Consider the following 56,318-nt stretch of genomic DNA (forward strand, 5'->3'; position numbering starts at 1 on the left):
CAGGAAACACCGCCCCGATGACCGAAACCCCTTGATCACCGGCGCGGTCGAAAGCGGGGTGGGCCGGGGCGGGCGGGCGGGGCGGGCGGGCCGCGCGGCGTGGTGGGCACGGGAAGTAGAAGGTCAGGCCGGGTGGCGCACCTCGTGGGCGGACTTTTGTCAGTTGAAGCGAAACTTCCGGCGAACGCGACAAAGCTTTGCCTTCGTCCGGGGGCAAGGGTAAGGTCTCGATCTAGATAGAGGGTTGCCCATTCGTCGATCAACTTGCCGCCACCTCTGCCGGGTCGCCGCGTTCCGCTCCCGATGGGTCCGGGCCGCACCCGCGCCGTCCCTCACCGTCCAGCCGGAGCCCGCCTCCGGCCGGTTCGGCGCGCCCGGCGGACGGCAGTCAGGTCGACCGCCGCCGACGGCGTACCAGCCGTCAGGAAGGGACCACCACCATGGATCAACAACTCAACCGACCGGAGCCGACGCCGGCGTCCGAGCCGGTCAGCCGGCGTGGAGTGCTGCGCGCCGCGACCGTCTCCGCGGCCGCTGTCGGCGCCGCCGGTCTGCTCGGCGGCACCGCCGTCGCCGCGCCCGCCGCATCCACCGGGCAGGCCCAGGGCCGCCGCCGGGTGCCAGTGGACCGGATCAGCATTCAGCTCTACACGCTGCGCGATCAGCTCGCCGCCGACCTGCCCGGCACCTTGGACGCGCTGCGTCGGATCGGCTACCGGCGAGTGGAGCACGCCGGTTTCGTCGGACGCACCGCCGCGCAGTTCCGGGCCGCGCTCGACGAGGCCGGGCTGCGTTCCACCTCCGGGCACGTCGGCATCCCGCAGCCGTTCGACGCCGCCATCTGGGAGCAGGCTCTCGCCGACGCCAACGTGGTGGGCTGCAAGAAGATCGTCCACCCGTACTTCGGTCGGGACGCGAGCGGCCAGCCGATCCGGGACCCCGCGGTCTACCGGGCCCTGGCTCGGGACCTGAACCGTGCCGGCAGGCTCGCCGAACGCGCGGGGCTCGACTTCGGCTACCACAACCACCAGCTCGAGTTCGTGCCGCTGACCGGCGGCTCGACCGGGTTCGACATCCTCAGCTCGCAGACCGATTCCCGGCTGGTCCACTTCGAGCTCGACCTCTACTGGACCTGGCGGGGCGCCCACGACCCGGTCGACGTGATCCGGGCCAACCGCGGTCGGATCCGCCAGGTGCACGTCAAGGACCTCGACGTCGAGGGTGGTTTCGCCGACCTCGGCGACGGCGTCATCGACTTCGGCCGCATCTTCGCCCACGAGCGGGAGGCCGGCATCGAGGAGTACATCGTGGAGCGTGACGATGCGGGCACCGCGCCGCGCTCCCCCGCCGACGCCCTGGACACCGCTCGCGTCGGCTTCGACTATCTCGCTTCACTTCGGTACTGAAACCACCCCGGGGGACTCACCTGATGAACAGGACCGCATTCGCGTCCGCCCTGCTGCTGGTGACGGCCGGTCTGGTCGTACCACCGTCGGCAGTGTCCGCAGCGCCGGCCGCGCCGCCGGACAGCAGCTTCCAGAAAGTGACACTGAACGACTTCCCGGGCGAGCCGATGAGCCTCGCCGTCCTGCCCGACCTGCGGGTGCTGCACACCTCCCGCACCGGTGAGGTCCGCATCCACGACCCGCGCACCGGGCTGAACACCCTCGCCGCCGACATCCCGGTGTACGAGCACGACGAGGAGGGGTTGCAGGGGGTCGCCATCGACCCGAACTTCGCCCAGAACAAGTGGGTGTACCTCTACTACTCGCCGCCGATGGACACTCCGGTGGACGACCCGGCGACCCCCGGTGTCAACGAGGGGGACGCGCCGGAGACCGGCACCGAGGCGGACTGGCAGCGGTTCAAGGGCGCGCTGCGGCTGTCCCGGTTCAAGCTGGACGGGATGAAGCTCAACCTCGCCAGCGAGCAGCAGATCATCGACGTGCCCACCGACCGGGGCATCTGCTGCCACGTCGGCGGCCAGATCGACTTCGACAGCAAGGGCAACCTGTACCTGTCGACCGGTGACGACACCAACCCGTTCGCCTCCGACGGCTACATCCCGATCGACGAGCGGGCCGACCGCCACCCGGCGTACGACGCCCAGCGCACCTCGGCCAACACCAACGACCTGCGCGGCAAGCTGCTGCGCATCAAGGTGAAGGCCGGTGGTGGTTACACGGTGCCGGCCGGCAACCTGTTCAAGCAGGGCACGGCGCAGACCCGCCCGGAGATCTACGCGATGGGGCTGCGCAACGCGTTCCGGTTCGCCGTCGACAGGCGTACCGACAACGTGTACGTCGGCGACTACTCGCCGGACGCCTCCAGCCCGGACCCGGAGCGCGGCCCGGCCGGTCACGGCCGGTGGATGCTCGTCGACAAGCCGGCGAACTACGGCTGGCCGTACTGCGTGACGCCGACGATCGCCTACCGCGACTACGACTTCGCCACCGGCGAGTCCGGCGCCAAGTTCAACTGCAAGCGCCCGGTCAACGACTCACCGCACAACACCGGCAAGCGCGTGCTGCCGCCGGTCGAGCAGCCGGAGGTCTGGTACGCGGCCGCCCCCTCGGCCGAGTTCCCGCAGCTGGGCACCGGCGGCATCTCTCCGATGGGTGGCCCGGCGTACGACTACGACGGAACCAGCACGTCGCGCACCCGCTGGCCGGCCTACTACGACGGGGTGCCGCTGTTCTACGAGTGGTCCCGCGACTACATCAAGGAGTTCCGCCTCGACGAGGACGGCGACGTGACGGACATCCGTCCGGTGGCGCCGTCGCTGGTGGTGGACAACCCGATGGACATGGAGTTCGGCCCGGACGGCGCGCTCTACGTGCTGGAGTACGGCGACGGTTACTTCGCCGAGAACCCGGACGCGCAGCTGTCCCGGATCGACTTCGTCCGGGGCAACCGGACGCCGATTCCGAAGATCAGTGGCACCCCGACCGTCGGGCAGGCCCCGCTGACCGTCGCGTTCTCCAGCGCCGGCACGACCGACCCGGACGGTGACAAGCTCAGCTACGCGTGGGACTTCAACGCGGACGGCTCGGTGGACAGCACCGCTCCGAACGCGAGCTGGACGTTCCCGGAGAACGGCTCGTACACGCCGACGCTGAAGGTCACCGACCGCACCGGACGGTCCGCCTCGGCGTCCCTGCCGCTGGTGGTCGGGCCGACCGCGCCGGTCGTCGAGTTCGTCGCCCCGGAGGCCGGGCAGCCGTTCCAGTTCGGGCAAACGGTCGCGTACGAGGTGAAGGTCACCGACGATCTGCCGGTGGACTGCTCCCGGGTGAAGGTCACCTACGTGCTCGGGCACGATGAGCATGGGCATCCGCTCTCCACCTCGACGGGTTGCTCCGGGACCATTCCCACCTTCCTGGACGGTGGGCACAGCGGCGCGGACAACCTGACCGCGGTGTTCGTCGCGGAGTACACCGACGCCCCGACGGACCCGGGCGTACCCCCGCAGTCCGCTTCGGCGACGGTGGTGCTGGACCCGACCCCGGTGGCCGGTCTGGCCGGCTGATCAGTTCAACCACGACAGTGGCGGCGGCCGGATCACTCCGGCCGCCGCCACACGTCGTTGAGCTCCGAGATCTCGCCGGCACCATCGCCCGGGCGTCCAGACGGCGGCCGGCGGCGGGTCAGCTCCAGTCGCTGTCCACGTGATTGTCCCGCCATCGTCCGCCCACCGGCGGGGTGTCCAGTCGCATCCCCTCGTCGGCGTTGCCGGCCAGGTCGTTGTCCTCGACCCGGCAGTCCACGCAACTGCCCCGCTCGGTGATCCACAGTCCGTGCGTCTGGGTCGGGTTGTCGTGGTTGTCCCAGACCCGATTTCCCCGGATGGTGGCCGAGTCGAACGGCGCGTCGATGGTGATGCCGGCCCGCAGCTTCGGCGCGGCGGCCAGTTCGTACCCGCATCCCGGCGGTGGCACGTCCCCGCTCCACGCGCTGAACGCGTCCGGGCGGACCGGGGCGAGGGTGAGTTCGTCGCCGGTGTTGGAGGCCACCGTGGCCACGGCCTTCCCGACCCGTAGGACCTTTCCCCGGTGCCCGTCGTGCGGCCAGTTGGCCGACCGGTCCACCAGGCACCGCTCGCTGTAGTGGACGGCGTCGCCGGTACCGCCGGTGCCCTCGCCGTACTGTCGTCCGTTGTTGCGGATCCGGTTGTTGAGCAGCACCGCGTCGGTCATCTGGTGGTCGATGCGGATCGCGTCGAGGCCGTTGCCCCAGAACTCGTTGCTCTCGATCACCACGTCCCGGATCGAGCCCCGGTAGCCGCGCCCGAGGTCGTGCGAGTGGTAGCCGTGCCGGCCGTTGCCGCTGATCCGGTTGCCCCGGACGGTGTACGGGCCGGGGCTGTTGCCGATGCTGACCCCGTCGCGCAAGTTGCCGTCGATGACGCAGTCGGTGAGCAGCCCACCCCGGCCGGCCACTGACGAGGTGCCCTGCGACGACACGTCGAAGCCGGCCTCCAGGTTGCCGGTCATCGTGCAGGCCGAGACGATCAGACCGTCGGCGCCCCAGTCGGAGATGCCGAACCGGTTGCCCTGACTGTGGCAGCCGACGATGCGGTAACCACGGGGCGGTTCCCAGTAGTCCTTCTGCAGCTCCAGGAAGATCCCGTTGGTGCCGTTGGCCAGGGCGGTGCAGTTGGCGATGGTCAGCCGCTCCACCGCTCCCCAGCCACCGATGCCGATCCCGATGCCGGCGCCGCCCATCTGCTCACCGTTGTCCAGTCGGCCACAGCCGACCACCACCACGCCGTCGATCAGGGAGTCCTGGAGGAAGTCGCAGCCCAGCCCGGTGGCGGCGGTGTGGTGGATGTAGAGGTTGCGGAAGACTCCCCGCACCACGTACTGGAGGCCGAGGCCCTTGGCCAGGTAGTTGTACTCGGCCATGGCGACGCCGGAGCCGTCGATCTGGAAGTCGGAGAAGGTGCAGTCGGCGATGTGCCGGTCCCGGTCGGCACCGTGCTGCACTGTGGTCCAGAACGCCAACGGGGTGGGGTCGGCCCGGTTGCCCTCGTTGCTGAGCATGAACCGGGTCGCCGCCGGGCCGGCCCCGATCAGCGAGACGCCGCTGCGCCACACCGTGCCCGCGTCCCGGATCGAGTAGATGCCCGGCGGGCAGTAGATGACCCGGGCCCGTCCGTCGGAGGCGTACCCGGCGCCGAGGCGGTCCACCAGGGCGGCCAGCGCCGGCTGGTCGTTGGTCGCGCCGTCACCGGTCAGCCCGTACTCCAGCGCGTCGCAGTACAGCGGCGCGCCGGCCGAGGCGGGCCGTCGTACCCGGACCGAGTTCAGTAGCAGCTCGTTCGCCACGGCCACGGGCGGGCTCCCTTCGACGCGTTCGGTGCGCTCCGGCGGGGCCGACTTCCCGGTGAGGCCGCCGGGAAACCCCGGCCCGATGACACCGCCGGGGAGTCCTTAGACGTGCGCCGGCCCCGGCGCCGCACGGGCGGCGCCGGGGCCGAGGGGGTACGCGTCAGACGGCGGCGATCAGCAGCGCCGGTCGCTCCACGCAGTCGGCGACGTGCCGCAGGAAGCCGCCGGCCACCCCGCCGTCGCAGACCCGGTGGTCGAAGGTGAGGCTGAGCTGGGTCACCTTGCGGACGGCGAGCTGCCCGTCGACCACCCACGGCTTGTCCACGATCCGCCCGACCCCGAGCAGGGCCGCCTCGGGGTGGTTGATGATCGGCGTGGAGCCGTCGACACCGAACACCCCGTAGTTGTTCAGCGTGAAGGTGCCACCGGTCAGCCGGGCCGGGGGCAGGCTGCCGGCCCGCGCGGCGGCGGTGGTCGCCGCCAGTTCGGCCGCCAGCTCGGCGGTGGTGAGCCGCTGGGCGTCGCGCAGCACCGGCACCAGGAGCCCCCGGTCGGTCTGCGCGGCGATGCCGAGGTGCACCCCGGCCGACTGGACGATGCGCTGCGCCTCGGTGTCGACCCGGGCGTTGAGCTGCGGGAACCGGCGCAGCCCGCTGAGGCAGATCCGGGCCAGCAGGGCCAGGATGCTCACCGGCGCGTCGGGCGTCGCGGCGTTGATCGCGGCGCGGGTCTCCAGCAGCCCGGTGGCGTCCACGTCGACCCAGATGGTCACCTCCGGGATCTCCCGCCGGCTGCGGGAGAGCTTGTCGGCGATCACCTTGCGGACGCCGGTCAGCGGGACGATGACGTCACCGTCACCGTCACCGAGCGGGGACGACCCGACCTGCGGGTCCGGCACGGCGGCGAGCCGGGCGGCGGGCGCGGTCAGCGCTGCCTCCACGTCGGCACGTCGGATCACACCCCCCGGTCCGGTGCCCCGCACCGTGTCGAGGTCGACGCCGTGCTCGCGGGCCAGCCGCCGCACGATCGGCGAGATGACCAGGGCGGCGGTAGGCGGTGCCGGGTCGCCGGAGGCGACACCGGCAGCCGCGCCGGTCGGGCCGTTCGGGCCGGTGTCGGACGGATCGGGGGCCACCGCCAGGCGGGGCCGACGCCGACGGCGGGTGGCGGTGCCGTGGCCGGTGCCGTACCCGATCAGCACGTTGCCGGAGCCGGCGCGTTCCTCCTCGCGGTAGGTGGCGTGCCCGGCGGGCTCGTCGCCCCCGTCCAGCGGCGCGATGGTGATCAGCGGCTGGCCGACCGGGCGTACCTCACCGGCCGCGCCGTGCAGGGTGACCACCCGCCCGGCGTACGGGCAGGGCACGTCGACGACGGCCTTGGCGGTTTCCACCTCGACCACGCTCTGGTCGACGGTGACCACGTCACCCACGGCGACCCGCCACTCGACGATCTCGGCCTCGCTCAGCCCCTCGCCCAGGTCGGGCAGGAGGAAGACCTGCGTCCGTTCGACGGTGGTCATGCCGCCGCCCAACGCGCGTCCGGCTGGTCGTCCCACTGGAGGCGGGCCACCGCGTCGAGCACCCGGTCCACGCCGGGCAGGTGGGTGTGCTCCAGCATCGGCGCCGGGTACGGGATGTCCAGTCCGGCGACCCGCAGCACCGGGGCGTGCAGCGCGTGGAAGCAACGCTCCTGCACCCGGGCGGCGATCTCCGCGCCGACGCCCGCGAAGCCGGGCGCCTCCTGGATCACCACGCACCGGCCGGTACGCCGGACCGAGGCGGTGATGGTCTCGTCGTCGAACGGCACGATGGTGCGCACGTCGACGACCTCGAGGTCCCACCCCTCCTCCCGGGCTGCCTCGGCGGCCTCCAACGCGACCGGCACCGCCGGCCCGTACGCCACAAGGGTGGCGTCGCGTCCGGGCCGGCGCACGACGGCCCGGCCGAACGGCTCGTTGCGGGTCGGCAGAGACGCCTCGGCGCTGGCGAAGTAGAGCTTCTTGGGCTCCATGAAGACCACCGGGTCGGGGTCCTCGATCGCCTCGCGCAGCAGCGAGTACGCGTCGTCGACGGTCGCCGGGGTGACCACCTTCAGCCCGGGGGTGTGCGCGTAGTACGCCTCGGACGAGTCGCAGTGGTGCTCGACCCCGCCGATCCCACCCGCGTACGGCACGCGGATGACGATCGGCACGCTCAGCGCGCCCCGGGTGCGGTTGCGCAGCTTCGCCACGTGCGAGGCGATCTGCTCGAACGCCGGGTACGCGAACGCGTCGAACTGCATCTCGACCACCGGGCGCAGGCCGGACATGGCCATGCCGACGGCGAAGCCGACGATGCCGGCTTCGGCGAGGGGGGTGTCGAAGCAGCGGTTCTCGCCGAAGCGGGCCTGGAGGCCGTCGGTGATCCGGAAGACGCCGCCGAGCGCGCCGACGTCCTCACCGAAGACGACGACCCGGTCGTCGGCGGCGAGCGCGTCGGCGAGCGCGGTGTTGAGCGCCTTCGCCATGGTGGTGGCCATCAGGCGTCACCCTCCTCGGCGTGGGCGGCGGCCAGCTCGGCGCGGACCTGCTCACGCTGTTCGATCAGTTGCGGGGTGGGCTCGGCGTAGACGTGGTCGAAGAGGCTCAGCGGGTCGACAGTGGGCTGCTCATTCATCCGGGTCCGCAGCTCCGCCGCGTACGCCTCGGCCTGCTCGGCGATCTCGGCGATCGCCGCGTCGTCGAGCACGCCGCGGGCGCGCAGGTAGGTCTCCAGCCGGGCGACCGGGTCCCGGTCGCGCCAGGCGTCGACCTCGGCGCCGTCGCGGTAGCGAGTGGCGTCGTCGGCGTTGGTGTGCGGCTCCATCCGGTAGGTGTGCGCCTCGACCAGGAAGGGCCCCTTGCCGGCCCGGGCGTGGGCGACCGCGCGGGTGAGCACGGCGAGCACCGCGACCGGGTCGTTGCCGTCGACCTGCTCGCTGGGTACGCCGTAGCCGACGCCCTTGTAGGCCAGCGACGGCGCGGCGGTCTGCCGCGACAGCGGGACGCTGATGGCGTACTTGTTGTTCTGCACGAAGTAGACCACCGGCGCCTTGAACACGGCGGCGAAGTTGATCCCCTCGTGGAAGTCGCCCTCGCTGGTGGCGCCGTCGCCGATGAAGGCCAGCGCCACGGTGTCGCGACCCTGGTACGCCTCGCCGTGCGCCAGCCCGGCGGCGTGCACGCACTGGGTGGCGAGGGGCGTGCACTGCGGGGCGGTGTGTACCTCGGTCGGGTCGTAGCCGCAGTGCCAGTCGCCGCGCAGCAGGGTGAGCACCTCGACCGGGTCGATGCCTCGGGCAACCAGCGCCATCGATTCGCGGTACGTGGGGAAGACCCAGTCGGTGTCGCGGACCGCGAGGACCGCGCCGACCTGGCACGCCTCCTGGCCCCGCGAGGACGGGTAGACGGCGAGCCGGCCCTGCTTTGTCAGGGCGGTCGCCTGGGTGTCGAAGCGGCGGCCGAGCACCATCCGGCGGTACAGCTCGCGCAGCACCTCGGCGGGTGGTTCGGGGTAGTCGGAGCGGGCGGGCAGCGGCGTGCCGTTCTCGGCGAGCAGGCGGACCGGCTCGGCGTCTGGCAGCAACGAGCGCGCCGGGTCGGGCGGGGTGACCGTTCGACGGGTGCGCGGGGATGCCCTGCGGACCGCCTGGGGAGTGGTCGTCACGGCGGAACCTCCTGGGACGTGTGGTGAGCCTATGCTTCCGCTTGTGGATGATTGACTCAAGATCGACACAGAAGGCGGGACGGTTGGCATGCGGAGGACCCATCAGTGAGCCAGGAGACCGCCGACGAAGCGAGCCGGGGCGCGGGAACGGGACGATCGGCCCGAGCCCTGGACGAGGTCGACCGGCGGATCCTCGACGAGCTGGTCCGCGACGGTCGGACGTCGGTGCGCACCCTCGCCGAACGGATCCACATCTCCCGCACCAACGCGTACGCGCGGGTGGAGCGGCTGCTGCGCGACGGGGTCATCACCGGGTTCCGGGCCCAGGTGGCGCCCGAGGCGGCCGGGCTGGGCACGTCGGCGTACATCGCCCTGACCATCGAGCAGAACACCTGGCGGGAGGTGTCGGCCGAGCTGGCCCGGGTGCGCTACATCGAGCACGCCGCGCTGCTCGGCGGTGACCACGACGTGCTCGCGCTGGTGCGCGCCCCGGACAACGCCGCGCTGCGCGACGTGGTGCTGGGCCGGGTGCAGAGCATTCCCGGGGTGTTGTCCACCCGCACCTGGCTGGTCTTCGAGGAGTTCGACGGGCTTGGCAGCCCCTGGGCGTGACCGCCGGGCTCAGCGCTCCGGCGGGGCCTCCAGCCCGTCGCGGTCGGCCAGCTCCAGCAGTGGTTCCAGCGAGTGCCGGTCACCGTCCAGGCCGGCGTGCGGGTCGCCGCGCTCGGCGAACCGGGCCGGCATGCTGAGCACGTCGAAGTCCTCCGGACGGACCTGGTCCAGCTCCGACCAGTCCAGCGGCGCGGAGACCAGCGCGGCCGGCGTCGGCCGGATCGAGTACGCCGAGGTCACTGTGTGGTCGCGGGCCATCTGGTTGTAGTCGACGAAGACCGGCCGGTCCCGTTGCTCGCGCCACCAGGTGGTGGTGACCAGGTCCGGCAGCCGGCGCTGCATCTCCCGACCCAGCGCGAGCACCGCCCGACGGCAGTCACCGAAGCTCCACCGCGGCTCGATCGACAGGTAGACGTGCAGCCCCCGGCCGCCGGTGGTCTTCGGGTAGCCGGTCATGCCCAGCTCGGCGAGGAACGCCCGCACCTCGTGCGCCACCGGCACCACCTGCTCGAAGCCGACGCCGGGCATCGGGTCCAGGTCGATGCGCAGCTGGTCGGGGCGTTCCACGTCGGCGGCGGTGACCGGCCACGGGTGGAACCGCAGGGTACCCAGGTTGGCAGCCCAGATGACCACGGCCAACTCACTGGGCGCGACCTCGTCGGCGGTACGGCCACTGGGGAAGGTGATGTGCGCGGTCCGCACCCACTCGGGCGCGCCGGCCGGCAACCGCTTCTGGTAGAACGCGTCGCCCCGGTTGGTCTGCCGGGTGGCGATCGTCGCGCCCTCGAAGACACCGCGCGGCCAGCGTTCCAGCATGGTCGGCCGATCCCGCAGCGCGCGCAGGATGCCGTCACCCACAGCCAGGAAGTAGCGGACCACGTCCAGCTTGGTCAGCCCACGCTCGGGAAAGTACGGCTTGTCGGGGCTGGAGACGCGGACCAGCCGCTCCCCCACCTGGATCTCCTCCGCCGCCGTGGCCACGCCACCGAGGGTACGACGTGCGCCCACGTCGGACGCCAACCGAGCGGACATCGGCAGGGCGGATCACCGGACACGGTTACCGTCGGCGGTGCCCGGGTAGGGGGGCCGCATGGCGGAACTGGCAACCCTCTGGATCGTCCGACACGGCGAGAGCACCGCGAACGTCGCGGCGACGCACGCCGAGGCGTCGGGCGCAGAGCTGATCGACCTCACCCACCGCGACGCCGACGTGCCGCTCTCCGCGACGGGCGAGGAGCAGGCTCGGGCGACCGGCCGTTGGCTGGCCGAGCTGCCGGACGCGAAGCGCCCGGACGTGGCGGTGGTCTCGCCGTACCTGCGCGCGGTGCAGACCTCGCGGCTTGCGCTGGCCGGCACCGACATTCCCGTCCACCGCGACGAGCGGCTGCGCGACCGGGAGCTGGGCATCCTCGACGGGCTGACCGGGCACGGGGTGCGCCGGCGGTACCCGGACGAGGCCGACCGCCGGGAGCGGTTGGGCAAGTTCTACTACCGGCCGCCGGGCGGGGAGTCCTGGACGGACGTGGCGTTGCGGCTGCGGACCCTGCTGGGCGACCTGCGCCGCGACCACGAGGGGTGCCGGGTGCTGCTCTTCGGCCACGACGCGCTGGTCTTCCTGCTTCGCTATCTGGTGGAGGGATTGACCGAGGACGAGCTGATGGCGCTCACCCGGCAGGACGTGATCGCCAACTGTTCGATCACCGAGTGGTCGGCCGACGACGAGGACCGCCTGGCCCTCACCGCCTTCAACGATGTCGCGCACCTGCGTCAGCAGGGCGCCCAGCCGACCAGGGAGGACGAGATCCATGCCGAGCCGGTCTGAGGTGAGGGTGATCACCCCGGCGTTGCTGCGGGACTGGGCGCTGCCGGTGCCGGTCGGTGGAAAGGAGAGCCGGGGCACCGTGCTGGTGGTCGGCGGTTCCCGCTTCACGCCGGGCGCGGTGCTGCTCGCCGGGGTGGCCGCGTTGCGCGCCGGTGCCGGGGTGCTCCAACTGGCCGCCGCCGAGTCCACCGCCGCCGCGCTGAGCATCCAGGTGCCCGAGGCGCTGGTGATCGGGTTGCCGGAGACCCCCGACGGCGCAGTGGCCGCCGACCGGGACGGCCAGCTCGGCGACCTGGTCACGCAGGCCGACGTGGTGGCGGTCGGCCCCGGCCTGAAGGCGATCGACGAGACCAACCGCCTGCTGAGCCTGGTCCTGGAGGCCGCCCGTCCGGACACGTCACTGGTGCTCGACGCGTACGCCCTCGGTGCGCTCAGCCACGCACCGGACCTGCTGGTCGGCTCGGGTCGGCCCGTGGTGCTCACCCCCAACGTCACCGAGGCCGGGCACCTGCTCGGACGGGACCCGGGCGACGACCTGGACGCCGAGGCGGCCGAGTTGGCCGCGCGGTACGAGGCGGTCGTGTCGCTGTACGGGCACGTGGCCGCCCCGGACGGTCGGGGTTGGCGGGAGGAGAGCGGCGACGCCGGGCTGGGCACCTCCGGCAGCGGGGACGTGCTCGCCGGGTTGCTGGCGGGCCTGCTGTCGCGGGGTGCCGACCCTGCGCAGGCGGCCTGCTGGGGCTCGTTCGCGCACTCGGTGAGCGGCCAGCGGCTGATCCCCCGCTACGGCCGGATCGGCTTTCTGGCTCGGGAGTTGCTCGACGAGATCCCCCGCACCCTGGCGATGGTCTGAGGCGGTTTCACCTGTTTCCGCATTCGGCGTCGGGGTACCGGAACCCCACCAGCCGACACTTTTCAGGGAGGTCATAGCGGTGTCGACCGATGCCATCGTCCTGCTCAAAGAGGACCACAAGGAAATGCGTCGCCTGTTCAAGGCCTTCCAGGACGCCGAGGAGGGGCCGGCGAGCCAGCGGCAGAAGCTGGTGGACCAGATCCTGGAGGCACTGACCGTGCACACCTACCTGGAGAACGAGGTGATGTATCCGGAGGTCCGCCGGCTGCTGCCCGACCTGGAGGACGACATCCTCGAGTCGTACGAGGAGCACCACGTCGCCGATGTGCTCTGCGCCGAGCTGGCCAGCATGAACGCCGACGACGAGCGGTTCAACGCCAAGACGACGGTGCTGATCGAGAACGTCACCCACCACGTCGAGGAGGAAGAGCAGGAGTGGTTCCCCAAGGTCCGCGACGCGCTGGGCCGCAAGCAGCTCCAGGAGATCGGCGAGAAGATGATCGCGCTGCGCGCGGACGCGCCGCGTACCCCCACCGCGCCGAAGGCGATCAAGAAGGCGCTCGATGCGGTGACGGCCTGAGGCACCCGCTCACACCGAAGGGCCCGGCATCACGCCGGGCCCTTCGTCGTGCACCGCGGGTCAGCTGCCGGATCCCGGCTCGGCCATCCGGCGGTGCTGCTCGGACTTGAGCTTGTCCGGAATGATCTTGCCGGCGGCGGTCTGCACCTTGTTCATCAGCGAGCCGGCGGTGATCGTCTGATCACCCCTCATCATCGCCTCGAAGCCCTGCTCGGCGACCTTCGCCGGGTCGTCCTTCTTTCCCGAGCCCACCCGGGTGTCCTCCATGTCGGCCCGGTCGAAGAACTCCGTGTCGGTCGGCCCGGGCATCAGCGAGGTCACAGTGACGCCGGTGTCCTTCAGCTCGTTGCGCAGCGCCTCGGCGAAGGACTGCACGAACGACTTCGACGCGTTGTAGACCGCCTGGAACGGCCCCGGCATGGTGGAGGCGATCGACGAGGTGAAGAGGACCCGGCCCGTGCCCCGCTCGACCATCCCGGGCAGCAGCCGCTTCGCCAGGTGCACCGTCGAGCGCACGTTGAGGTCGACGATCTCCAACTCGTCAGCGAGGTCGGTGCCGCCGACGAAGGCGCCACCGGCGCCCCGACCGGCGTTGAGCGCCAGCGCGTCCAGCGGCCGTCCGGTCGCGGTGACGGCGGCCACCAGTTCCGTCACGCCCTGCTCGCGGGCCAGGTCGACGCGGACCGACCAGATCTGCGGGCCGCCGTCGCGGCGCAGTTTCTGCGCGGCCGTCTCGATGCCGTCGTCCTCGGCCGCGATGACCAGGTCGAAGCCGTGCTCGACGAACTGCGCCGCCAGCTCGTACCCGATCCCGCTGGAGGCTCCGGTCACCAGGGCGAGCGGCCGGTCGGAGGTGGGTGTGGTCATGTTCTCGACTCCTTCTGTGCGAACCCTGGCCGCACCCGTGACGGTGCGGTGGTCACCTACCGTGTGCCCCGCGACGCATCGCCCAATCACGTCGGCGGGGTCGCCTCCCGGAGGGCGGCCCGAACGGCCGGTTCCGGCCCGGTAGGATCCTCTCGGGCCGTTACTGGCGCGTGGGGATGGAGAACCATCGGGGAGCGGCCTCGTCACGTGGACGTTTGCCGAGCGCCTGGGCCTTCCCGCACGTCTGTTGGAGGTCGCATGTCCCGCAACGCCGAATCCACCGCATTCCGGAGTGCCCTTGAGGTGATCCGGGCTGTCGAGCCGCGGGTCGCCGACGCCATCGGCGCCGAACTGACCGACCAGCGGGAGTCGCTCAAGCTGATCGCCAGCGAGAACTACGCCTCCCCGGCGACCCTGCTGGCCATGGGCAACTGGTTCAGCGACAAGTACGCCGAGGGCACCGTCGGGCGCCGCTTCTACGCCGGCTGCCAGAACGTCGACACCGTCGAGGCGCTCGCCGCCGAGCACGCCCGGGAGCTGTTCGGCGCCGCGCACGCGTACGTGCAGCCGCACTCGGGCATCGACGCCAACCTGGTCGCCTTCTGGGCGGTGCTGGCCGACCGGGTGGAGTCCCCCGCCCTGAAGAAGGCCCAGGTCCGCCAGGTCAACGACCTCACCGAGGCCGACTGGTTCGCGCTGCGCCGCGAGCTGGGCAACCAGCGGATGCTCGGCATGTCGCTGGACGCCGGCGGCCACCTCACCCACGGTTTCCGGCCGAACATCTCCGGCAAGATGTTCGACCAGCGCAGCTACGGCACCGACCCGGCGACCGGCCTGATCGACTACGACCGGGTGGCAGAGGCCGCCCGCGAGTTCAAGCCGCTGATCCTGGTGGGCGGCTACTCGGCGTACCCCCGGAAGGTGAACTTCCGGATCCTGCGCGAGATCGCCGACTCGGTCGGCGCCACCTTCATGGTCGACATGGCGCACTTCGCGGGCCTGGTGGCCGGCAAGGTGTTCACCGGCGACTTCGACCCGGTGCCGCACGCGCACATCGTCACGACCACCACGCACAAGTCGTTGCGCGGCCCGCGCGGCGGCATGGTGCTCTGCCAGCCGGAGTTGGCCGACCAGGTGGACCGGGGCTGCCCGATGGTGCTCGGCGGTCCGCTGCCGCACGTGATGGCAGCCAAGGCGGTCGCGCTCGCCGAGGCCCGCCGGCCCGACTTCGCCGACTACGCCCAGCGGATCGTCGACAACGCGCAGGCGCTCGCCGAGGGGCTGCTGAGCCGGGGCGCGACGCTGGTCACCGGCGGCACCGACAACCACCTGGTGCTGATCGACGTGTCCGGCTACGGGCTCACCGGCCGGCAGGCCGAGCAGGCCCTCCTGGACTCGGGCATCGTCACCAACCGCAACTCGGTCCCGCAGGACCCGAACGGCGCCTGGTACACGTCCGGCATCCGGATCGGCACCCCGGCTCTGACCACCCGGGGCCTGGGCACCGCCGAGATGGACCAGACCGCCGAGCTGATCCACACCGTGCTGACCCAGACCACCGCCGGCGCCAACGCCGACGGCACCCCGTCGAAGGCGAAGTACAACCTGGACGCCGGCCTGGCCGACAAGATCGCCCGCCAGGCCACCGATCTGCTGGCCACGTACCCCCTCTACCCCGGCATCGACCTGAGCTGAGCGGCGGCGCCTGCGACGGCAACGTCGCCCGTGGCACTTGCTCCAACCAGCGATATACCTCTGAGTCATGGTTGTGACCCAGAGGTATATCGCTCGCTGAGGTGAGTGCCACCGGCGGCGGGACCGTCGCAGGCAGGTGGCCCTCAGGCCATCGGGCGCTTCAGGTGGTAGCGGTGGACCTCGGTGCTGCCCTGGACGTTGTTGACGTCCTCGGCGGCGGAGACCAACTCCCACCCCTCCCGGCCGGCGCGGTTGAGGTGCGCGATGGCGGTGTCGCCGTAGGCGGTGATGTCCTTGCGTGACCCGTCCGGCGCGTACCAGACGAACGAGACGTGAAAATTGCGGCCCTGTCCCTGATAGCGACGGACGAGCAGGGCGTACTCCCAGGCAACCATGCGGCTTATTATGACCGTCCAACCAGGACGGCGGCACGCGGGTCGTCGCGCATTGCCATCCCATGAACGCGGTGTGTCAACCCGCCCGGCGCGTCACCTCGTCGGTAATCAGCGCCGCGAGGCGATCCAGCCCGACGTCGATCTGCTCCGGTGTGACAGCGCTGACCGACAACCGCAACGCGTGGACCGGCGCGGTGTCGTCGTAGAAGTGCGCCATCGGCGTCCACAGCACCCCGTAGTCGCGCCCCGAGCGGTCCAGCAACGCGTCGTCGACCGGGAACGGCACTGTCACCACCACGAAGAACCCACCGGCCGGCACTGTCCAACGCACCGCGGGCCGGTCCGGCTGATCGGCCTGGTCCAGCTGGTCCGGCAGAGCCGGGAAGCGCCGGGCGAGGCCGGCCACCAGGTGGCGCAGATTCCGGGTGTACGCGGACCGCTCCCGGGTGTTCGCGGCCACCAGGCTGCATCCGTGCTCCAGCAGCCGGCCGCCGATCACCGCCTGCGCGATGGGCGACGTGTTCACAGTGACCATGCTCTTGATCATGGCGAGTTGGTCGGCGAGCGGGCCGACCCGGCCTCCGGGGCCGCCCACCCGCTGGTCGGCGACGACGTACCCGACCCGCGCGCCGGGGAGCACGGTCTTGGCGAACGAGCCGAGGTAGACGACCCGCCGGCCGGTGTCCAACGCCTTCAGGGTGGGCGGGCGGGGCCCGTCGTCGCTGTGGAACAGACCGTACGGGTTGTCCTCCAGCAGCAGCAGATCCTCCCGCGCCGCCAGGTCCAGCAACCGTTGCCGGTGGGCGGTGTCGATGCTGACCCCGGAGGGGTTGGCGAAGTCCGGCATCAGGTAGCAGGCGCGTGGCCGCAGCCCTGCGGCTCGGGCCCGGTGCACCTGGGCGGCCAGGTCGGCCAGGTCGACCCCGGCCGACCCACCGGCGACCGGCCACACCGGCAGGTCCACCAGCCGGGCTGCCCCGGTCAGCCCGACGTAGGTCGGGGCGACCGCGAGCAGCACATCCGCCGGCCCGGCCCGCAACGCCCGCAGCACCAGGAACATGGCCTCCTGGCAGCCGACGGTCACCACCACGTCCTCCGGGTCGACGGTGATCCCCTCGTCGACCCGGAGGTTGCGGGCGATCAGGTGGTGCACGATGCCCTTGGTCCGGCCGTACTGGAGCAGCAGCCGCCGGGCCTGCTCGGGTCGGTGCCCCAGGTCGTCGACGAGGTGCCGGTGGAAGGTGTCCAGGTGCCGGTGCACCGCCGCGAGGTCGAAGAACTCCTCGTACGGCCGGCCGGCCGCGAGGGACACCGCCGCCGGGTAACGCTCGGACACCTCGTTGAGAAAGTTCATCGAGGTCAGCGCAGGATCGCCCAGCGCGGGGTGCAGGTCGGCGACGAGCAGGTCGACCGGTTCGGCGACGCTCACCCCTCAGCCCACCCCGAGGGTGCGCAGCTCGCCGGCCGACAGCACGTCGGCGCAGCCGGCCAGGGTGAGCGCGTCGGTCAGCTCGGCGACGAGCAGCCCCAACGCGTCCCGGGCGGCTGGTTCGCCACCGGCTGCGAGGGCCCAGAGCAGCGGCCGGCCGACCAGCACCCCGGCCGCACCCAACGCCAGCGCCCGCAGCACGTCGGTGCCGCACCGGATGCCGCTGTCCAGCAGCACCTGGCAGTCGCCCCCGACCGCGTCGACGACCTCCGGCAGCACGGTGACGCTCGCCGGTGAGCCGTCCAGTTGCCGCCCGCCGTGGTTGGAGACGACCACCGCGTCCGCGCCGACCCGTACCGCCTCGGTCGCGTCGCGCGGATCCAGCAGCCCCTTGACCACCAGCGGCAGGTCGACCTGCTCGCGCAGCCACGCCAGGTCCGCCCAGCGCAGCGCCGGCGCGAACGACGCGGCGGTGTGCGCGGCGATCGCGGACACCCCGGGGGCACCGGAGTGCGCCAACGCGTCGCGACCGTGGGGGAGGTTCGCGGCGACCACCTCGGCCGGCAGCCGGAACGCGTTGCGCAGGTCCCGGGGACGTCGGCCGAGCACCGGGACGTCCACGGTGACCACCAGCGCCCGGCACCCGGCCGCGACGACCCGGTCCAGCAGGTCGCGGACGAGCGCCCGGTCACGCAGCCAGTAGAGCTGGAACCAGACGTCCGCACCCGCCCCGGTGACCTGTTCGATGGGGGTGCTGCCCAGCGTGCTGGCCAGGTACGGGATTCCGGCCGCGCCGGCTGCCGCCGCCAGACCCAGCTCTCCGTCCGGGTGCACCAGCCGCTGGTACGCCATCGGCGCCACCCCGACCGGCATGGCGTACCGACGGCCGAGCAGGTGGGTGCCGAGGTCGACGGTGTCCACCCCGCGCAGCACCCGGGGCAGCACCGCGACCCGGTCCAGCGCGCGACGGTTCGCGGCGAGGGTCACCTCCGACGCGCTGCCGCCGGCCAGGTAGTCCCACACGTCCGGCGGCAGCACGGCCCGGGCCCGCTCGGCGTAGTCGGCGAGCGACACGGCCGGCAGGTCGGCCAACACCCGCTCACCCATCGCCCGACCCCGAGCCCGTCGCGGCATCCGGCTCGGCCAGCTCGTCCGCTCCGCCCGGCCCGGCCGGCAGCCCGAAGCGCTCGCGGAGGAAGGCCGCCGCGCTCTCCTGCGCACGCCGACCGTCGGTGAAGGTGCCGGGCATGGCGAAGAACCCATGGATCATGCCCGGGTAGTGCTCGAACCGGGTGGAAACACCAGCGTCGCGCAGCCGCTCGGCGTACCGCTGCCCCTCGGCGCACAGCGGATCCAGTTCGGCGGTGATCACCAACGCCGGCGGCAACCCGGACAGGTCGTCGGCGAGCAGCGGCGAGGCCAGCGGATCCGTCGCCTGCGCCGGGTCGGCCAGGTAGTGCGTCCGGTACCAGGCGACCGAACGGCGGTTGAACAGCGCCGGGTCGTCGTCCCCGGCCGGTTCGCCGCTCTGGTCGGTGTTCGGGTAGACCAGCAGCTGCGCGGCGAGCGGCGGACCGTCCGTACGGCTGAGCACTGTGACCGCGGCGGCCAGGTTCCCGCCGGCGCTGTCCCCACCCACCGCCAGCCGGGTCGGGTCGACACCCAGCTCGTCGGCGTGCCGGGCGATCCACGAGGTGGCGGCGTGGCAGTCGTGCACCGCCGCCGGGAAGGGGTGCTCCGGGGCGAGGCGGTAGCCGACGGTGATCACCTGACAGGGCACGGCGTTGGCCAGGCGCCGGCAGATGCCGTCGGCGGTGTCGATGCTGCCGAGCGTCCAGCCGCCGCCGAAGAAGTACAGCAGTGTGGGCAGCGGACCCGATCCGGTCGGCCGGTACACCCGCAGCGGCAGCTCCCCGGCGGGACCGGGGATCCGCTCGTCGCGTACCTCGGTCACCGGCTCGACCGCGCCGCTGCCGGCACGGATCGCGGCCAGGTCCGCGGCGCGCGCCTCGGACAGGGTCTGTGCGTACAGCGGCGGGGTGCCGGCCGCGGCACGGGCCGCCCGGTAGGCCGCCACCTCCGGGTGCACTGCCATGTCGCTCCTATCCACCGGTGCTGACCAGCAACGTGTCGATGCCGCGCAGGAACAGGCTGCCGCTGTACGTCGGCGTCTCGGTGACCGTCAGCGCGGGGAACCGGGCGAACAGCCGGGGCAGTGCGAGGCGACCCTCCAACCGCGACACCGCCGCGCCGAGACAGAAGTGCGGGCCCACCCCGAAGGCCAGCGACGGGGGGCCGGAACGGGTCGGGTCGAAGGTGTCCGGGGCCGGGAAGCGGGCCGCGTCCCGGTTGGCCGCCCCGATCATGATCAGTACGTTGTCGTCGGTGGCGACCGGCACGCCGTGCAGCACGGTGTCGGCCGGCGCGGCGCGGGCCAGGAAGTGCACGGGGCTCGCCAACCGCAGCACCTCGTCGACGCAGCCCTGCGCCAGCGTGGCGTCGGTGGGCAGCGCCGCGACGGTCTGCGGGTGGGCCAGCAGCAACGGCAGCCCGTTGCTGAACATGTAGACCGTGGTGACGAAGCTGGCGTTGAACAGCACGATCAGGTTGCTGACCAACTCCTCCTCGGTCAGCTCCACCTCCCCGGAGTCGAGCGCCTCGACCAGCCCGCTGAGCAGGTCGTCCCCGGGCACACGGCGGCGGTGCCCGAGCAGCTCCCGGTAGAAGGCCCGCAACTCCAGTGCCGCGGTGTTGGCCGCCGCCAACCGTTGCGGGGTCTTCCCCGCCACGTCCAGGAACTCGTCGATCCACTCCACCCGCTCGCGGTACCACGGCAACTCGGCGGCCGGGATGCCGATGAACTCGGCCATCACCAGGGCCGGGATCGGGTACGCGAAGTCGGCCACGAAGTCGACAATGCCCTCCCCGGCGTCCGCCATCCGGTCCAGCAGCTCGTCGACCACCCGCAGGATCACCGGTTCCAGCGCGCCGAGCCGGCGTGGCGTGAAGGTACGGGAGAAGACGTGCCGCATCCGGGTGTGATCGGGCGGGTTCACGAACATCATCGAGGTCTGGAAGGTTCGCAGGATCTCCTGCTCCTCCCAGCCCGGCGGCGGCTGTTTCGTCCACTCCGGATCGCGCAGCAACCCGTCGACGAGGTCGTAGCCGACCGCGACGGCGGCCACCGTCCGGTGCTCGGCGCGCGCCGGCACCGCGCTGATCGGGCCGAGCCGGTGCAGGTCCGCGTACCACGGGTACGGGTCCTGTCTGCCCTCCTCGCTGTACAGGCCGGTGAGTATCTCGTCCACGTCCACGGCCAACTCCTCCCCAGGATGTCGGTGACCCGGGGGCAGCGGGGATCACCCGCCGCCCCCGGCCCATGTCACAGGTCGAGCAGCCGCAGCGGCACGGCGTTTGCCAGTGCCTGGTTGCCGGCGTCGTTCGGGTGGATGTGGTCCCCCGAGTCGTACGCGGGCAGCAGCTGGCTGGGCCGTGCCGGGTCGCGCAGCACCCGGTCGAAGTCGAGCAGCCCGTCGAACTCCCGACTGCCGCGCAGGTACGCGTTCACCGCCTGGCGGGTGGCCTCCTTCTGCGGCGTCCACACGCCCGGCGCGCCGTGCCCCTCGTACGGCGTCAGCGTGGCCACCAGGCTGGTCAGCCCGCGCTGCTGGAGCTGCTGGTTGATCTGCCGCAGCGTGCCGATGATCGCCTCGGGTGTGTCGTTCGACATCCAGATGTCGTTGATGCCCAGGTGGGTGACGACCGTACGCACCCCGGTCTGGCCGAACACGTCCTCGTTGAGCCGGGCCGCCGCGTTCGGGCCGAGCTGGTGGTAGCCCGGGTAGTTGCCGTCGCCCGGCTCGGTGCCCTCGTGGTTGAGCCGGTTTCCGGCCAGGCTCAGGTTGAGCACGCCCGGGGTGCGCTTGTCCGGCCGGTCGGCGAGCAGCCGGTCGGAGAGCAGGTCGGGCCAGCGCCGGTTGGCGTTGACGGTGCTGCCGTTGCCGTCACCGATGGAGTCGCTGAGCACGACCAGCGCGCCGGGGCTGCCCTTGCGCTGCACGTCGACTCCGGAGAGGAAGAACCAGCAGCAGGTCGGACGGATGGTGAACCCGGTGCCCTCGGCCGTCCCGGTCAGATCCCCGGCGCCGATGAAGTTGGCCTGCTGGGACTGCCCGTGGAACGTGGTCGGGCCGGTGGGCGTCGGGAAGTGCACTGTGACCACCAGGTCGCTGTCGTCCGCGACAGGGAAGGCCAACGGGTCGCTGAGCAGTTCGGCGCCCCGGTTCATGGTCACCGTGGTGGCACCGGTGAAGGTCAGCGGGCGTACCGACGCGGCGTCGATGTCGGAGAGGTCGTCGGGGGTCGCGGTGTTCGGCCGGGCGACGGTGGCGCGGCCGACACTGACCGCCTGCTCGCCGTAGAGGTTGCTCAGGCGGACCCGCAGCGCCGGGCCACCCACGGACACGTGCACGATCATCCGGACGCTCTGGTCGTTGAGGCCGGTGTTGGTCAACCCGACCGAGTTGCCCCGGGTGACAGCGGCGGCCCAGCTGCCCGCCCACTCGGCGCGGTCGGGTCGGCTGGCGGCGGTGCCGGACGGACCGGCGCTGGCGACGACGGCGGGTGCGCCGGCGATCAACAGCGCGGCCGCAGCGGCGATGACAGGCCATCTCTTCGGGGTTGCCGTTGCCATGGAACCTCCATCGTGTGGCAGCCCAGGGCCGTCCGCTGACGGCGCCCGCCTGGACGATGGTCCAGAAACCTAGCCGCCGCCGCTGACGGGCGTCAATCAACCTGATCGACGCGATCAAATGTCCGGCGGGCCGCTCGGACCGCCCGTCGGCACGGTTCCGACCAGCCGTTTCCCGCCTAGGCTTCCAGGCGGCGGCGGTGCGGTCGCCCAAGCGCGCCACCGTCGCGTCGTCACCGGGAGCTGCCCGGGGACCGCCGCTTTCTCGGATGGGGGCTGCCGGATGACTGACGGACCCGGGCACACCACTACCTACGTGCACAGGGTGTTGGACCTGTTCGCCGAATTCGGCGACCGGGAGGCGTTGGTCGGCGCCGATCGGCGACTCACCTACACCGAGGCCGCCACGCGGGTCCGGGCGATGGCCGCGACGTTGACCCGGCACGGCGTACGGCCCGGGTCGGCGGTGCTGGTGACCGTCGCGAACGCGGTGGAGGGTCCACTGCTGCAACTCGCCCTGCATCTGCTCGGCTGCCGGACGATGTGGGTCGCCCCGGTGACCGCGCGCCGGGAGGTCGACGAGTTCATCCGGTTGGCCCGTCCGGACGCCCTGGTCTACGACGCCCGGGACCGGGCCAGTCTGGGCCCGGAGCTGGTCGCCTCGCTGCCCGGCACACCGGTCTGCTGTCTGGGCGCGGGTGGCGCCGGCCCCGACCTCACCGCCGACACCGACGTGGCGGAGCTGCCGGCGTCCGTGCCGGCGCCCGAGTCGTTCCTGCAGACCAGCGGCACCACCGGCAGCCCCAAGCTGGTGCACCACCGGGAGAGTTTCTACGCCCAGATCCTCGCCCTGGCCGCCGACTTCCGCGCCGCCGGGTTCCCGTTGCTGCGGCACCTGTCGCACTCTCCGATGTGGCTGGCCAGCGGGCAGATCACCACACTGTTCAACCTGTTCACCGGCGGGGTGCTGTTCCTGCGCGACGACTGGGACCCGGTGGCCTTCGTGGACACCGTGCAACGGGAGCGGATCAACTCGACCTTCGTCACCCCGCCGATGCTCTACGAGGTGTTGGACCACCCGGCGCTGGTCGGCGCGGACTTCTCCGCCATGTTCATGTTCAACGTGGGCGCCGGGCCCGCCGCGCCCGCCCGGCTGCGCCAGGCCATCGCGCGGTTCGGTCCGGTGCTGCGCATCGTGTACGGCCTCAGCGAGGCGGTCGTGATCACCGCGCTGCCCGGGCTGACCGATGATCCGGAGCACCCGGAGCGGTTGCGCTCCTGCGGGCGGCCCTACGGCGACGTCCGCGTCGAGATCCGCGACGACGACGGCGCGGTCCTGCCGACGGGCCGCGACGGCGAGGTGTGGGTGCGGACCAGGCTGAGCTTCGCCGGCTACCACGGTCAGCCCGAGCTGACCGCGCAGACGCTCGTCGACGGGTGGGTGCGGACCCGCGACATCGGCCACCTCGACGACGACGGCTACCTCTACCTCGTCGACCGGGCACACGACATGATCGTCACGCATCGCCGGAACTGGGCGATCTTCTGCCGTCCCATCGAGGACGTGCTGGTCGGGTACCCCCAGGTACGGGCCGCCGCCGTGATCGGCGTGCCCGACGAGACGGTCGGCGAGGTGCCGTACGCGTACGTGGTGCTCGGGCCGGGCGCGACGGTCACCGGGGCGGAACTGATCGACCTGGTGACCGCCGAACTCAACGAGATGTGGGCACCGGCCGCCGTGGAGTTCCTCGACCGGCTGCCGGTGAACCGGTCGATGAAGGTGGACAAGCGGGCGCTGCGGGCACGGCACGCGGCCCGTCGGGCGGCGGCGGTCGGGGCGTGACCCCCCGCCGGCAACTGGTCGTCCTGGTCAGCGCGGACCTGATCTCCAACCTCGGCACCCGCATCTCGGTGGTGACCATCCCGTGGCTGGTGCTGGTCACCACCGGCAGCCCCACCAAGATGGGTCTTGTCGCGTTCGCCGAGACCCTGCCGTACCTGCTGTCCAGCGCGTTGGGCACGCCCTGGGCGGACCGGATCGGCCTGCGCCGTACCTCGATCCTCTGCGACGCGGGCAGCGCGGTGGTGATGGTCGTCGTGGCGCTGACTCCGTGGTTGGGCTTCGTCCCGCTGGTGGCGCTCGTCGCCGTGGCCGGCGCGCTGCGGGGCATCGGTGACCGGGTGAAGCACGTGATGTTCCGGCCGGCCGCGGAGGCCGCCGGAGTGCCGCTGATCCGGCTGACCTCCGCGTACGACGGGCTCAGCCGGGTGGTGACCTTGTTCGGCGCCGCAGTGGGCGGCCTGCTGATCGCCGTCTTCGGGGTGACCGAGGCGATCCTCATCGACGCGGCCAGCTTCGGGGTCTGCGCGCTGCTCATCGGCGTCCTGGTCCGTCCGCCGGCCGTCCCGACGCAAACCACCCAGCCGGAAAGTTACCTGCGCGCCCTGCGGGGTGGCTTCAGTTACCTGGGCCGGGACCGTCCGCTGCTCGGCATGCTCGCCGTGATCTCGGCGCTGAACATGGTGGCCAACGCCAGCGTGGCCGTCTACATCCCGGTCTGGGTCGCCCGGGAGCTGCCCGGCCCGAGCGGTCTCGGCCTGGTGCTGGCGGCGTTCTCGGCGGGCGCGCTGCTGGGCAACCTGGTGTTCACCGCGCTCGGGCCCCGGCTGCCCCGGGGGCTGACGTTCCTGGTCGGCGCGCTGGTCGCCGGCACGCCCCGGCTGGTGGCGCTGGCGATCAGCGACGAGCTGCCGGTGGTGCTCGTGGTGACGTTCCTGTCCGGAATCGGCATCGCGGCGGTCAACCCGCTGCTCGGGGTGGCTCTCTACGAGCGGGTGCCGCCGGAGTTGCAGACCCGGGTGATCGGCATCGCCGGTTCGTTGGCGTTCGTCGGGTTGCCGGTCGGCGCGCTGCTCGGCGGCTGGTCGGTGGACGCGCTGGGATTCACCCCGGCCCTGCTGACCATGGCCGCGGCGTGCCTGGTGATCACCGCGTACCCGCTGGTGGCCCGCTCGTCCGAGTCGAAGACGCAGACGCAGTCCGCCCCCGCCGTCACGCCCTGATGCGGCTCGCCGCCACCCTCAGCACCGAACGGGGACCGACCGACGGCTGGTCAGCGCCCGGCGGCAGCCGGGGTGGCGTGTTCGGTACGGCAGCGTGGGCAGCGCAGTCGCGCCCCTGCGGCCGTCCGGGGCACCCGGAGCCGCTGACCGCAACCGCAGGTCACCACCGGGGCCGACGCCCGTAGGTATTCGTCCCGCTCCCGGCGTGGCCACCGGCCGTGGCAGCGGGCGCACCACTTCGGCGGGTAGCTGTGGTAGTGCGCCAGGCCGAACGCGCCCGCGACCATCAGCGCAGCGGGGACCAACAGGCCGAGCGGCGCGAGCAGCGCGGCCGGCACTCCGCCGACGCCGTCGGAGACCAACACGGCGACCACAGTGAGCACGACCACCGGCACACCGAGCACTGTGAACCCGAAACCCCAGGCGAAGGCCAGCAGGGACGGCAGGAACATCCACATGCCGCCCGGCGCCCAGCGGCGGACCCCGTACCCGCCGCAGCGCGGGCAGTTCGGCGAGGCGCGGTGTGGCACCGACCGCAGCGCCTTCGGCGCCAGCCACTGAACAAGAAGCTTGAGGATCTCCTCGACCAGTTTCGTCGCGAGGGCCTGAAGGAACGAACCGAGCATGCAGTCACTCCCCTCGCCGACGGATTCTGCCGTCGGCCCACCACCCATCGTGGGCGCTGGGTGCCAACAGCCCATCCCAGCGCGCCGACGCCGCGTCGTCCACGACGCCAATCCGACAGCGCCTGTGCGTTGTTCGTCGGACGTTCGGTTGATGGTCGCCCGGGCGTCGGCAAGGGCTGGCTAGCGTCGACCGTCGTCAGCACACCTGGAGGCCGCCGCGTATGACGTCGTCACCCACCCGCCGCCGCACCGCCGAGGTCACCGCCGTGCGCCGGATCGGCGACAGCGCGCCGCACAGCGCGTTCACCGACCTCATCCGGTACGCCGGAAGCTGGTTCTGCGCCTTCCGGGAGGCCCGCACCCACCTCAGCGACGACGGCGTGCTCCGGGTGCTGACCTCGACCGACGGTCGGTCCTGGACCTCCGCGACCGTCATTGCCCAGGCCGGCACCGACCTGCGCGACCCGCGCTTCGTGGCGCGCCCCGACGGGCGGCTGCAACTGCTGGCGGCAGCCGCCACCGGCGCGGCCACCAAGACGTTCCAGACGGTGACCTGGCTCTCCACCGACGGGCACGCCTGGGGCGATCCGACCCCGGTGGGCGAGCCGGGCGTCTGGGTGTGGCGGGCGGCCTGGCACGACGACGCGATGTACGGCGTCGGCTACGCCACCCGGGAGCCGAGGTTCGCCCGGCTCTACCGCAGCACTGACGGTGTGGACCTGCGGCAGTGGGTGCCGACGCTGTTCGAGGACGGGTACCCCAACGAGTCCGGTCTGGTCTTCGCCCCGGACGGTACCGCCCTCTGCCTGCTGCGGCGGGACGCGGCCACCGCGAGCGCCCAGCTCGGCACTGCCGTGCCGCCGTACCGGGACTGGACCTGGACGGATCTGGGTGTCCAGGTGGGCGGGCCGACGCTGCTCCGACTGCCGGACGGGCTGCTGCTGGCCGGGGTGCGGCTGCACGACGGCGAGGTGCGCACCGCGATCTGCGTCGTCGACCCGGACCGGGGCGAGCTGACCGAGCTGGTCGCGCTGCCGTCCGGCGGCGACACCAGCTACCCCGGCCTGGTCTGGCACGACGACCTGCTGCGGGTGAGCTACTACTCGTCGCACGAGGGGCGGACCTGTGTCTACCTGGCCGAGGTCAGCCTGACCGGCTGAGTCTGGCCCGGCAGCCCGACGGTCGGCTAGCGTGCCGGCATGCCATCGACGCTCACCGAATCGACGGACCCGTACTGTCTGCGCCCTGGAGAGGCCACCGAACTGCTGCACGGGCACCAGTGGCGGCGGTTCGTGGCGCTCGGCGACAGCGTCGTGGAGGGCATGTGTGAACCGACACCGGGCTACCCGGACGTGCAGTGGGTCGACCGGGTCGCCGCCGAGCTGACCGCCGCGCGCCCCGAGCTGGCGTACCGGAATCTGGGTCGACGCGGGCTGCGCGCGCACCAGGTGCGGGCCACCCAGCTCGCCCCGGCGCTGGCCTTCGCACCGGACCTGGCGCTGGTCGTCTGCGGCGGCAACGACGCCTTCCACCCGGGGTACGACGCGGAGGCGGTGGACGCCGAGCTGACCGCGATGATCACCGCGCTGCGCGACGTGGGCGCCGACGTGATCACAGTGGGCATGTTCGACGTCTCGCACAGCCCGGCGGTGCCCGAGCACCTCCGGCCCGGCCTGGGCGAACGAATGCGCCGCCTGTCGGCACACACCGCAAGCCTGGCCGAGCGCCTGGACACGATCCACGTGCACCTGACCGACCATCCCCTGACGGCCGACCCCACCCTCTACAGCACCGACGGACGCCACGGCAGCGCCCGCAGCGACGCCATAGCAACGGCCCAAACCCTCCGCACCCTCTCCCGCCGACTCCCCCCACCCCGGTGATCAAGAGGTTTGCGTCAGGAAGCTGGCGTGTCCTGACCGAAACCTCTTGATCACCGCGCAGGGGGCGGTCAGCCGGTCAGGAGGATTCCGGTTAGGAGGACACCGTGGGCCAGGTTGAGGACTCCGTCGCAGCCGGGGTAGCCGACCCTCGCCAGACCGCCGGAGGCGTGCCGGCCGAACAGGTACGGGGCCAGGGAGTACGGGACGTCGGCGGTGACCGTCTCACCAGTCTCGATCTGGACGAAGTCCATCGACACCCGGTCGGTCGGCAGGTACTCCTGGAGGATGGCGCCGCCCTGGTCGACGGCGGCCCGCACACCGTCGGCCCAGTCCGCCGCGCTCAGTTCCGGGCCGAGCAGCACACCGTGCCCGGCCGAACCGTCGGCCGGCTTCGCCACCAGCGTGGCCTGCTCGGCGAGGGCCCGGTCGAGCACCTCGGCGGTCAACGGCACCGTGTACGGCACGTGCCGGCGGATCAGTGCCTGGTCGTCGGCGGGGAGCCCGTCCACGTCCTCCCACAGCCAACCGAACGTGGTCTTGTTGCCGAGCAGCCAGGCCGCCGCCGACACGAACATCGGTAGGGTGCCGGCGGCGAGGGCCACGGCCACCGCGTCCAGGCCGGCGGTCGGGGTGACCCGGTTGGGCACGAACAACCGGAACAGCGCGTCGACCGGTTCACCGTCGACGACCAGGCGGTTGTCGGCGTCCACTGTGGCGGTGGCGACCGGGGCGATGACCAGGTCGATGCCGAAGTCCCGGGCCCGTACGGCGAGGGGGTCGAGGATCCGAATGAACGTCTGCGGGTCGTCGAGGCCCGGGTAGTCGCCGTCGAAGTCCATCAGCAGCGCCACCCGGGCGCCCTCGGGCAGCCGCAGCTCCTCGCGGATCGCCACGAACCGCTGGTCCAGCAGCGACGGCGCGGCCCGCACCGGCAGGTCGTCGAGGATGCCGTGCTCCCGGTAGAGGCCCGCGTACCGCTGGACGACGGTGTCGGCGTCGAACCCGCCGCCGAGGCTGCTGTCGATGTTGTACTCGACGAACTTCGGCACCCCGGCGGAGAAGATCACGTCCGGGCGGTACGCGGCCAGCAGCGCCTCGGTCAGCGGCTCGGCCTCGTCCAGCAGCCGGGTCTCCCCCGCCGGTACGCCGAGCAGCCGACGCAGCTCACCGGCGGTGCCGGCCCGCCGACGGCAGGCGTCGAGGATGAGCTGGGCGAGCCGGTCGCAGACCTCGTTGAGTTCGCGCCAGGCGTCGGCGGTGAGCACCGGGGGGCGGGCCAACCGCCACTGCTTGTTGTAGGTGGCCCGGCCGTGGAACACCTGCTCCCAGGCAGCCGCCCCACTGGCCACCATGGCCCGTCGGCCAGACTCCGGCAGGTCGGTCCAGGCCCGGTCGGCCGCCGGCCACGGATAGTTCGGGTCGATCATGGTCCGTCCTTCACTGTCAGGTGGATGGCGGTGGCGAGCTGGTCCCGGCCGGGCTGGACGGCCCGGTCCAGTGCGGGGGCGAACGGCAGCACCGCCCCGTCCGGGCGGGTGACCCTGCGCGGCGGGGCGAGCAGCCGGACCCGCTCCACCACGCTCGCGATGATCTCGGCGGCCATCCCGCAGGAACGGTTGCCGTCGTCGAACACCACGAGGCGTCCGGTGCGGGCCACCGACTCGGTGAGACCGTCGATGTCGAACGGATACAGGGTGCGCGGGTCGAACACCTCCACCGAGACCTGGTCGGCCAACTCCTCGGCGACGGCGAGCGCGTCGTGCACCAGGTGCCCGATCGCGACCACTGTCACGTCCTCGCCGAAGCGGTGGATCCGGCCCCGGCCCAGCGGCACCGGCGCCAGGTCGTCGACGTCGTCCCGCACGTCCATCGCGCCGGCCGGCGCGAACACCACCACCGGGTCGTCGTGGCGGATCGCGGTGACCAGCAGCCCGTACGCGTCGGCCGGGGTGGCCGGCACGACGGTGACCACGCCGACGTGGGCGAAGAGGCTGTACGGGTGGTCGGAGTGCTGCCCGGCCCACCCGGTACGCGAACCGGAGCCGGGCACCAGGTAGGTGACGGGAACGCGGCACTGCCCGCCGGTCATCAGCGGGAACTTGTGCGCATGGTTGACGATCTGCTCGAAGACCAGGAACAGCAGCGACGGGATCTGGAACTCGATCACCGGCCGCAGCCCGGCCAGCGCCGCCCCGGTGGCGAAACTGGTGAACGCCTGCTCGGACAGGGGGGTGTCGCGGACCCGTTCGGTGCCGAACCGCTTGGCCAGGCCGGTGGTCACCAGCGACGCCCCGACCTGGACGTCCTCGCCGAGAAGAAACACCGCATCGTCGCGAGCCAACTCGTCGCCGAGGGCCCGGGTCAGTGCGCGGCGGTACGACAGTCGGGGCACCTCAGCCACCTCCGGTGCGGGCGGCCAGGCCGCTGGCGTACAGGTAGGTCAACGCGTCGGCCGGGTCGGGTTCCGGGCTGTTCAGGGCGAACCGCACCGCCTCGTCGAGGGTCGCCTCGACCTCGGCGTCCACGGCGGCGCGGTCGGTGTCGGTGAGGCGTTCGCCCTGGATGCGCACGGGGTCTCGGGCCCGACCACGGCTCACCTCGTCGGGTGGGCGGTAGTCGTCGAGGCGTACCGCGTGTTCGAAGGTGTGGTGGACGTCGAAGCGGTAGGTCCGGGCCTCGATCAGCTCAGGGCCGCCGCCGGCGCGCATCCGGTCGACGGCGGCGCGCGCGGCGACGCGTACCGTCTCGGGGTCCTGGCCGTCGACCTGGACGGCCGGGATGTCGAACGCGGCGGCCCGGCCGGCGATGCTGCCGGCCACCGCGCCGGCGACCGGCATGGTGGTGGCGTAACCGTTGTTCTCGCAGACGAACAGCACCGGCACCCGCCACAGGGCGGCCAGGTTGAACGCCTCCAGCAGCATCCCCTCGTTGACCGCGCCGTCGCCGAAGAAGCTCACCCCGACGGTGTCGCGGCCCCGGCGGCGGTGGGCCCAGACCGCGCCCGTGATGATCGCCCCGGAGGCGCCGACGATGGCGTTGGCGCCGAGCACACCGATGCTCAGGTCGGCGGCGTGCATCGAACCGCCCCGGCCGGCGTTGAGGCCGGTGACCCGGCCGCACAGCTCGGCGAGCATCCGGGCCGGGTCGGCCCCGCGGGCCAGGACGTGCCCGTGCCCGCGGTGGGTGCCGGCGAGCACGTCGTCGGCGTCCAGCGCGGCGCAGACGCCGGCGGCGATCCCCTCCTGACCGAGGTACGGGTGGATGCCGCCGACGATCTGCCCGCCGTGGACCAGCTCCACCGCCCGTTCCTCGAACCGGCGGATCAGCCGGACCGTGCGGTAGAGCCGGACCGGGTCGGCGTCGGTCACGCGGGCCCCTTGATGGCGGCCAGGATGTCGTCCCAGAGCCGGGCCCGGGCGGCGAGGGCGGTGTTGACCGTGTCGGCGCACTCCTGCCACTTGCTGTCGTCGTCGCCGCACAGGTCGGCGAGCATCTGCATGGCCATCGGGGTGTGCTGTTCGCCGTCGACCTCGATGTGCCGGTGCAGGTAGTCGACGAAGGTGTGCAGCCGGTTGCTGTGCTCGTTGACCGTGACGACCTGGGTGAACATGTCCGGGATCAGGTCCTCCCGGCCGAAGGCGAAGGCCGCCGCCTGGCAGTGCACCGGGGTGGACTCGATGATGTGCCAGGTGGTCGCGGCGAACCTCGCCGACGCGGCCGGCACCCCGGCCTCGGCGAGCGCCTCGGTGACCGGTCGGCCGGCGCGCAGCAGGTCGACCAGCGCGTTCACCGCCGTGGTGTCCGCGCCGGCCTCGGCCATGCCCTGCACGTACAGCTCGAAGTGGCTGATGTAGCCGCCGCCCAGCTCGTCGCTCTCCTCGACCATGACGATGTCGTTGATGAGGCGGCGGCTGCCGGTCGGGCCGGTCGGGATCCACGGCACTGTGACGCAGGTCAGTTGCCGTTGCAGCGACTTCAGCAGGGACATGAAGTCCCAGACCGCGAAGACGTGGTGCTGCATGAAGGTGACCAGCGCATCGTGGGTGTCGAGGTTGGCGTAGAGCGGGTGCTTGACCACGGCGTCGCGCCGGTCGGTCACCGCCTGCTCCAACCGTTCGATGCCCGGGTGCGTCCTACCCCAGTCGTACCGTGACATGTCAGCCTCCCTGCTGGGCGCGGTGGCGCCAGATGACCGGGCAGTACTCGGGGTCCGCGTAGTCCGGCCGCCCGTCGTGGGTGCGGCGGACCAGCACGTCGTGGTTGTACGCGGCGAGCGTGCCGTCGGAGAGCGGATACTCCCGCCAGGCGTTGTCGCCGTCCTGCAGGTGCAGTGAGATCGCCTGTCGGGGGCGACCGCTGACGTTGGGGCCGCTGCCGTGGTAGGTGCGGCAGTGGTGGAAGCTCACGTGTCCCTTGGGGATCACCATCGGGATCTTGCGGATCTCCGCGCCGTTGTACGCGGCGTTCTCGGCCAGCATCTCCTCCAGCTGGCTGCGGTCCCGGTCGGCGAAGTGCCGCACCACTGTGTCGTCGGCGCCGATCTCCTTCCACCGGTGCGAACCGTCGACCATCGTGATGGTGCCCATCTCCTCCCCGCAGTCGTGGAAGGGGATGAACGCGGTGAGCATCTTCTCCGACGACGAGGACGCCCAGTAGTGCTTGTCGAAGTGCCAGGGCACGATGTTGCTGGGCTCGCCGGAGATCGGCGGCTTGTAGATCAGCGTGGACTGGAAGACCCGGATCTCGTCGGCCTGGGCGAGCCGGGCGGCGACCGCGCCGAGCAGCGGCTTGCGCAGGATCGCGCCGAGCCCGTCGTGCTCGTGGTGGACGTAGTCGTTGTGTCGCTGCACCGGGCCCAAGGACTGCTCCCAGTAGGCCAGCTTCGGTGGGCGTACCGGCAGCCGCCGGTCCCGCTCCCCGTCGTAGTAGCGCTGCGTGGCGGCGGCGAGGGCGTCCACCTCGTCGTCGGTGAACACCTTTCCCGACAGGTACCAGCCGTGCTCGGCGTAGTGCCGCACGTCGTCGTCGGACGGCAGCAGCGCCTGCTCCTCGGCGGTCAACGTCGACTCGTAGTCGGTCGCGGTCACTGTGCCTCCTTGGTTCGCGACTGCGGGGCTCGCAAACCCGGCTCACTCCTCGCGCTCACGCCCCCACCCCCTGTGGTGTGGCCGCCACGGCGGCCAGTTCCCGTTCCTTGGCCTCGTAGAGCGCCTTGATGTTGCCGCTGCCGAAGCCCCGCGCGCCGCGTCGCTCGATCAGCTCCAGGAAGAGCGTGCGACGCACGTGCATCGACTCGGCGAAGATCTGCAAGAGCTGGCCGTCGTGGTCGGAGTCGACGAGCACACCCAGCTCGCGCAGCCGGTGCAGCGGGGCGTCGATCCGACCGACCCGCGCCTCCAGGGCGTCGTAGTAGCTGGCGGGGGTGCCGGCGAAACGCACGCCGCGCCGGCCCAGGGCCTCGACCGCGCCGACGATGTCGTCGGTGCGCAGCCCCAGGTGCTGCACTCCCCCGCCGGCGTGCTGGTCAAGGAACGCGTCGATCTGCCCGGGCCGCCGGGTGCGGTCCGGTTCGAGCAGCACCACTGTGACCCGCCCGGAGGGACTCTGCACCACCTTGGAGTTCATTCCCTGCCCGTCGACCTCGATGTACTCCTCGAAGATCTGCGCGAAGTCGAACAGCGCCTCAAAGTGCCGGACCGTCTCGTCGAGTTGGCCGGGCGGCACGCAGACCGCCAGGTGGTCGATCTCGGCGAGCACCGGCGGGTGGTCGTCCGTCGTGGACACCGCAGCGGTGATGGCGCCGGGCAGAAACGCGCCCCCCTCGCCGCGGCGCTGCACCAGCCGGTGCCGCACGTCGGCGAAGCCGTCCACCTCGGCGATCACCACCTCGGCGTCCGCGCCGGTGCGGGTGGTCGGCGGCGTCACCCCGGTCGCGCCCCGGCTCAGCAACTCGGCGTACGCGGCCGACACGTCGTCGACCTCGACAGCAACGACAGCGATGCCGTCACCGTGGCGTTGCACGTACCGCGACGCCGGATGCTCGGCGCTCAGCCCGGAGGTGAGCAGCAACCGGATGTCGCCGTGGCAGAGCAGCAGCGAGCGCTGCCCCGCCAGGCCGGTCTCCGGACCACCCTGGCCACAGATCTCGAAGCCGACGGCGGTGCTGAAGTAGAAGGCCGCCTGTCGGGCGTCCCCCACGTAGAGTTCGATGTGGTCGATACCACGGATGTCCATGTCCCCTGAAACCCTTCCCACCCGATTCCCCCTGTGTTGCCGTCCGGGCACACCCCGCCCGGGATGCCGCCTCGATCACCCCCTCGGCTCGGCGACGCGGGCCAGCAGCAGGCTCACGTTCTGGCCGCCGAACCCGAACGAGTTGGTGACCGCGTACTCCAGGTCGGCCTTTCGGGGCGTGCCACGGATGTGGTCCGCCGGGCAGGCCGGATCCGGATCGTCGAGGTGGTACGTCGGCGGCAGCAACCCCCGACCGAGCGCCAACGCGGTGGCCGCCGCCTCCAGCACCCCGGAGGCACCGAGCAGGTGACCGGTGAGCGCCTTGGTGGAGCTGACCGGCACACCGCCGACGCCGAAGACGTCGGCCAGGGCGGTGGTCTCCGCGATGTCACCGAGCTTCGTGCCGGTGCCGTGCGCGTTGACGTAACCGACCGCCGCCGCCGGCACACCGGCACTGCGCAGCGCCCGGCGGATGCACGCCGCCGCGCCGGCGCCGTCCGGGCGGGGGGCGGTCGGGTGGTACGCGTCCGTCGTCGCGCCGTGGCCGGCCACCTCGGCGTACCCGGCGACGCCGCGCGCCGCCGCGTGCTCGGCGCGTTCGAGCACCAGCAGCGCGGCACCCTCGGACAGGACGAACCCGCTGCGCGAGGTGTCGAACGGGCGACTCGCCCGGCCCGGGTCGGTGCCGGCGCGCGCCAACGCCCGCGCGTTGCCGAACGTGTCGGCGAAGGTCGGGAAGAGCGGTGCCTCGCTGGCCCCGCAGAGCACCACGTCGACCTCTCCGGTCGTGATGAGCCGCACCCCGTCGGCGACCGCCTGGGCGCCGGAGGCGCAGGCGGTGCCGACCGACGAGCTGTAGCCGCGGATTCCGTGCGCGATGGCGATCCGCGCCGCCGGCATGTTCGGCAGGATCCCGGTGAGCAGGTACGGGCTGACCGCCGCCCGACCCCGGGCCGCCCGGGCCAGCACCTGCGACTCGAGGGTGGCCATCCCCCCGACCCCACCGACGATCACACCGATCCGATCCGGGTCGATGTCGCGGCCCACCTCGATGCCAGCGTCGGCGAGAGCGTCGGCGGCGGCGAGCAGGGCGAGGACGACGATCCGGTCCAGCACCCGGGTCTCCGGCCCGGACGCGACCGTCCGCGGGTCGATGTCGGGCAGCAGGCCGGCAACGTCCAGCGACTCCCTGACCGGGTGGCCCTCGGGCGGGCGGGTCAGCCCGGACCGGCCGGTGGTCAGCGCGTCGAAGGTCTCCTCGACGCCCCGCCCGACCGGGGTGAACAGACCCATCCCCGTGATCAACGCGGTCACGAGCTGGCCTCGGTGAGGTAGCGCTCGCGCAGGACCACCTTGCGGACCTTGCCGGTCACGGTGACCGGGATGTCGGCGGAGCGCACCGGCACGACCCGGCGCAGCGTGGCGCCGACGTCCGGGCCGAGGGCGGCGCGGACCCGCTCGGTGCGGTCCTCGGCCTCGTCGGCGCCGGCGGCCAACTCCAGCAGCACGTCGGTGACGACCGCGCCGGCCTCGGCGACGATCACCACAGTGCAGTCGGTGACGTCCGGGCAGGCGGCGAGGATGCGTTCCTCGGACAGCGCTGTGTAGAAGCGCCGCCCGTCACCGGCGTCGACCGAGTCCACCGCCCGGTCCAGGTGGTAGTAGCGGCCGTCGGTGTCGGCCCGGACCAGGTCACCGGTGAGGTACCAGCCGCGCTGGCGGAAGCGGTAGGTGGTGACCGAGTCGTTCCAGTAACCCCGGAACAGCGACGGCGAGTCGATGCCCAGGAAACCCACCTCGCCGACCGGCACCGGCTCGCCGTCGGCGTCGAGCACCGCGACAGTGGCGAACTGGTACGGGCGGCCGATGCAGCGGCCGTACCGGTCGGTGTCGGCGCGGTGGGTGATGTGGAACATCGAGTGCCCCATCTCGCTGGAGCCCAGCCCGTCGATGAAGACCGAGCCGGGCACCTTTGCCACCCCGTCGCGGGTGATGGTGTCGCGCCAACCGACCGCGACGAGGCGACGGATGTGCGGCTCGTGCGAGGCGTCGCCGGTGTTGAACCACAGCCGCACCGAGTCCAGGTCGTACCCGGACAGGTCGAAGCGGGCCAACTCCGCCCAGGTGACCGAGAAACCGAACACCCCGTCGGGGCGCCAGCGTTGGATGGCGTCGAGCACCCGCTCGCCGCCCTGCTCGGAGAGCAGGAACATCTGCGCGCGGTTGCCCAGCGCCTGGTTGACCATCAGCACCGTGGCGGTGTGCGGTGCGGGCAGCGCGTTGAGGATCCGGGTGGTGCCCTGCGCCTGCGGCATGGTGAGCAGGTGCCGGGTGGCCGCGAAGAGGCTGGCGTGCGAGTGGAGCACCGCCTTGGGCACCCCTGTCGTCCCGGAGGTGTGGGTGATCACGATCGGGTCGTCCGGGTGGTGCCGGTAGTGCGCCGGGGCCGTGGCCGGGTCACCCGTGCCGGCCTGCGCAGGGGTACCGAGCACTGGTACGCCCAGGTCGTGCCCGGCCAGCGATGCGGTGTGCGCGTCGTCGGCCAGCACACCGACACCCCGTAGGCGACGGATGTACTCGGCGGCGATCTCCGGGCGGAGTTTGCCGTTCATCAGCGCCGGGATCGCCCCGAGCCGGGCCAGCGCCAGGAAGCTGAGCACCATGTCGGCGGCGGTGGAGGCCCAGACGGCGACCGGGTCGCGGGGGCGTACCCCCTGCTCGTGCAGCCAGGCGGCGCGGGCAGCGACCCGCTCGTCGAGCCGCCCCAGCGTCAGCGGCGTTTCGGCCGGGTGCCCGTCGACGGCGGTGTCGAAGGTCAGGCCAGGCCCGTCCGGGTCGGCGCCGTGCGCCAGCACCCGGGCCAGGACGTTGCCCGCACCCAGCTCGGTGTCGGCGGCCAGTGCGCCGCGCAGTCCCCGTGTCCTCATGGTCGTGCTCCTCCCCCCAGCAGCACCGCGACCGCCTCGGTCGGCTTCTCGGGTGCCTGTTCGATCAGGATCAGCAACACCTCGTCGGCGTCGCCGTCGTCGCGCAGCAGGTCGGCCTCGGCGACACCGTCGGTGTACGGGTCGCCGGTCGGGCTGAGGCAGACCACCGGGCCACGCAGGCCCCAGCGGGCCGCGAGGTGCCCGGCGACGCTGTTGGGCACGGACTGGAAAAAGAACAGTGGGCCGATCCGCCCGCCGGCCTCGACGGTGGCCCGTACGTGCTGGGCGCTGGCGAGATCACCGCTGGCGCTGACCAGCACGATCCCCGTCCGCACCCCGGCGGGCACTCCCGCCGACCCGTACCCCCGTCGCAGACACCGTTCCGCGACGGCCACCACCACCGGCGCGAAGTCCGAGTGCACGAACCCCGGCACCCCCGCCGCGCCGCCGCCGTCCCCACCCTCAGGCCACCAGGCCCGAGCCCTCTCCCCCGGCGATCTTGCGGTTTCGGTCGTCGTTTCGCGTGGTTGGTCGGATTCGTCGGGACAGGAGGTGCAAGATCGCGGGGAGTTGGGGGCGGTCATCCGACGCCGACCAGGAGAGCGGTGTTGGCGCCGCCGAATGCGGCGTTGAGGGTCAGGGCGTGGGTTGCCGTCGTCCTTCGCGGGCCATCCTTGACGACGTTCAGAGGGCAGGACTCGTCCTGGGCCAGCCAGCCGGCGTTGACCGGCAGTTCGCCGTGGCGCAGCGCGAGCGCGGTGACCACCAGTTCGAGCAACCCGGACGCCTCCAGCGCGTGCCCGTGCACCGACTTCGTGGAGCTGACCGGGACCCGGTCGGCATGCCCGCCGAGGGCCCGGCGCAGGGCTGCCGCCTCGGCGGTGTCGCTCTGCGCGGTACCGGTGGCGTTGGCGTTGACGTAGCCGACGGACTGCGGTGGCAGCCCGGCCCGGCGCAGCGCGCCGCCGACCGCGCGGGCCAACCCGGTGCCGCCGGGCTCCGGCTGGCAGGGATGGAACGCGTCACCGGCCCGCCCCCAACCGACCACTGTGGCCACCGGGTCGACGCCGCGTCGCCGGCCGGTGCTCGATTCCAGCACCACCGCGGCCACGCCGTCGCCCAGCAGCAACCCCCGGCGGCCGGCGCTGAACGGGCGGACCGCCCCGTCGACCGCGAGGGCGCGACCGGCGTCGAAGAGCGCGAACTGGTCCGGCTCCACCAGGTAGCCGGCCGCTACCACCACACGCTCGACATCACCCCGGGTGATCCGGGCGGCGGCGTCGGCCACCGCCGTGCTCGCGGACACGCAGGCGCTGGTGTAGACCCGGGTGTGACCCGAGAGTCCACAACGGGCGGCGAGTTGGCCGGCGAGCACGGCTGGCGCCGGACCGAGGGCCGGGCCTGCACCGGCGACCGGGCCCGCGCCGAGGGTCGGGCCGCCGTGCACGGCGAGCAGCAGCGCGCACCCGGCGCGCTGCGCGCGGTCCAGGCCGGCCGCCCGGCAGGCCCCGTCGATCGCGGCGGCCAACTCGTCGGGGAGGGTGGCGACCTCGGGCACTGTGGCCGCCACTGTGACCCGGCGGGCGGCGGTGTCGAATCGGTCCACCGGGCCGAACGCCGGCACCCCGGCCAGCGCACCGGCGAGCTGCGCGTCGGCGCCCCGTCCCAGGGCGCTGACCGCGTACACGCCGGTGAGCTGGGCGACGCGCGCCTCAACCATCTGCGGAGGCGGTCAGCGACGCCCGGAACACCACCAGGGCGTCGTCGACGGTGCGGATGCCGGCCAGTTCGTCGTCGGTGAGGTCCAGCCGGCGTTCGTAGCGCTGCTCGACGAGGTGCACCAGCCAGGCAAGCTCCATCGAGCCGATCCGGTCGGACACCTCGGCAGCCGGTTTCGCGGTGAGTTCGGCGAGCATGGTCATCAGGTCAGCTCGCCCCAGATCGGGCTGACCGCTCATCAGCCTTTGTCGCTCGTCGCCTCGGTGACGCGATTGGCGACCATGGTGGTGAACTCGCCGACCGTCATGAGGGCCAGCTGCTCCGACTCGTCGTCGGCGAACGTCACGCCGTACCGGTCCTCGACCCGCACGGACAGGTCGGCCAGAGCGAGCGACTCCAGGTCGACGCCGGAGGGGCCGAGCGTGGTGTCGTCGTCGAGCCCCTCGACGTCGTAGTTCATGTCGGCGAGCTGCTCGACGACGAAGGCGCGGACCTCGGCTCTCATGGATACCCTCTCTGCGTGGCTCAGCTGACGGTGCCCGGTCGGGACACCGCCTACGTGTGGGTCGGCCGCGACACCGGCGGTCAGCCGGATCCGGCCGCTGTGCTGGTGCGGCGGGCGGGTGCTCTGCTGCTCGGCCGCCCGGAGACCGAGTTGGTGCTGACGCACGACCGCGAGGGACGGCCGGTCGTCCGGGTCGACGAGGTGACCGGGTCGGTGGAGGTGGCGGTCAGCGTCAGCCGCACCGCCGGGCTGGTGGCGGTCGCCGCCCGTCGGGCCGGCGCGGTCGGGGTGGACGTGGAGCGCATCCGCCCGCTGCCGGCGCTCGCGCTGGCCCACCGCTGGTTCCCGCCCGCCGAGCTGGCCTGGTTGGGCGATCGGCCCGAGGCCGGCCGGACGGTGGACTTCCTGCGGCTGTGGACCGCCAAGGAGGCGGTCGGCAAGGCGCTCGGGCGGGGGTTGCGCGACGGCGGGCTGCACCGGTTGATGCCGCCGCCGGGGCTGCCGTTGCGGCCGGTGCCCGGCGACGAACTCCTGCGGGTCGGTCACCCACGGCTGGGCGGGGACCTCGTCCTGGCGGTCGCAGTGCGGGCGAGCGCGCAGGTCGACGTCGAGGTGGTGCAGCGGCCCGGTCACGGGGTGACCGCCGAGCGCAGCGCGTCGGTCGAGCGGACCAGCTTGCCGGTGGTGGTACGGGGCAACTGATCGAGCAGGTGCAGCGCCCGGGGCCGTTTGTAGCCGGCCAACCGCTCGGCGAGGAGCTTGTCCAGCGTCTCCTCCGACAGCGGGCCGTCGGGTTGGACGTACGCGGTGATGCCGTCGTCCCAGACCACCACCGCGGCGGCAACCCCGGTCAGCTCGGCGACGGTGGCCTCCACCTCGGTCAGGTCGACCTTCATCCCGCCGACGGAGACCTGCGAGTCGAGTCGACCGCGCACCGTGACCAGGCCGGTGTCCTCATCGACGGTGCCGGCGTCGCGGGTGTGCAGCCAGCCGTCGGACCAGCGGGTCGGGTCGCTCAGGCCGACGTACGGCGACGCCGGGCAGGACACCCACAGCTCACCGCCGGACTCGCGGACCTGGATCCCGGGCGCGGGGGCGATCGACGGTCGGTGCGACCCGTACAGGTCGGTGCCGATCACCCCGACCTCGGTCATCCCGTACATGTTGCCCAGCGGCACCCCGTACCGGTCGGTGAACGCCCGGGCGACGGCGGCCGGCACCAGCTCGCCGCCGGTGGTCATCCGCCGCAGCTGCGGCAGTGGCCCGGCCGGGCGGGTGGAGGCGAGCAGTCCGATGTGGAACGGGACACCGAGCACGGTGGCCGGTGTGGTGCCGGCGCTGATCGCGGCCAGCACGGCGTCGCCGCTGAGCCGTTCCGGCGGCACCAGCTCGACCCCGGCGTGCAGCCCGTAGAGCAGGCCGCCGACCAGGCCGAGCACGTGCACCATCGAGGGCAGCAGGATGATCCGCTCGCCGGGCAGCGCCACCCCGTCGATCCGGGTGTAGCGGTGCACCTCGGCGACCAGGTCGGCGGCGGTGCGGCCGATCACCTTGGACGGGCCGGTGGAGCCGGAGCTGAGCTGGATCACGGCATGGCCGCTGACCGCCGGGCGGTCGGCGTACCGGGTGACGCCCTCGGTGACGTCGACGAAGATCTTCAGCGCGCCGCCACCGGTCCGCACCGGAGCGACCACCACCTGCGGGGTCAACCGGGCCAGCGCCCGGTCCACCTCGTGGTCGGTGAGCCGGTGGTCGAGCAGGATCGCCTGCCCCCCGGCGCGCCAGGTGGCGAGCAGGTTCACCACGTACGCCAGCGACGGTGGCAACCGCAGCGCCGCGGCGCCACCGGGGCGCAGTCCGGCGGTGGTCAACCGGTCCTGCGCGTCGGTCACCAGCCGGTGCAGTGTGGCTCGGTCGACGGGCTCGGGCAAACGGAGACAAACGTCGGTCGGGTGGCCGGCGAAAAGGACTTCGTCCACCCAGCCGGGGTCGGTCGCCGTAGGATCTTCTGCCGTCACTGCCGTTCACCGCCCAGCATGAAAGAGGGCGAATCCGCCCATCACGTACGCTTGTCGGGGTGCTGCGGGGAACCATACGACGCCCACAAGGCCATTGCTAGATGCGAATGGATGGATCAAAAGCAGCGGCCAGCCGGATTGCCGACAGCCCGTTCGGCGGACAGAATCAGGCGGGCGACTTGGCGGAGCGTCACCGAGGTATGACCCCTCGTACCACCGTCGCGCGGTGCCAGCCGGACGGCCGATGGCGTCGCGCTCACCGGGTGAGCCAGACGATGCGCGCGCGCTAGCTCGGTTTGATGCTGGCGAGTTGCACCAGCAGCTGAACCAGCCGGTACGCCTCGGCGACGTCGGCGGCGTGGAAGGCGACCGTCCGGCCGCCGCCGACGCGGGTCACACCCGGCACCAGAGTTGCGAGGTCGACCATGTACGGGCCGTACAGGTCGACCTCGACGTCCAACGGCCCGGCCATCTTCGGCGGCGGAATCGAGGCGCGCCGGGCGATCGCGTCGGCGGCGGCGCGGCGCAGCCGCTCCCGTGCCTCCTGCGGATGCAGGGCCACCGCGGCGGCCTGCCCCAGGGTCTGCCTGACGGCGACGTTGAGGCCGATCTTCGCCCAGCGATCGTCCGGCCACCCGCACGTCGAGGATGGCGTCACGCAACGCCGCGCGCGAGGAGATCGTGCTCGTACAAGGAAATAGTGGCCTCCACCCGAGGGCGAGGCCACTACATCCTGGATCGAGCGCGATCATCCAGGCCGGCGCAGAGCGTCAGGTCAGCGCCGGCGTCTGGGCGTGGATGTGGAAGCGCAGCGAACGGGCGTCGGTGAAGCACTCCCGCATCGGGCGTACGAGGTCCCGGTGCTCCGGGCTGCGTTCCCACTCTTCGAAGTCGGCCAGGCTCGCCCACTCGCTGGTGATCAACCACTGCTCCGGGTCGGTCGACGACCGGCACACCTGGTCGACCAGGTGCCCCGGCACACCGCTGGCGACGAGGTGCCGCACCTCCTCGTACGCGGCGAGGAACTGCTCGGTGCGCGGCACCGGCACCCGTACCAGAAAGACCACCCGGGCCCGTTTGTCGCTCATGACGCCTCTCCCCTCATCGGCGCGGCCCCGCGCAGGACCAGCGCGCTGTTGAACCCGTCGAAGCCCCGCGCGCAGATCAGGGCGAGTCGGCTTCGCGGGCGGCGGTGCTCGCGTAGGAAGTCCAGGTCGCAGCCCTCGGCCACCTCGTCCGGTCCCGCCGACGCGGGCAACGTGTCGTGGGCGAAGGCGAGCAGCGCGGTGGCCACGTCCAACGCCGAGCCGCCCTGGTACGCCCGACCGGTCAGCGGCTTCTGCGTGGTCACCGGGGGCGGCCGGTCGGCGAACACGGCCCGCAGCGCCTCGGCCTCGCTGCGGTCGTAGCGGTGCACGCCGAGCGCGTCGGGCAGCACCACGTCGATTCCGGCGGCGGCGACGCCCGCCCGGTCCAGGGCCAGCCGCATCGCCCGTGCGTACTGGGCTGGGTCGCCGCTGCTCTCCGCCGTGGTGTGCGCGGCGTCGTGGGTGGAGCCCCACCCGCTCACCTCGCCGTAGACACGGGCGCCCCGGGCCAGGGCGTGCCCCAACTCCTCCACCACGAACACGGCTCCGCCCTCGGCCGGCAGGTAACCGCTGGCCGTGGCGTCGAACGGCCGGTACGCCCGCTCCGGGTCGGCGACGTCACTGAGCAGCCCCGAGCGCAGCTGGCAGGCGAGCGCGTACGGACTCAACGGGCACTCGGTGGCCCCGGCGATCACGACCGGGGTGCCGCGGCGCACCGCGCGGGCGGCGTGCGCCAGGCTGTCCAGCCCGCCGGCCGACTCCGCGACCAGCACCCCGCTCGGGCCCTTGAACTGGTGGTGGATGGAGAGCTGCCCGACGCTGGCCGCGTAGAACCAGGCGATCGACTGGTACGCGCCGACCGTCCGCGACGTGCCGCCCCACAGCCGTTGCAGTTCCCGCTGACCGAACAGGTTGCCCCCGGACGAACTGGCCAGGGTCACCGCGTAGCCGTACGGGTCGGGGGCCCGGTCGGGCAGGCCGGCGTCGGCCAGCGCCAGCCGGGTGGCGGCGAAGCCGAGGTGCGTCCACCTGTCGGTCTGCACCAACTGTCGGCTATCGGCGTAGGAGTCGGCGGTGAAGCCGGGCACCTCCCCGCCGAAGCGGGTCGGATAGCCGGCCGGGTCGAACAACGTGATCGGCCCGGTCCGGCGGGTGCCGGCGAGGACCGTGCGCCAGTGCGCGTCCGCGCCGATGCCGCTCGGTGCGACCACCCCGATGCCGGTCACCACGGCGCGAGCCACCTCCGCGCTCACGCCAGCACTCCGCTTCGCTCCGCGCCGGCGCGAGACGCCGCGCTGCTGTGCCTGATGGTTCGCTCGCTACGCTCGCTCACGCCGCCACCGCGCCGAGCATCCGACGGAAGACCATCGCCGACTGGAAACCGCCGAACCCGCTGCCCACCGAAAGGGCCACGTCCACCGGAACCTCCCGTGCCTCATTGGGTACGTAGTCCAGGTCGCACTCCGGGTCCCGGGTGCTCCAGTTCGCCGTCGGTGGCACCACACCGAACTCGATGGCGAGGGCGCACGCGGCCATCTCGATCGACCCGATCGCGCCGAGCGAGTGCCCGACCATCGACTTGATCGAGCTGATCGGTATCCGGTACGCGGCCTGGCCCAGCGCCCGCTTGAACGCGGCCGTCTCGTGTCGGTCGTTCTGCCGGGTGCCCGAGCCGTGCGCGCTGATGTAGGAGACCTGCTCGGGCAGGATCCGGCCCTGCCGGAGCGCGTCGGTGACGGCGAGGCCCATCTCCAGCCCGTCCGGCCGCAGCCCGGTCATGTGGAAGCCGTTGCTGCGGCTGGCGTAGCCGGCCACCTCGCAGTAGATGTGCGCTCCCCGCCGCCGGGCGTGCCCGGCCTCCTCCAGCACCAGCACCGCCCCGCCCTCGGCCAGCACGAACCCGTGCCGGTCAGCGTCGAACGGGCGGGAGGCGTGTGCCGGGTCGTCGTTGTCCGGGCTGGTCGCCTTGATCGCGTCGAACGAGGCGACGGTGACCGGGGAAATCGGCGAGTCGGACGCACCGGCCAGCATCACGTCCGCCTCACCGTCCACGATCATCTGGTGGGCGTACCCGATGGCGTCGATGCCGGAGGTGCACCCGGTGGAGACCACCTGCGCCGGGCCGTGCAGCCCGTGCCGGCAGGCCACGTCCGCCGCGAGGCTGCTGGGCACCAACGCCTGATAGAGGTACGGGCCACCGCGCGTCCCGTCCACCAGCCAGCGTCGGCCGTGCTCGCTCACCGTGACGTACTCCTGCTCCAACGCCATCGTGCCGCCCACCGCCGTGCCCAGCACCACCCCGGCCCGGTCCCGTTCCGCGTCGGTGAGCACCAACTGGGCATCGGCCACCGCCTCGACGGAGCAGGCCAGCGCGAACTGCACGTACCGGTCGGCCCGCCGCAGTTCGGCCTCGCTGAGCCCCGCCGCGACCGGGTCGAAGTCGCACTCCGCCGCGATCTGCGACCGGAACGCCGACGGGTCGAAGAAACTGATCCGCCGGGTGGCGGTCCGCCCCTCGGTGATGGTCTTCCAGAAGCGGTCCCGGCTGGCGCCGCCCGGGGCGACCACCCCAATGCCGGTCACCACCGTGCGGCGCCCGGTCATGACCCGCCCCGCTGTTCGACCAGTTCGGTGTCGACGTGGCCCAGTTCGGGCCGGGGTGCGAGCGGGCCCAGGTGGAAGACCACCTCGGCCGGTTCGACGCCGGTGTTGCGCAGCCGGTGCCGCACGTTCACCGGTACGAACAGCCCCTCACCGGCGGCCAGCAGCGTCGGCTGGTCGTCCAGGTCGACGGTGATCGCGCCCCGCACCAGGTACAGGAACTCCTCGCTGTACGGGTGGTAGTGCTCGGCGATCCGCTCCCCCGGCTCGAGGGTGGCCACCCCGAGAAAACCGGAGGTGCTGCCGACGGTGCGGGGGCCGAGCAGCACCCGAAGCTCACCGCCGCGACGGCGGTCGGCGGGTACGTCCCGGGCGGCGATCGGGCGGGTGCTCAGGTCACTCATCGTCGGCCTCCGTCGGTGTGTCGCTGGCGGTCTGGCTGCCCTGGTCGGCACGCTGCCAGGCGATCCGCTCCACCCGGTCCTTGATCACCGCGAGTTGGATCACGCTGTTGGTGTTGATCCGCTCGGTCATCGCGGCGTTGTCGACCGGCGCGGTCGGTTTCATCGCGAAGTCCTGCGTCCAGGTCATCCGGGTGCCACCGGCCTCCTCGGTGTAGCGCCAGTGGATGCGCATGTACTCGAACGGTCCGGTCTCGACCCGGTGCGCCCGGACCTGCCTGCTCACCGGGTCGGCGGTGCGCTCGCTGACCCAACTCCAGGACACCCCGTTCTCGTCGGGGTACATGGTGAGGCGGAACCGCACCGTGTGCCCCTCGCGGTGCAGGATCTCCACCACGGCGTACTCGGTGAACAGCTCGGTCCAGTTCGCCACGTCGTTGGTGACCTCCCAGACCAGCCCCAGCGGCGCGTCGATGACCATGCTGTTCTCGGTGTGTCCGGGCGGGTCGGTGCGGCGGGCGACCAGGTCGGCCACCGCCGGGATGCTCAACTGTCCGGCCTGCTCGGGGATGGCCACCTGCCAGCGGTCGGCGACGACGGCCGACAGTTCCAGCAGGGCGAGCGAGTCCATGCCCAGCTCCTCCAGCGACGCGGCGGGCGCCCGGGCCGCGGCGTCGGCATCCAGCCCGCAGTGCGCCACCAGGATGTCGGTGATCTCGGCGGTCATCGGGCGACCATGGGTGACGGTCATCGGGTCCTCCTGTGGGTTGCGTCGGGATCTGCGGCGGGCGCGGTGCGCGGTGCGGGAGTGACCGTCGGCCCCGGCGCGGGCGCGGCGAGCAGACGGTCGACCAGGCCGGTGGTGTAGCGGCCCTTGCGGAATGCGGCGTCGTCGAGCACCCGCCGGACGAACGGGATGGTGGTGTGTACGCCCGGACCGGCGATGTCGAACTCGTCCAGGGCGCGTTCCAGCCGGTTGAGGGCCAACTCCCGGTCGGGCGCCCAGACGATCACCTTGGCGAGCAGTGAGTCGTACCAGGGGCCGACCAGGTAACCGGCGCTGGCGTGGGTGTCCACCCGGGTGAACGGGCCGCCGGGTGGCGTGAACCGCTCCAACCGGCCGGGGGCGGGGGCGAAGCCGCGCGCGGGGTCCTCGGTGTTGACCCGACACTCCACAGCGACGCCGTGCAGGCGGATCTCCTCCTGCCGCCACCGCAGCGGCACGCCGGCGGCGATGTGCAGTTGCTCGTGCACCAGGTCGATCCCGGTGACCATCTCGGTGACCGGATGCTCCACCTGGATCCGGCAGTTGATCTCCAGGAAGTGGAACTTCTCCTCGGCGTCGACCAGGAACTCCAGCGTGCCGGCACCGACGAAGCCGACCTGGAGCGCACCCCGCAGGGCGGTCTCGGCGATGGTGTCGAGAACGGCGGCGGGCAGTGCCGGGGCGGGCGCCTCCTCGACCAGCTTCTGGTGCCGGCGCTGCACGGAGCAGTCCCGGGTGCCCAGGTGCACCCCGTTGCCGTGGGCGTCGCAGAGCACCTGCACCTCGACGTGCCGCGCCTCGGTGAGGTAGCGCTCGACGTACACCCGGTCGTCGCCGAAGGCGGCCTGCGCGGCGGCCCGGGTCCGGGTGTACGCCCGGCGCAGCTCGCGCGGGCTGTGCACCACTGTCATCCCCCGGCCCCCGCCCCCGGCGGCGGCCTTCACGATCACCGGGTAGCCGACGGCGTCGGCCACCTCAGCCGCCGCGGCGGCGGTCGGCACCGGCGCGACACTGCCCGGCGACAGCGGCAGGCCGGCGCGGCTCATCAGTGCGCGGGCCGAGGACTTGTCGGCCAGCGCGGCCATCACCGCCGGTGGCGGGCCGATGAACGTCAGCCCGTTGTCGGCGCAGATCTCGGCGAAGTCGGCGTCCTCGGAGAGGAAGCCGTAGCCGGGGTGCACGGCCTGCGCCCCCACCTGCCGGGCCGCCTCCACGATGGCGGCGGCGTTGAGGTAGCTGCGCCGGCTCGACGCCGGTCCGATCCGGACGGCCTGGTCGGCGAGGCGGACCGCCGCCGAGTCGGCGTCGGCGGCGGAGTAGACCACCGCCGTTCGCACGCCGAGCTCCTTGCAGGCGCGCAGCACCCGCAGCGCGATCTCGCCCCGGTTGGCGATCAGCACGGTCTCGAACATGGTCAACCACCCCGCGCCGTCATGCCGGGTCCAGTTCGACGAGCGGCTGGTCGTACTCGACCGGCTGGCCGTCCTCGACGAGAATCGCGGCCACCCGGCCGGCCCGGTCGGCGATCACCTCGTTCATCAGCTTCATCGCCTCGACGATGGCCACCGGCTGGCCGGGGCGGACCAGGTCGCCCACCGCGACGAACGGCCGCGCGCCGGGTTCCGGCGCCCGGTAGAAGGTACCGACGATCGGTGCCCGCACCGCGGCGCGCCCAGGCACCGGCGGCCGGAGCACCGCGGGTGCGGCGCCGGACGCCGGCACGACCGCCGGTGCCGCCTCGGCCCGGGGCAGGGGTACGTCCGGTCGGGTCGCGTCCTCGGGGTGCCACTCGACCTCCAGCACCGCCGGTCCGCTGCGCAGCCGGATCCGGCGCACCGGCCCGGCCAGCTCGGCGATCAGGTGCTGCGCCTGCCGACGCAGCCCGGCCAGCGCCTCCTCGCCGTTCATCCCGACGTCGTCGGACGCGTCGACTGTCGACAGCGCCCGGTCGGCGGCGGTCATCGCAGGCCCGCCCGGGCGCCGACGCGGTTCGCGCCGAACCGTCGGAAGCGTTGCCGGCGCAGGCGGACCAGCATGGCCGGCGGCACGTCCAGCAGCGGCAGGAGGTTGGCCAGCAGGGCGGCGCGCAACCGTTGGGCGGTCTCCGCGGGGTCGTCGTGCGCGGCAGTCGACGGCTCCGACACGACCTCGTCGACCACTCCGAGCCGGCGCAGGTCGGGCGCGGTCAGTCGCAACGCGCGGGCGGCCTGCGGTGCCGCGGAGCGGTCCGGCCAGAGGATCGCCGCGCACCCCTCGGGGCTGATCACCGAGTAGACGGCGTTTTCGAGCATCAGCACCCGGTCGGCCACCGCCAGCGCCAGCGCGCCGCCGCTGCCGCCCTCACCGGTGATCACCGCGAGCACCGGGGTGGGCAGCACGGTGAGGGTGAGGATGTTCTCGGCGATGGCCGCCGCCTGGCCCTGCTCCTCGGCGCTCACCCCGGGGTCGGCTCCGGGGGTGTCCACCAGGGTGACCACGGGCAGGCCGAGGCGGGCCGCGAGGCGCATGAGGCGCAGCGCCTTGCGGTGCCCGGACGGGCTGGCCATGCCGAAGTTGCGGGCGACCAACTCGGCGGTGGTGTGCCCCTTCTGGTGGCCGATGACCATCACGTGCCGGCCGGCCAACCGCGCCACCCCACCTACGATGGCCGGGCAGTCCGCGCCGAGCCGATCGCCGTGCAGCTCCACGAACCCGTCGAAGACGGAGTCCAGGTAGTCCAGTGTGGTGGGCCGCCCGGGGTGCCGCGCCATCCGGACGGTGTCCCACGCGTCGCGTACCGCCGGGGTGCCGGCGTCTCCCTCGGCCGCCGGGTCCGTCGGCCGCGCCAGGACCGTGCCGTCGTCGGCGAGGCGCTCGCGGTGCGACGCCGGCTCCTGCCGGGGTACGGGCGAACGCGCCGGACGGCCGGCGCGGGTCGCGGCGAGCAGCGCCATCAGCCGTCCGCGCAGCGACCGGCGCTGCACCACCATGTCGACCTGCCCGTGTCGGAGCAGGAAGTCGGCGGTCTGGAAGCCCTCCGGCAGGGCCCGCCCGGTGATCTGGCGGATCACCCGGGGGCCGGCGAAGCCCATCCGCGCGCCACTCTCGGCGAGCACCAGATCGGTGTTGGTGGCGAACGAGGCGGCCACCCCGCCGTAGGTCGGGTCGGTGAGGACGCTCACGGTGAGCAGCCCCGCCTCGCGCAACGCGGCGATGGCCTGACTGACGGTCGCCATCTGCATCAACGACAGCGCGCCCTCCTGCATCCGCGCCCCGCCGGAGGCGGTGATCAGGACGAGCGGGGTGCGGTCGTCCAGCGCCCGTTCGGCCGCCCGGGTGATCAGCTCGCCCACCGCGCAGCCCAGGCTGCCACCGAGGAAGCGGAAGTCCATCACCGCCAGGGCCACCGGGTGCCCACCGATGGTGGCCGTGGCGCAGACGACCCCCTCGGCAAGACCTGTGCTGGCCCGCGCGCCGGTGAGCCGGTGCGGGTACGGCAGCACGTCGACGAAGTCGAGCGGGTCCGCCTCCGGCAGCCGGTCGGAAAGCAGGCGCAGCGAACCCGGGTCGACCAGTTGGCGCAGGCGTTCCGGCGCGCCGAGTCGCGCATGCTCCCCGCACTCCGGGCAGACGTCGAGGTTGCGGCGCAGCCGTTTGCGGTAGAGCAGGCTGGCGCAGCCGGCGCAGCGGGACCAGAGCTGCTCTTCGCGCGGCGCGGTGGCCGTCACGACCGCCGTCCGGTGTCCGGGGCGTCGAACCGGTAGAAGCACCGCGCCATCGCGTCGCGCGGTGAGCGCCAGGTCGACAGGTACGGCGACACGTACGGGCGCAGGCGGTCACTGACCCGGATGAACTCGGGATGGTCACGAGCGGCCTCCACCGCGCCCTCTGCCGGCTGCGCGGTCTCGAGCAGATGCACATAAAGGTCGTGCAGTCGGTACAGCGAGCGGTGCCGGACACCGACCAGGCGCGGCAGCTCCGTCGCGTCCGACTCAGCGAAGATCTCGGCGACCCGCTCCTCGGCGGTCGGATCCACCTTCGCGACGATCAGCGATCGGTCCATACTGGGCCTCCCCCCACAGCGTCCGGCCGGCGACGGGTGGCCCCCGGACGCGCTGGACGACTGCCGACACGATGCGCCGATCCTCGTCACGGCGGCGTCACCGTGGCGGGTCGGTCAGCGACGGATGGTGGTGACGCTGCGTTGACGCAACCTGTGTATCAGCTATGTGCCGAGCCTGCTGCACGCGCTAATGTTTGTGCAGTTCAGAACCGATCTCGGGTTGGCCGTCGCTAATAGAACGTCCACGCTGGCGTTGACGCAACGTGACCGTTATTGATAATCTTCAGCGTGGTCAGTCCGGCGGCCTCGGCGGGTGGGGCCGCGCCCGACCACGCCGCGATCGGTGGGGTCGACAGTGGCGTCGAGGGCAACCGATCCGGGACACAGCAGACAGTCGGGACGAGCGTTCCGCAGGGGGTGCCGCCGTGGCCGCTGATCCGTCCGTGCCGACCGCCGGAGACCCGCCCGAGGAGGGCGTCTCACTGCATCTGCTCGGAGGGTTCCGACTCCTCCGCGAGGCGGTGCCGGTGGTGGTGCCGCGCGGGCTGCAACGGGTGATCGCGCTGATCGGGCTCCGCCCCGGCGCCACCCGCAGCCAGCTCGCCGGGCTGCTCTGGCCCGACGCGTCGGAGGAACGGGCGCTGTCCTCCCTGCGTACCGCCCTGTGGCGGCTGCGACAGGACCCGTGCTGCCCGATGACAGTGGCCAGCGACACCGTACGCCTCGGCCCAGCGGTCCGGCTCGACGTGGACGACCTGGTCGGCACAGCGGCCCGGGTCCGGGACGGCGACGACCCGCGCACCGCGGCCGGGGCGCTCGCCGCCGGGCGGCACGACCTCCTCCCCGGCTGGTACGACGACTGGGTGCTGCTGGACCGGGAACGCCTGCGCCAACTCCGCCTGCACATGCTGGAACAGGTGGCCGGGCACCACCTGGCCGCGGGGCGGCACGGCGAGGCCCTCGAAGCCGCGTTGGAGGCGATGGCCGCCGAGCCGTTACGGGAGACACCACACCGACTGGTGGTTCGCATCCACCTGGCCGAGGGCAACGCCTTCGAAGCCGTGCACGCCTTCTACGTCTATCGGGACCTGTTGCGCCGGGAGCTGCGGCTGGAGCCGAGCCCCGCCATGAGCGCCCTGCTCGACGACACCCTCGCCCCGATCCGCCAGGCCAGCCGCGAGGCCATCACCGACCGCCCGTCACCCGCCGTTCGGCGTACCTGACGGCGGTGCCCGTCACCGCCCGGTCGGCGTACGTGACGGTGATGTGACAGGCGCTGCGGCACGGTGGGCGCACAGAGCACGTGGCACCGATCCCGAGGGGTCGGGCAGGCCACCGGCGGAAGGGGTCCCATGAGTCGTCTACTGATCGTCAGCCGGATCATCCCGGGAGCGGAGGGTCGGGTCGCGCAGATCTTCGCCGAGTCCGACGCCACCGAACTGCCCAGCCTGACCGGGGTCACGCACCGATCCCTGTACTGCCTGCACGACCTGTGCGTACACCTGCTGGAGACCTCGGACGACGTCGACCCGGACGCGCTCGCGGCGGCCCGCAACCACCCACTCTTCCGACAGGTCAACGAGCGACTCTCCGCGCACACGTCGCCGTACCTGCCGACCTGGCGTTCCCCCCGGGACGCGATCGCCGGCTGCTTCTACCGGTGGGACGCGGCCGAGGCGCCAGCAGGAGCCCCGGCCAGCACCGAAGCACCCGCTCCGCGCCCGGCCGTTACCGAGGCGCCCGCCGCGCACCCGGCCGGCTGACATGTCCGCCGCGCCGCCGCACGTCCTGATCATCGGCGCGGGCACGGGCGGGCTGTGCCTGGCGCACGGCCTGCGCCGCGCCGGGATCAGCGTCGCCGTCTACGAACGGCACCGCGACCGTGCCGAAGGGCTGCTCGGCTACCGGGTCGGCATCGGCCCGACCGGTAGCCGGGCGCTGCGGGAGTGTCTGCCCCCGGAGCTGTTCGCCACCTTCCTGGCCACCTGCGCCCGGCCGCCGCACTACTTCAACGTCGTCACCCAGGGGCTCCGCCAGACCGCGTCGTTCCCGCTGCGGCCGAGCGCCGACCCGGTACGCACCGAACACTCGGTGGCCCGGATGGTGCTGCGCCAGGTGCTGCTGACCGGCCTGGAGGACGTGGTGCAGTTCGACAAGACCTTCACCCGGTACGAGCAGCGCGACGACGGCACGGTCACCGCGCACTTCGCCGACGGCACCAGCGCCACCGGCGACCTGCTGGTGGCGGCCGACGGCACCCATTCCGCCGTACGCCGCCAGTACCTGCCGCACGCCGTCACCCGCGACGCCGGGACGATCAACATCGCCACCCGGATCCCGCTGACACCGCACACCCGCGGTCTCATTCCGGAGCGGGTCCAGCAGGGCATCTCGCTGATCTTCGGCGTCGGCGGGATGATGGGCGTGCTGCACGTCATGGAGTTCAAGTGGGACGCCGAACGCGCGATCAAGCCCGGCGTCAGCGAGCCCGACGCCGCCCTTCTCCGGGACTGGCCCGGCCTGGCCCACGACACCACCACCGACAACATCAATCTGATCATCTGGAGTGCGGCCAACCGGTTCCCGGCCGACATCATGGAACGCCGCGGCGAGGACCTGGTGCAGGTCGCCCTGGATCTCACCTCGAACTGGCACCCTCACCTACGGGAACTGCTCGCCCACGCGGACCCGGCCAGCGCCCTACCGATCAAGGTGTCCACGTCCGAACCGGTGCCGCCCTGGAAGAGCAGCACCGTCACCATGCTCGGCGACGCCATCCACACCATGACCCCGGGTCGGGGCGTGGGCGCGAACACCGCGCTGCGCGACGCCCGCCTGCTCTGCGCACAGCTCAGCCGCGCCACCGCCGGCGACAAGACGCTGCTCCAGGCGGTCGCCGACTACGAGGCCGTGATGGCGCCGTACGGCTTCGCCCGGGTCGCCGAATCGCTGAACCGCAGCGGCACCAGCGGCGACGACCGGATGTACCGACCGGTGGTGGGTCGGCTCGCGCTGCTCGGCGCGCGCGGCTACTTCGGAGTGACCAGCCGGGTACCACGGCTCCGTCGCCGGTTCGTTGACGACTTCCACACCTACGAGGGCGACCGGGACTGACCCCGGCATCGCCCGACCCGGGCTCGGCGTCCCACGCCGGGCCCGGGTCTCATCGTGTCCGGAGTGCTCGACCCGACCGATCCATGCCCGGCCCGGTCTCGTCTCGTCGGATTTGGCGTGATCGGACGACGCAGTGTTACGCGGCAGGCACCGGCTGAGGTGGCTGGCCCACCGGCAACGCTGACGGCCGATCCTGCCTGTCGTCGGCAATACGCGTGTGCGAAGCTGCGGCGAGTTTTTCTCGTGACTTTTCCAACGAGCTGAGAGGGAGGTTCGCCGTGGCGTGGTCTTTCGGACACTCGCTGATAGTGGTACTGGCACTGTTGCTGGGCCTGGCCGCCGGGTGGCTGCTGCGCGGCCGACGGGGCGTACAGGGCAATTCGATTGTGGATGGTGACCCCGTCGCCGGTCTGGCCGTGATCACCACGCCCACGCCGGCTGCCACCACCGACGAGGTCCAGCCTGCGGCCGCCGTCGACCCGGCACCCACCGCGGTCGCCGACGAGCCGGTACCGGTCGACACGGTCAGCGCGCCAGCCGCGCTGACCGAACCGGACGGTCCCGCCCCGGTGCCCGTGCCGGCGGAGGCTCCGAGCACCGTCGACCCGGCGGACATGGCGCTGACCGAGAACCCGCCGCCCGTACCGGCCAACGAGCAGCCCGACGCGGCTGAGCTGCGGCAGGAGCCGGCGGTTGAATCGGCCCCCGAGCCGGTCACTGTCGACGACCAGCCCGCCCCGGCGGCCGTGGTCGCTCCCCGCCAGCCCGCGGACGACCTCCCGCCGGCCGACGCGGCGCCGCTCGACACGACGCCGGCCGACGACGCGGCGATCGACGATGCGCCGGTCGCGGCCACCCCCGCCGACAGCGCGCCCGCCGACACGACGCCGGCCGACGACGCGGTGGCCTCCGTCGGCGCGTCCGACGATGCGGAGACCAAGGCCACGGCGATCGACCCGGCAGAGGAACAGACGACCGCCGAGCCGATGCACTCCGAGCCGGTGAACGCTGAGCCGGGGCAGGCCGAGTCCGCGGTCGACGCCGCGGAGGCCGAGCGGTCGGCGGTGGCCGTACCTCCGGTCCGCCCGACCGCCGCCGCGACCCCTCCGGTCCGTTCAGCCGCCGACACGACGATCAGCAGCATCGATGCCGACCCGACGGGCCCGGCCGACGACTTCCGCCGGATCCAGGGGATCGGGCCGAAGATGGCGGCCGCGTTGCAGGACGCCGGCGTGCGCACGTACGGCCAGCTCGGCGAGTTGGACGAGCCGGCACTGCGCGACCTGATCCGGGCCGCCGGCCTGCGCGCCGCACCTGGGCTGGCCAGTTGGCCGCAGCAGGCACGCGTGCTCGCCGGCGCCGGCCACGAGATGGCAGCGGTGCTGCCGAGCGGCAACCAGGCCTGACCGCCTGCATCCGAGCCCCCGGCAGCCGTCCACCGCGACGGCACGCCGGGGGCTCGGGCGTTAGCTGCCGTAACTCCTTCGACGCCCACCGCGCTGGACGATCGACTCGGCATTCAGGAAACCGCGCGATCCACCCGACCGGGACACCCCGACTTCCAGAAACCCGAGTCGATCACACAGCCAGCGGCCGCCCACCCGCGCCCACGCGCCCGGTCACCGGCGCCGGGGGGTGACGTCCAGGGTCAGACGCGCAGCTCGGCCGCGAGGTCGCCGATCGACGCCATCGCGTACCGCTGCATTCCTGGACCGAAGGTGATGCGTGTGGCGCCCTGCCGTCCCAGCTCGGCCACGGACTCCCGGTCCGGTCCGGCGGCCATGTTGATCGGCCCGGAGATGCCGTCCCGCAGCTGCGGGAGCACCTGCAGTGGCGCCAGGATCGGGTAGACGCAGTCGGCGCCGGCAGCCACGTACAGGTGGGCGCGTTCCACCGCGTCGGCCGGGTCACCCGTTCCGACCAGGAAGGTGTCGACGCGGGCGTTGATGAAGAGAGCGTCGCCCGCCTCCGCGCGCACCTCGGCCAACCAGTCGGCGTGCCGCCGGGGGTCCTTGAGGGTGGCGTCCCCCTCCGAGTCCTCCAGGTTGCAGCCGACAACGCCGGCCTCCAACAGCCGTCCGACCAGCTCGCTGGGGGCGAGGCCGTAACCGCCCTCGACGTCGGCGGACACCGGAACGGACACGGCGCGGACGATGCGCGCGACCGCCGCGAACATCTCGTCCGGTGGGGTCGCGCCGTCCTCGTAGCCGAGCGATGCGGCGACGCCCGCGCTCGGGGTCGCGAGCGCCGGGTAACCGGCGTCGGCCAGCACCCGGGCGCTGGCCGCGTCCCAGGGGCCCGGCAGAACGAGCGGATCGCCGGCGGCCCGGTCGTGGTGCAGGGCACGGAAGGTGGAGGCTGTCATCGTTGTCGTCTCCCGACGGGCTGCGGAGGGCGGGGCTCAGGCGGTGTGTCCGCCGTTGGAGTCAAGCACGGCGCCGGTGACCTGATCGGTCCACCCTACGTTTGGTGGACCGACCGGTCAACAATTGCTACGCTGGTCAGATGGCCAGGCCACGGCAGTTCGACGAGGAGCAGGTGATCCGCGCCGTCCGGGACCAGTTCTGGGACGCCGGCTACGCGGCGACCTCACTGGAAGACCTGGTGCGCGTCAGCGGGCTGGGCAAGGGCAGCCTCTACGGCGCCTTCGGCGACAAACACCGGCTGTTCCTGAAGGCGCTGCGGGAATACACCGACACCAGCGGCGGCTACCTGCGCGAGATGCTCACCTCCGCTCCCCGCGCCCTGGACGCGCTACGCGCGTTCGTCATGGCACCGGCAAACGACCCGGGTGGTGCTGCCGCCCGGCGCGGCTGTCTCATGGCCAACAGCACGTACGAACTCGCCACCAGCGACCCGGACGTCCTCGCCGAGGCGCGGCGCACCTACGAGGCGACGACCGCCCTGGTCGCCGAGAGCGTCGGGCGGGCCCAGGACGAGGGCGACCTGCCGCGCGACGTCGACCCGGTCGAGACCGCGCGTGCGCTGCTCGCCGCACAGCAGGGCCTGGTGTTCATGGGGCGGACGGGGCTGGACATCGACACCCTGACCGCCACGGCCCGCACCCTCGCCGCCAAGCTCCTACCGGACGGCTGACACCACCCGACCGGAAGCGCGGTTATTTGATCTTGCGGGTGGACCGGACCACGATGCTCTCGTACTCCGGGTGCTTGACCACCCAGTCGGCGATGAACGGGCAGATCGGCACGACGGTCCGGCCCTTGCTCCGCGCATCGTCCAGCACGGCCCGCGCCAGCGTCGACCCGACGCCCTTGCCCTCGTACGCCGGATCGACCTCGGTGTGGGTGTAGGCGATGATCGAGCCGGTCAGCTGATAGGTGACGAACCCGACGACCGCGCCCGCCTCGTCGCGCG

The 56,318-nt window shown here is 72.5% G+C and carries 55 protein-coding genes and 1 riboswitch (1 of these 56 running past the window's edge); of the genes, 17 read left to right on the plus strand and 38 right to left on the minus strand.

The genetic code is table 11. The annotated features are described in order from the left end of the window. The first annotated feature begins 440 nt into the window (after positions 1-440). Positions 441-1,406, plus strand: coding sequence for a sugar phosphate isomerase/epimerase family protein (locus GUI43_RS16895; RefSeq protein ID WP_112699231.1), 966 nt, complete (start codon positions 441-443; stop codon positions 1,404-1,406). Positions 1,407-1,429: 23 nt separating this feature from the next. Then, on the plus strand, positions 1,430-3,529 hold the full coding sequence (locus GUI43_RS16900; RefSeq protein WP_112699232.1) for a PQQ-dependent sugar dehydrogenase: 2,100 nt from the start codon (positions 1,430-1,432) through the stop codon (positions 3,527-3,529). A gap of 118 nt (positions 3,530-3,647) precedes the next feature. Here the strand turns inward: GUI43_RS16900 and GUI43_RS16905 are convergent, their stop codons facing one another. The 4 genes from GUI43_RS16905 to pdhA form a co-directional block, all read right to left on the minus strand. Continuing rightward, positions 3,648-5,327, minus strand: a complete 1,680-nt coding sequence (locus tag GUI43_RS16905; RefSeq protein ID WP_112699267.1) for a right-handed parallel beta-helix repeat-containing protein — start codon at positions 5,325-5,327, stop codon at positions 3,648-3,650. A 163-nt stretch (positions 5,328-5,490) separates the two neighbouring features. Continuing rightward, positions 5,491-6,861 (minus strand): dihydrolipoamide acetyltransferase family protein, encoded by a 1,371-nt coding sequence (locus tag GUI43_RS16910; RefSeq protein WP_112699233.1) that lies wholly within the window; start codon positions 6,859-6,861, stop codon positions 5,491-5,493. Continuing rightward, on the minus strand, positions 6,846-7,850 hold the full coding sequence (locus GUI43_RS16915; protein ID WP_181539337.1) for an alpha-ketoacid dehydrogenase subunit beta: 1,005 nt from the start codon (positions 7,848-7,850) through the stop codon (positions 6,846-6,848). The genes GUI43_RS16910 and GUI43_RS16915 overlap by 16 nt, the downstream gene beginning before the upstream one ends. Further along, the gene (gene pdhA, locus GUI43_RS16920) at positions 7,847-9,013 is read right to left on the minus strand and encodes a pyruvate dehydrogenase (acetyl-transferring) E1 component subunit alpha (RefSeq protein ID WP_428842218.1); all 1,167 of its coding nucleotides are present in this window, start codon (positions 9,011-9,013) and stop codon (positions 7,847-7,849) included. The genes GUI43_RS16915 and pdhA overlap by 4 nt, the downstream gene beginning before the upstream one ends. A 105-nt stretch (positions 9,014-9,118) precedes the next feature. Here pdhA and GUI43_RS16925 point away from each other — a divergent pair, with 105 nt between their 5' ends. After that, positions 9,119-9,625 carry an Lrp/AsnC family transcriptional regulator gene (locus tag GUI43_RS16925; RefSeq protein ID WP_091397703.1) on the plus strand — a complete coding sequence of 169 codons (507 nt, stop codon included), beginning with the start codon at positions 9,119-9,121 and terminating at the stop codon, positions 9,623-9,625. A gap of 9 nt (positions 9,626-9,634) precedes the next feature. Here the strand turns inward: GUI43_RS16925 and GUI43_RS16930 are convergent, their stop codons facing one another. Continuing rightward, positions 9,635-10,657, minus strand: a complete 1,023-nt coding sequence (locus GUI43_RS16930) for a DNA polymerase domain-containing protein (protein ID WP_211326713.1) — start codon at positions 10,655-10,657, stop codon at positions 9,635-9,637. Positions 10,658-10,715: 58 nt separating this feature from the next. On the opposite strand from GUI43_RS16930, the gene GUI43_RS16935 reads away from it, so the two are divergent. From GUI43_RS16935 to GUI43_RS16945, 3 genes are all read left to right on the plus strand, one after another. Next, positions 10,716-11,447: a histidine phosphatase family protein gene (locus tag GUI43_RS16935; protein WP_112699234.1), complete on the plus strand. Its 732-nt coding sequence runs from the start codon at positions 10,716-10,718 to the stop codon at positions 11,445-11,447. Next, positions 11,431-12,300 carry an NAD(P)H-hydrate dehydratase gene (locus tag GUI43_RS16940; RefSeq protein ID WP_112699235.1) on the plus strand — a complete coding sequence of 290 codons (870 nt, stop codon included), beginning with the start codon at positions 11,431-11,433 and terminating at the stop codon, positions 12,298-12,300. The genes GUI43_RS16935 and GUI43_RS16940 overlap by 17 nt, the downstream gene beginning before the upstream one ends. 79 nt (positions 12,301-12,379) lie before the next feature. Beyond that, positions 12,380-12,880: a hemerythrin domain-containing protein gene (locus GUI43_RS16945; RefSeq protein WP_091397687.1), complete on the plus strand. Its 501-nt coding sequence runs from the start codon at positions 12,380-12,382 to the stop codon at positions 12,878-12,880. Positions 12,881-12,940: 60 nt separating this feature from the next. Here GUI43_RS16945 and GUI43_RS16950 read toward each other — a convergent pair whose 3' ends face one another. Further along, positions 12,941-13,747, minus strand: a complete 807-nt coding sequence (locus GUI43_RS16950; protein WP_112699236.1) for an SDR family NAD(P)-dependent oxidoreductase — start codon at positions 13,745-13,747, stop codon at positions 12,941-12,943. Positions 13,748-13,896: 149 nt separating this feature from the next. Next, a riboswitch (ZMP/ZTP riboswitch) is annotated at positions 13,897-13,986 on the plus strand. Between the two features lie 19 nt (positions 13,987-14,005). Between GUI43_RS16950 and GUI43_RS16955 the strand changes: the two genes are divergently transcribed. Continuing rightward, on the plus strand, positions 14,006-15,442 hold the full coding sequence (locus tag GUI43_RS16955) for a glycine hydroxymethyltransferase (RefSeq protein ID WP_112587203.1): 1,437 nt from the start codon (positions 14,006-14,008) through the stop codon (positions 15,440-15,442). Positions 15,443-15,585: 143 nt separating this feature from the next. Here GUI43_RS16955 and GUI43_RS16960 read toward each other — a convergent pair whose 3' ends face one another. The 6 genes from GUI43_RS16960 to GUI43_RS16985 all read right to left on the minus strand — a co-directional run bounded on the left by GUI43_RS16960 (position 15,586) and on the right by GUI43_RS16985 (position 21,926). Continuing rightward, positions 15,586-15,846 carry a hypothetical protein gene (locus GUI43_RS16960; protein ID WP_091397680.1) on the minus strand — a complete coding sequence of 87 codons (261 nt, stop codon included), beginning with the start codon at positions 15,844-15,846 and terminating at the stop codon, positions 15,586-15,588. A gap of 67 nt (positions 15,847-15,913) precedes the next feature. Next, complete coding sequence (locus tag GUI43_RS16965; protein ID WP_112587205.1) at positions 15,914-17,266, minus strand: aminotransferase-like domain-containing protein; 1,353 nt, start codon at positions 17,264-17,266, stop codon at positions 15,914-15,916. Positions 17,267-17,269: 3 nt separating this feature from the next. Beyond that, entirely contained in the window at positions 17,270-18,373 is a 1,104-nt protein-coding gene (locus GUI43_RS16970; protein WP_112587886.1) for an alpha-hydroxy acid oxidase, read from the minus strand. Then, the gene (gene lipP1 / locus GUI43_RS16975) at positions 18,366-19,361 is read right to left on the minus strand and encodes a LipP1 family hormone-sensitive lipase (RefSeq protein ID WP_112587207.1); all 996 of its coding nucleotides are present in this window, start codon (positions 19,359-19,361) and stop codon (positions 18,366-18,368) included. The genes GUI43_RS16970 and lipP1 overlap by 8 nt, the downstream gene beginning before the upstream one ends. Positions 19,362-19,368: 7 nt before the next feature. Continuing rightward, positions 19,369-20,580: a cytochrome P450 gene (locus tag GUI43_RS16980; RefSeq protein WP_112587209.1), complete on the minus strand. Its 1,212-nt coding sequence runs from the start codon at positions 20,578-20,580 to the stop codon at positions 19,369-19,371. Between the two features lie 68 nt (positions 20,581-20,648). After that, positions 20,649-21,926, minus strand: coding sequence for an SGNH/GDSL hydrolase family protein (locus GUI43_RS16985; protein ID WP_112699269.1), 1,278 nt, complete (start codon positions 21,924-21,926; stop codon positions 20,649-20,651). Positions 21,927-22,239: 313 nt separating this feature from the next. Between GUI43_RS16985 and GUI43_RS16990 the strand changes: the two genes are divergently transcribed. Together GUI43_RS16990 and GUI43_RS16995 are read left to right on the plus strand one after the other, a co-directional pair. Next, positions 22,240-23,799, plus strand: a complete 1,560-nt coding sequence (locus tag GUI43_RS16990) for an AMP-binding protein (RefSeq protein ID WP_112699237.1) — start codon at positions 22,240-22,242, stop codon at positions 23,797-23,799. Continuing rightward, on the plus strand, positions 23,796-25,019 hold the full coding sequence (locus GUI43_RS16995; protein ID WP_112699238.1) for an MFS transporter: 1,224 nt from the start codon (positions 23,796-23,798) through the stop codon (positions 25,017-25,019). Before GUI43_RS16990 ends, GUI43_RS16995 begins: the two co-directional genes overlap by 4 nt. Positions 25,020-25,069: 50 nt before the next feature. Here the strand turns inward: GUI43_RS16995 and GUI43_RS17000 are convergent, their stop codons facing one another. Next, positions 25,070-25,645, minus strand: coding sequence for a hypothetical protein (locus tag GUI43_RS17000; RefSeq protein WP_112587217.1), 576 nt, complete (start codon positions 25,643-25,645; stop codon positions 25,070-25,072). A 221-nt stretch (positions 25,646-25,866) separates the two neighbouring features. On the opposite strand from GUI43_RS17000, the gene GUI43_RS17005 reads away from it, so the two are divergent. Together GUI43_RS17005 and GUI43_RS17010 are read left to right on the plus strand one after the other, a co-directional pair. Further along, positions 25,867-26,805: a sialidase family protein gene (locus tag GUI43_RS17005; protein ID WP_112699239.1), complete on the plus strand. Its 939-nt coding sequence runs from the start codon at positions 25,867-25,869 to the stop codon at positions 26,803-26,805. Between the two features lie 39 nt (positions 26,806-26,844). Then, entirely contained in the window at positions 26,845-27,528 is a 684-nt protein-coding gene (locus GUI43_RS17010; protein ID WP_112699240.1) for an SGNH/GDSL hydrolase family protein, read from the plus strand. 68 nt (positions 27,529-27,596) lie between these two features. On the opposite strand, the gene GUI43_RS17015 is transcribed toward GUI43_RS17010, so the two are convergent. The 12 genes from GUI43_RS17015 to GUI43_RS17070 form a co-directional block, all read right to left on the minus strand. Further along, positions 27,597-28,955 carry a hypothetical protein gene (locus tag GUI43_RS17015; RefSeq protein WP_211326714.1) on the minus strand — a complete coding sequence of 453 codons (1,359 nt, stop codon included), beginning with the start codon at positions 28,953-28,955 and terminating at the stop codon, positions 27,597-27,599. Continuing rightward, a complete protein-coding gene (locus tag GUI43_RS17020; protein WP_112699271.1) occupies positions 28,952-29,920 on the minus strand; it encodes an alpha-ketoacid dehydrogenase subunit beta in 969 nt (322 codons plus the stop codon). The genes GUI43_RS17015 and GUI43_RS17020 overlap by 4 nt, the downstream gene beginning before the upstream one ends. Position 29,921: 1 nt before the next feature. Then, complete coding sequence (locus GUI43_RS17025) at positions 29,922-30,896, minus strand: thiamine pyrophosphate-dependent dehydrogenase E1 component subunit alpha (RefSeq protein WP_112699241.1); 975 nt, start codon at positions 30,894-30,896, stop codon at positions 29,922-29,924. Beyond that, positions 30,893-31,684, minus strand: coding sequence for a DUF3050 domain-containing protein (locus GUI43_RS17030; protein ID WP_112587227.1), 792 nt, complete (start codon positions 31,682-31,684; stop codon positions 30,893-30,895). Before GUI43_RS17030 ends, GUI43_RS17025 begins: the two co-directional genes overlap by 4 nt. Before the next feature lies 1 nt (position 31,685). After that, complete coding sequence (locus GUI43_RS17035; protein WP_112587229.1) at positions 31,686-32,615, minus strand: phytanoyl-CoA dioxygenase family protein; 930 nt, start codon at positions 32,613-32,615, stop codon at positions 31,686-31,688. A gap of 55 nt (positions 32,616-32,670) precedes the next feature. Then, entirely contained in the window at positions 32,671-33,762 is a 1,092-nt protein-coding gene (hppD, locus tag GUI43_RS17040; protein WP_112587230.1) for a 4-hydroxyphenylpyruvate dioxygenase, read from the minus strand. Between the two features lie 75 nt (positions 33,763-33,837). After that, a complete protein-coding gene (locus GUI43_RS17045) occupies positions 33,838-35,076 on the minus strand; it encodes a beta-ketoacyl-[acyl-carrier-protein] synthase family protein (RefSeq protein WP_112699242.1) in 1,239 nt (412 codons plus the stop codon). Beyond that, positions 35,073-36,689, minus strand: coding sequence for a class I adenylate-forming enzyme family protein (locus GUI43_RS17050; RefSeq protein ID WP_112699243.1), 1,617 nt, complete (start codon positions 36,687-36,689; stop codon positions 35,073-35,075). Before GUI43_RS17050 ends, GUI43_RS17045 begins: the two co-directional genes overlap by 4 nt. After that, positions 36,686-37,123: a beta-ketoacyl synthase chain length factor gene (locus GUI43_RS17055; RefSeq protein ID WP_244220620.1), complete on the minus strand. Its 438-nt coding sequence runs from the start codon at positions 37,121-37,123 to the stop codon at positions 36,686-36,688. Before GUI43_RS17055 ends, GUI43_RS17050 begins: the two co-directional genes overlap by 4 nt. 146 nt (positions 37,124-37,269) lie before the next feature. Further along, entirely contained in the window at positions 37,270-38,409 is a 1,140-nt protein-coding gene (locus GUI43_RS17060) for a beta-ketoacyl-[acyl-carrier-protein] synthase family protein (protein ID WP_112699244.1), read from the minus strand. Further along, positions 38,402-38,647, minus strand: a complete 246-nt coding sequence (locus GUI43_RS17065) for an acyl carrier protein (protein WP_112587240.1) — start codon at positions 38,645-38,647, stop codon at positions 38,402-38,404. The genes GUI43_RS17060 and GUI43_RS17065 overlap by 8 nt, the downstream gene beginning before the upstream one ends. Then, positions 38,647-38,913, minus strand: coding sequence for an acyl carrier protein (locus GUI43_RS17070; protein WP_091397621.1), 267 nt, complete (start codon positions 38,911-38,913; stop codon positions 38,647-38,649). The genes GUI43_RS17065 and GUI43_RS17070 overlap by 1 nt, the downstream gene beginning before the upstream one ends. 15 nt (positions 38,914-38,928) lie before the next feature. Here GUI43_RS17070 and GUI43_RS17075 point away from each other — a divergent pair, with 15 nt between their 5' ends. Then, positions 38,929-39,615: a 4'-phosphopantetheinyl transferase family protein gene (locus GUI43_RS17075; RefSeq protein ID WP_225855353.1), complete on the plus strand. Its 687-nt coding sequence runs from the start codon at positions 38,929-38,931 to the stop codon at positions 39,613-39,615. Here the strand turns inward: GUI43_RS17075 and GUI43_RS17080 are convergent. The 11 genes from GUI43_RS17080 to GUI43_RS17130 form a co-directional block, all read right to left on the minus strand. Next, positions 39,543-40,892, minus strand: coding sequence for a class I adenylate-forming enzyme family protein (locus GUI43_RS17080; protein WP_112699245.1), 1,350 nt, complete (start codon positions 40,890-40,892; stop codon positions 39,543-39,545). The two genes, GUI43_RS17075 and GUI43_RS17080, sit on opposite strands and share 73 nt — an antisense overlap. Before the next feature lie 325 nt (positions 40,893-41,217). Then, on the minus strand, positions 41,218-41,589 hold the full coding sequence (locus tag GUI43_RS17085) for a M55 family metallopeptidase (protein WP_211326715.1): 372 nt from the start codon (positions 41,587-41,589) through the stop codon (positions 41,218-41,220). 112 nt (positions 41,590-41,701) lie between these two features. Continuing rightward, positions 41,702-42,019 (minus strand): antibiotic biosynthesis monooxygenase family protein, encoded by a 318-nt coding sequence (locus GUI43_RS17090; protein WP_112587246.1) that lies wholly within the window; start codon positions 42,017-42,019, stop codon positions 41,702-41,704. Then, positions 42,016-43,272 (minus strand): beta-ketoacyl synthase N-terminal-like domain-containing protein, encoded by a 1,257-nt coding sequence (locus GUI43_RS17095; RefSeq protein ID WP_244220618.1) that lies wholly within the window; start codon positions 43,270-43,272, stop codon positions 42,016-42,018. The genes GUI43_RS17090 and GUI43_RS17095 overlap by 4 nt, the downstream gene beginning before the upstream one ends. Positions 43,273-43,348: 76 nt before the next feature. Further along, positions 43,349-44,623, minus strand: coding sequence for a beta-ketoacyl-[acyl-carrier-protein] synthase family protein (locus tag GUI43_RS17100; RefSeq protein ID WP_112699246.1), 1,275 nt, complete (start codon positions 44,621-44,623; stop codon positions 43,349-43,351). Further along, positions 44,620-45,024: a cupin domain-containing protein gene (locus tag GUI43_RS17105; protein ID WP_112587250.1), complete on the minus strand. Its 405-nt coding sequence runs from the start codon at positions 45,022-45,024 to the stop codon at positions 44,620-44,622. Before GUI43_RS17105 ends, GUI43_RS17100 begins: the two co-directional genes overlap by 4 nt. After that, positions 45,017-45,772, minus strand: a complete 756-nt coding sequence (locus tag GUI43_RS17110) for an SRPBCC family protein (RefSeq protein WP_112699247.1) — start codon at positions 45,770-45,772, stop codon at positions 45,017-45,019. The genes GUI43_RS17105 and GUI43_RS17110 overlap by 8 nt, the downstream gene beginning before the upstream one ends. Then, the gene (locus GUI43_RS17115) at positions 45,769-47,199 is read right to left on the minus strand and encodes an acetyl-CoA carboxylase biotin carboxylase subunit (RefSeq protein WP_112587254.1); all 1,431 of its coding nucleotides are present in this window, start codon (positions 47,197-47,199) and stop codon (positions 45,769-45,771) included. Before GUI43_RS17115 ends, GUI43_RS17110 begins: the two co-directional genes overlap by 4 nt. 19 nt (positions 47,200-47,218) lie before the next feature. After that, positions 47,219-47,749, minus strand: coding sequence for an acetyl-CoA carboxylase biotin carboxyl carrier protein (locus tag GUI43_RS17120; RefSeq protein ID WP_112587256.1), 531 nt, complete (start codon positions 47,747-47,749; stop codon positions 47,219-47,221). Then, complete coding sequence (locus tag GUI43_RS17125) at positions 47,746-49,494, minus strand: acetyl-CoA carboxylase carboxyltransferase subunit alpha (RefSeq protein WP_112699248.1); 1,749 nt, start codon at positions 49,492-49,494, stop codon at positions 47,746-47,748. Before GUI43_RS17125 ends, GUI43_RS17120 begins: the two co-directional genes overlap by 4 nt. Continuing rightward, positions 49,491-49,829, minus strand: coding sequence for a TcmI family type II polyketide cyclase (locus GUI43_RS17130; RefSeq protein ID WP_091408771.1), 339 nt, complete (start codon positions 49,827-49,829; stop codon positions 49,491-49,493). The genes GUI43_RS17125 and GUI43_RS17130 overlap by 4 nt, the downstream gene beginning before the upstream one ends. A gap of 425 nt (positions 49,830-50,254) precedes the next feature. Between GUI43_RS17130 and GUI43_RS17135 the strand changes: the two genes are divergently transcribed. From GUI43_RS17135 to GUI43_RS35140, 4 genes are all read left to right on the plus strand, one after another. Further along, on the plus strand, positions 50,255-51,052 hold the full coding sequence (locus tag GUI43_RS17135) for an AfsR/SARP family transcriptional regulator (protein WP_112587260.1): 798 nt from the start codon (positions 50,255-50,257) through the stop codon (positions 51,050-51,052). Between the two features lie 129 nt (positions 51,053-51,181). Continuing rightward, complete coding sequence (locus GUI43_RS17140) at positions 51,182-51,592, plus strand: TcmI family type II polyketide cyclase (protein WP_244220617.1); 411 nt, start codon at positions 51,182-51,184, stop codon at positions 51,590-51,592. A 1-nt stretch (position 51,593) separates the two neighbouring features. Continuing rightward, positions 51,594-52,943, plus strand: a complete 1,350-nt coding sequence (locus GUI43_RS17145; RefSeq protein WP_112587262.1) for an FAD-dependent oxidoreductase — start codon at positions 51,594-51,596, stop codon at positions 52,941-52,943. A 278-nt stretch (positions 52,944-53,221) separates the two neighbouring features. After that, complete coding sequence (locus tag GUI43_RS35140; RefSeq protein WP_112699249.1) at positions 53,222-54,349, plus strand: helix-hairpin-helix domain-containing protein; 1,128 nt, start codon at positions 53,222-53,224, stop codon at positions 54,347-54,349. A 242-nt stretch (positions 54,350-54,591) separates the two neighbouring features. Here GUI43_RS35140 and GUI43_RS17155 read toward each other — a convergent pair whose 3' ends face one another. Further along, on the minus strand, positions 54,592-55,308 hold the full coding sequence (locus GUI43_RS17155; RefSeq protein ID WP_112699250.1) for an isocitrate lyase/PEP mutase family protein: 717 nt from the start codon (positions 55,306-55,308) through the stop codon (positions 54,592-54,594). Positions 55,309-55,448: 140 nt separating this feature from the next. Here GUI43_RS17155 and GUI43_RS17160 point away from each other — a divergent pair, with 140 nt between their 5' ends. Beyond that, complete coding sequence (locus GUI43_RS17160; protein WP_112699251.1) at positions 55,449-56,039, plus strand: TetR/AcrR family transcriptional regulator; 591 nt, start codon at positions 55,449-55,451, stop codon at positions 56,037-56,039. Positions 56,040-56,061: 22 nt separating this feature from the next. Here GUI43_RS17160 and GUI43_RS17165 read toward each other — a convergent pair whose 3' ends face one another. Beyond that, on the minus strand, positions 56,062-56,318 hold the 3' portion of the coding sequence (locus GUI43_RS17165; protein WP_091408758.1) for a GNAT family N-acetyltransferase. Its footprint extends 46 nt past the window's final position; the window shows 257 of its 303 coding nt (coding positions 47-303); its start codon lies beyond the right edge, outside the window — the gene reads right to left on this strand; it ends in the stop codon at positions 56,062-56,064.

Source organism: Micromonospora noduli, from assembly GCF_003264365.1.
Lineage (GTDB): Bacteria > Actinomycetota > Actinomycetes > Mycobacteriales > Micromonosporaceae > Micromonospora > Micromonospora noduli.

Bases quoted from the DNA above. Each gene is read 5' to 3' on its own strand.
- GUI43_RS16950 (WP_112699236.1), bottom strand. From the start codon at position 13,747: ATGACCACACCCACCTCCGACCGGCCGCTCGCCCTGGTGACCGGAGCC.
- GUI43_RS17145 (WP_112587262.1), top strand. From the start codon at position 51,594: ATGTCCGCCGCGCCGCCGCACGTCCTGATCATCGGCGCGGGCACGGGC.
- GUI43_RS16930 (WP_211326713.1), bottom strand. From the start codon at position 10,657: ATGTCCGCTCGGTTGGCGTCCGACGTGGGCGCACGTCGTACCCTCGGT.
- GUI43_RS17030 (WP_112587227.1), bottom strand. From the start codon at position 31,684: ATGTCACGGTACGACTGGGGTAGGACGCACCCGGGCATCGAACGGTTG.
- GUI43_RS16900 (WP_112699232.1), top strand. From the start codon at position 1,430: ATGAACAGGACCGCATTCGCGTCCGCCCTGCTGCTGGTGACGGCCGGT.
- GUI43_RS17130 (WP_091408771.1), bottom strand. From the start codon at position 49,829: ATGGACCGATCGCTGATCGTCGCGAAGGTGGATCCGACCGCCGAGGAG.
- hppD (WP_112587230.1), bottom strand. From the start codon at position 33,762: ATGGACATCCGTGGTATCGACCACATCGAACTCTACGTGGGGGACGCC.
- GUI43_RS17115 (WP_112587254.1), bottom strand. From the start codon at position 47,199: ATGTTCGAGACCGTGCTGATCGCCAACCGGGGCGAGATCGCGCTGCGG.
- GUI43_RS16955 (WP_112587203.1), top strand. From the start codon at position 14,006: ATGTCCCGCAACGCCGAATCCACCGCATTCCGGAGTGCCCTTGAGGTG.
- GUI43_RS17010 (WP_112699240.1), top strand. From the start codon at position 26,845: ATGCCATCGACGCTCACCGAATCGACGGACCCGTACTGTCTGCGCCCT.
- GUI43_RS17070 (WP_091397621.1), bottom strand. From the start codon at position 38,913: ATGAGAGCCGAGGTCCGCGCCTTCGTCGTCGAGCAGCTCGCCGACATG.
- GUI43_RS17090 (WP_112587246.1), bottom strand. From the start codon at position 42,019: ATGAGCGACAAACGGGCCCGGGTGGTCTTTCTGGTACGGGTGCCGGTG.
- GUI43_RS17065 (WP_112587240.1), bottom strand. From the start codon at position 38,647: ATGAGCGGTCAGCCCGATCTGGGGCGAGCTGACCTGATGACCATGCTC.
- GUI43_RS17100 (WP_112699246.1), bottom strand. From the start codon at position 44,623: ATGACCGGGCGCCGCACGGTGGTGACCGGCATTGGGGTGGTCGCCCCG.
- GUI43_RS17000 (WP_112587217.1), bottom strand. From the start codon at position 25,645: ATGCTCGGTTCGTTCCTTCAGGCCCTCGCGACGAAACTGGTCGAGGAG.
- GUI43_RS17110 (WP_112699247.1), bottom strand. From the start codon at position 45,772: ATGACCGTCACCCATGGTCGCCCGATGACCGCCGAGATCACCGACATC.
- GUI43_RS17105 (WP_112587250.1), bottom strand. From the start codon at position 45,024: ATGAGTGACCTGAGCACCCGCCCGATCGCCGCCCGGGACGTACCCGCC.
- GUI43_RS17120 (WP_112587256.1), bottom strand. From the start codon at position 47,749: ATGACCGCCGCCGACCGGGCGCTGTCGACAGTCGACGCGTCCGACGAC.
- lipP1 (WP_112587207.1), bottom strand. From the start codon at position 19,361: ATGGCAGTGCACCCGGAGGTGGCGGCCTACCGGGCGGCCCGTGCCGCG.
- GUI43_RS17155 (WP_112699250.1), bottom strand. From the start codon at position 55,308: ATGACAGCCTCCACCTTCCGTGCCCTGCACCACGACCGGGCCGCCGGC.
- GUI43_RS17005 (WP_112699239.1), top strand. From the start codon at position 25,867: ATGACGTCGTCACCCACCCGCCGCCGCACCGCCGAGGTCACCGCCGTG.
- GUI43_RS17050 (WP_112699243.1), bottom strand. From the start codon at position 36,689: ATGAGGACACGGGGACTGCGCGGCGCACTGGCCGCCGACACCGAGCTG.
- GUI43_RS17060 (WP_112699244.1), bottom strand. From the start codon at position 38,409: ATGGTTGAGGCGCGCGTCGCCCAGCTCACCGGCGTGTACGCGGTCAGC.
- GUI43_RS16990 (WP_112699237.1), top strand. From the start codon at position 22,240: ATGACTGACGGACCCGGGCACACCACTACCTACGTGCACAGGGTGTTG.
- GUI43_RS16935 (WP_112699234.1), top strand. From the start codon at position 10,716: ATGGCGGAACTGGCAACCCTCTGGATCGTCCGACACGGCGAGAGCACC.
- GUI43_RS16895 (WP_112699231.1), top strand. From the start codon at position 441: ATGGATCAACAACTCAACCGACCGGAGCCGACGCCGGCGTCCGAGCCG.
- GUI43_RS17160 (WP_112699251.1), top strand. From the start codon at position 55,449: ATGGCCAGGCCACGGCAGTTCGACGAGGAGCAGGTGATCCGCGCCGTC.
- GUI43_RS17015 (WP_211326714.1), bottom strand. From the start codon at position 28,955: ATGATCGACCCGAACTATCCGTGGCCGGCGGCCGACCGGGCCTGGACC.
- GUI43_RS16940 (WP_112699235.1), top strand. From the start codon at position 11,431: ATGCCGAGCCGGTCTGAGGTGAGGGTGATCACCCCGGCGTTGCTGCGG.
- GUI43_RS17140 (WP_244220617.1), top strand. From the start codon at position 51,182: ATGAGTCGTCTACTGATCGTCAGCCGGATCATCCCGGGAGCGGAGGGT.
- GUI43_RS16970 (WP_112587886.1), bottom strand. From the start codon at position 18,373: ATGGGTGAGCGGGTGTTGGCCGACCTGCCGGCCGTGTCGCTCGCCGAC.